Origin of the sequence: Pseudoalteromonas sp. SR41-4, from assembly GCF_014163985.1 — a bacterium.
GTDB lineage: Bacteria > Pseudomonadota > Gammaproteobacteria > Enterobacterales > Alteromonadaceae > Pseudoalteromonas > Pseudoalteromonas rhizosphaerae.
The window spans coordinates 1-57671 of record NZ_JACJEI010000021.1 but is presented as its reverse complement, the minus strand read 5'-3'; the positions used below and the strand labels follow the sequence as shown (position 1 = coordinate 57671).

Sequence of the window (57671 nt, the reverse complement as noted above, 5' to 3'; positions counted from 1 at the left end):
CGCAGAGTATCTTCAAGCCCAGCATGATAAGCCACAGCGTGTAAGCCTTTACGGCTAAGCGCTTCTGCGACTTGCTCTGCACTATGTTGTAAGGTCACATAAACAATCCCTGGGCCCGTTTGCTCGCGCACAATATTAGCCAATGTACTTGCTTTGTCAGCGCTTTTCACGCTGAGTATCGATAAGTCTAAATTAGCCCGATAAAACCCAGTTTGTACAATGCATTCTGGGGTAATTGCAAAACGTTCACTCATATCACGCTTTACTTTTTTAGTGGCGGTGGCCGTTAATAATAATACCAAGGGAATATTGAGCTCATCACGATAGCGCGGCAGTTTTAAATAATCAGGCCTAAAATTATGGCCCCATTCGGAAATACAGTGAGCTTCGTCAACCACCAGCATTGAAATAGCCACTTGATTAATAAATTCACGAAATCGCTCGTTTTTAAAACGTTCTACCGAGACCATTAAGATTTTCACTTTACCGGCACGCACATCGCTCATTACTGTGTGACTTTGCTCTGTAGTTTGGCTTGAATCAAGGCTTGCGGCATAAATTCCCTTGTTATTTAAAAAACCAATTTGGTCTTTCATCAGCGCAAGTAATGGCGAAACAACCAGCGTTAGATTAGGTAAATGCAATGCAGTTAACTGATAACACAATGACTTACCAGATCCAGTGGGGAAAATTGCCAATGATGATTGGTTATTTAGCAGTTGCTCTATGGTTTGCTGCTGACCTTGACGAAATTGACTAAACCCAAAGTGTTGCTCAAGTGAAGAAAGTATCGATCCGCTCATAATATTTCCCTTTATTCATATTCCCTAATAAAGGAAATCATAGTTTGAAAATGCAATGTTTGCCATGGTAACTTTTTTTTGCTCTATTTTCTTGGCTTATCTATTTGTTCCTATTAAATTTTACTGACAAATCGTGGGAAAAGGCGCATTATAAATGCGTTGCTTGAAAAGGTATTTTGAACATTTTTGTTCAGCTCAATACCTAAGTGTTCTATACGTTTCATCATCATAAGAGCATTTAGGTATAATTCTTTTGAGGGCAATGAAATGATAACCACACATCCTAAAATCGTGATCATCGGTGGCGGTGCCGGCGGCCTTGAGCTCGCAACGCAATTAGGGCATAAACTAGGGAAGAAAAAACACGCCGACATTCTATTAATTGATAAAAATCGCACCCATATTTGGAAACCTTTACTGCACGAAGTAGCAACGGGTTCTATAGATGCCGATTTAGATGGGGTAGTTTACTCAGCACACGCAGCAAAACATCATTATAACTTTCAACTTGGCACTTTTTGCAACCTTGATAACGCTAATAAAACCATCACACTCAGTGCCTTTAATGACGAACTTGGCCATCAAATTTTACCACAACGCACCGTTCATTATGACTACTTGGTGATTGCCATCGGCAGCGTCAGTAACGACTTCAATACACCCGGTATTAAAGAACATTGTTTTTATCTTGATTCAAACCAACAAGCGGAACGCTTTCAGCACGCGCTACTCGATAACTTTACTCGGCTACATCAAGACGACAACCCACAGCATGCATTAAATATTGCCATTGTTGGCGGTGGCGCAACAGGCGTTGAACTCTCAGCTGAGCTGTATCATGTTTCTGACTTATTAAAACTTTATGGTTTGACAAATATGTCGGCAAAGCGCTTACACATTCATTTAATCGAAGCAGGCCCGCGTATTTTACCCGCCCTACCAGAGCGTATAGCAAACTCAGCGAAAAGAGAGCTACTAAAGCTTGGTGTTAACGTTAGAGAAAACACCCAAGTAAAGCAGGCAACAAATCAAGGATTCATCACTAAAGATGATGAACAGATCGATGCCGACATTATGGTATGGGCAGCGGGTGTAAAAGCCCCCGATTTTATAAAAGATCTCGGGATTTTTGAACTAACTCGTAATAACCAAATCATGGTGAACGACTATTTGCAAAGTAATAGCGATGACACCATTTTTGTATTAGGTGACTGTTGCGCGTTTACACAAAAAGATGGCAAATTAGTACCGCCTCGTGCGCAATCAGCCCATCAAATGGCACAATGTGTTGAAAAAAACCTAATTGCGACAATGCGCCAACAGCCGTTAACTGGCTTTGAATACAGCGATCATGGTTCGCTCGTCAATTTGTCACGCTACAGTACCGTGGGGAGCTTAATGGGCAACCTCACTAGTAATAGCTTTTTTATTGAAGGCAAGATAGCCCGCTTTATGTATATTTCGCTCTATCGCATGCACCAACGCGCTATCCACGGCAGCGCCAAAACCTTTGCATTATGGATCAGCGAAAAAGTGCTCCGGGTCGTTAGACCAAAGATGAAATTACATTAAGCAACTAACAAGAGTAAGTGGAGCCGCCGCTTCACTTACACACCTAGAAATAAAATAAAAAATGACACCCATCTATATATCTAAAAACAATGAAATTAAAATTGACACCCATCCATATATATCTAAAAAAAATGCAAACTTACATTTTAAAACAATGGATTGAAGGTAAATAAAAAAGACACCCATCAAAAAATTGCAATGCTAAAAATTGCAATGACACCCATTCTAAATAAAAAGGAAATTACAAACATCCAGGTTAGGGCAATAAACGAAACAATTAAAAACCGTAGTTATTTTCAAAAAGGACTTTTATACAAATGGCAGATAAATATCAGGCGTTTGCATTTTTAGGCGTCAAAAAAACCTGAATTAACAAGTTATGTATTATTGGCTACGTTATCACGCTAGTAATTTTTCGCAATTCGTTAGATTCGTTCGTCGCTTAAAGTGTTGATGTTCACAAAACATATTTAACGACTCAGGTCTTCCAACAGCACCGTGAAAAACGGTGGTAAATTTGCTGGTAACTTTCAACCAGTTTTCGGGGGTTATTTGCAACCTTTCAAGCAAAGGGGTTAGATCGGCGGCTATATAACCTATTTTATCAGGACGAATACAGCGCCCAGTCGCATCAACAAGAGAAAGGTAGGAAGTTAGCTCAAAAGGTAAACCTTTCACCATATGCTGTGTTGCCATTCCTGAAAAACGTTGTAATGATTTGGGCTGTTTACCTGCTGCGATCGAAATAATACGCTTTTTGACACTCGTAAAATCTGAATTTTCTGGTTTGTCAGCAATACCTGCCCGAACTGGGTTTAAATCAACATACGCCATACATGCTAATAATGCGGCTTCATCAAGTAATGCTTGGGATTTGAACCGTCCCTCCCAAAATCGCCCTTTACAGTCATCTTCTTTATTTGCTTTTCGCGCTATATATTCATTTAAAGAGCGCATGAACCAGCTAATATCCATTAACCTTAAACGATATTGCGCAATACTATCTGTAACTATTTTCATCTCAAAAGACGCTAGCTTTTCACCTTTAGCAAAACGTCGTGTTAATTCAGAACCTTTAAAGGCTTTATGCCAGCGAATTGCAACTGCTCTATCATTTACTCTTTCCGCCTTTTTACTATCTACGTACACTACAATATGAGTATGATTACTCATTACTGCATAAGCGCACACATCTATAAAAAAGAGAGATGCCAAACTCATTAGCTTATCTTCAACCCATTTTCTGCGGTGTTCATAACATTGCCCCGTATATTCATCCACACCACATAAATAGGCACGTCTTACACATCGTGATATACAATGATAGTAACGAGTGTCCGTTAAACTGATTTGTCGATTTCTTGCAGTAGCCATAAATACCTCAGATATCACGTTCCTTATAAAATACTAGTTCCTCATGGTAATACTGCAAATATAGTCATTATTATGGGTGTCATTTAAGTTTGTTATGGGTGTCATTTAAGTTTGTGGGTGTCATTTAAGTTTGAATTACTACAATCGCCATTTATTAGGTGGGTGTCTTTATTTATTTAAGTGGGTGTCTTTATTTTTTTTATTAGTTACTCTGGCTGTGCTGAGGCTAGATGTTCGTAACGGGCTAATATTTCATCATATTCACCTGAGCGCTTTATTTGCTCTAGCCCTTTGTTAAAGGAGGTTATTATATATTCAGCATTGGGGTGCTCTTTACTGATTCCAATATGAAGAGGGTGCTTAATTAAAGCTGGTTGCCAAATTGTTAGCTCTGTTGAGTAGCCATTTTTTTTCATTTCGAACCATGCTGCGTATTTATCAACCAGAGCAATATCAGCGCGATGCTTTTTTACATGCTCAAGACAACTATGGACATTAAGTAAAGGAACGATTGTAAGCCTATCAATAGACTGTAAATACTCATGATATCCGTAACCTCTAATTGTACTGATTGTTAAGCTTTCTAGGCTGTGAGGGCCTTGATAATCAAGCTGCGACTTAGTATTACTAATTATGCTAAGTTCATTAATAAAGTAGGGCTGGCTAAATAAAATTGTTTTAGCACGATTTTCTGTCCACCATAATGCAGGGATCAAATCAATTTCATTATTTTCTAACATTCGCATTGCACGACTAAATGGCGCTATTTTAATATCGAATGCAATATTCTGGCTAAAAAATGCAGCACGTACAAGCTCAGTAGTCATACCCGTTCCATCAGCAAATATGTAGGGAGGCCATTCATTATGAGATCCTACTAAAGGCTGTGTTATTGAATTAGAAAGCGCAGCAGTACTTTGTATGCATAACAGCAAAATAATAAAAAATTTAGTCATAGCAACACGATACCTTTTATCATGCCTACCTAAAGATACACAATAATACATTTGCTCTAGGCAAATCTGCGTAACTTAACTATTTAACCTAAGGCTTAATGGCAACTTGAACTTTGTTACTAAACCAGAGCTTCAACTGTTTAAGCTTAGACTACATTTGACTATATTATTTTCAATCTATAAAAAAGTATTACCTAAAATAAATAACAAAAATCCTTATTGCATATTTGAGTGGATTGTCTTCAAATTTAAATAATTTACCTGTAAGTTATAAAAAACCACATAAAGGAATGATGCTATGACCGCGAAAACGCTGATTTTCAACTTTGATGGCACAGGTAGTGAGCCACGTGATGCTGAGCAGTTCAGCTCTGCGCATTTTAAGGAAGATGCAAGCATTTCGAATATTCTCAAACTTCATTTATTAATGGGTGGCCAGTTAAATAACGAGCCCGTTACTCCTTTTACTAATCAACTTAGCTTCTATTACCAAGGTATTGGAACTCAAGGAAGTCGTTTAAAGCGATTCCTCAATCAATCTTTCGCACCACGCGATGACGATGTTGCCAGTATTTTAAATCATGCTATAAATGATTTTAAGCGCTACTACAAAACTGGCGATACATTGTTACTCACCGGCTTTAGTCGCGGCGCTGCGTTAGCACGACGTTTTGCAAAATGCTTAGAGCCGCTCATAGATAATAACGTTTATTTATGCGTATTTGATACTGTGGCATCCATTGGTTTATCCAAAGTCACCAAGGCCACCCGAGGCGCTGAGCATGTTATTTTTGAAAACCATACTTTAGCGACCAACATAAATCAGGCTCTGCATTGTGTGGCACTGGATGAAAAGCGTCGAGCTTTTGAACCTACCCTTATAAATCATCAAAACAATGTACATGAAATATGGTTTGCAGGCGCGCATTCCGATATCGGTGGTGGCTATTATCGAGATGGGCTGGCGGATATTTGCTTACGCTTTGCAATGGAGTGGTTACTTGAACTGCCTGTGGCTTTATCTTTTTTAACTAGTCAAGCAATCGATTATTCATCGTTATTTCCTGCTGATCAAAACAGTTTTATCGCCCAAGATGATATGACCATCACCCCAGATCCTCTCGCGTTAAGCCATCAACAGAATTATTTTTGGTTTAATCCTTTATTTAAACTGATTGATCGTGAATGTACCGTGCTGGTTGATGACGAACAAAGTAAGCTGTTACCCATTATCCACCACAGTGTTGCTACACGTATCAATCAATTAACCAGTTATCGTCCCGAGTCTTTAAAAAACCTTAGTTATCTACTGCTGTATGCAGATCAAACTACGCTCAGTTTTAACGGCTTGTCTGCCCATATTGCTTTAAAAAATCAAAACATGTCGGTGTTACAAATTGGCCAAAGCCAAGATGTGTTGGTTTATGCCGCAGAGCAATACAATGCAACAGGACTAATGCTTGAACAAGGGGCTACTTATCGCTTTAGCCCTTACCCAGAACAACTTTGGTATGACGATGGCGTAAAATGTGGGCCACAAGGTTGGCACCGAGATAACCTACAGTTGGGTGTAAAAGAGATCCCCATGGCATTGCTCGAACCCTTTCGTCGTTTACCACATGCAAACTGGTTTGCCTTAATTGGTGCTATTGCCCATAGCGATAATGATGCTTTTGAGATTGCCGATGGGGGTGAATTTAAAATGACTCACTCAGGAGAATTTACGCCTTTTGCAAATGATTTGGTGCGTTTTTATGGCGCTAATGCTGGGCGTATAAAAATAAACGTGACCCGCCTTGGTTAATTGCATTATTAATAGGCCGTGCTAACGGCCTATTAATAACATTAAACTATCACTATTTTGCACTTAAAGCGGCTTCAGCTTCAGCCAACATAGCAAACTCTTCATCGGCACTGTGTGCGACTAAGTGCTTACTACTGTATGCAAAGTAATAAATCGCTCCGATCACAAATAGCACCACAGTAAACAAGAATGCACGAGGATCAAACGCGTACACCCCAGTTAAAGCCACCAAAGATAAGACCAGCGCAATTGCTGAGGTTATCATGCCACCTGGCGTTTTATAAGGTCGTGCGAGTTCAGGCTGTTTAATACGCAGTAAAATATGGCTCAATGCCATCAATGCATACGAAACCGTAGCGCCTACCACGGCCATCGCCAGCATTAAATCACCTTCACCACTTAATGATGCTAAGAAGCCAAAAATACCCGGCACAATTAAGGCACGTGCCGGCACTTTTCGTGAAGTTGTAACCGACAAACTTTTTGGAAAGTAGCCCGCTCTAGAGAGCGCAAACACTAACCGACTATACCCATAGATAATCGAGAAAAACGATGCCACTAAACCCGCTAAACCTAATATATTAACGAGTGTTGCTAAGCTTGCATTCCCTGTTACGTTTAGCGCATCAACTAACGGCACGGCACTAGCGCCCATTGCGCTGGCACCACCGGCACCAGGGATCAATACTACGACTAACAGAGCAGTAAACAATAAAAACAACATTGCACCTATAATTCCTTTTGGCACGTCTTTAGCTGGATCTTTGGCTTCTTCTGCCGCTAATGGTACGCCTTCAACGGCTAAAAATAACCACATTGCAAACGGCAATGCAGCCCACACGCCATACCAACCAAAGGGCAAAAACTCGGAGGCTCCAGCAGCATCGGTGATGGCAATATCAAACAATCGCGACACATCAAAATGTGTAAATAATGCGATCGCAGTGGCTATAATGGCAAAAACCGCTAAGCCACTTATCACCATCATCACTTTTAACGCTTCACCCACTCCCGCTAAATGAATACTGATAAACACAATATAGAACAACGCATACACCCAAGGACCATTAAAACCCAGTAGCGCTTCGACCGCCGAGCCAATAAAAATAACAATCGCAGCGGGTGCTAATGCATACTCGATTAACACTGCCAAGCCAGTCAAATAACCACCAGCAGGGCCCATTGCCTGACGCGCAAAACTATAGCCACCACCCGATGCCGGAATGGCCGCCGACATTTCTGCTAATGACAAAACCAAAGTTAAATACATCACTGCCATTAATACTGTGGCGACAGCAAAGCCGCCCCAACCAGCTTCTGCAATACCAAAATTCCAACCAGCAAAATCCCCAGAAATAACATACGACACTCCTAATCCCGCCAATAAAATCCATCCCGCGGAGCCTCGTTTTAACTGTCTTTTTGCAAGGTACTCTTTATTATCTGACATTATCTTCTCCTGCTATTTATTGTTGTAATTACATTATGTTTTCGTTGTTGATTATTCTGATAGTAAAAAGTTTGTTGTTTGCGTTTGATGCTCTATCACATCGTCTTGACTGCGATCTTTTAAACCCACCCCTGACAGGTTTAAACGTTTCGCTTCTTGTAAAAGATATAAAGTCCGTTGTGCTGCATCCTGATATGACAGCCCCGCAGGACGAATATTAGAGATACAATTACGACAAGCATCATTCAGCCCTGTTTTTGGCTGCCAAGTTAAATACAGCCCTAAACTATCTGGAGAACTTAGCCCTGGCCGTTCACCAATTAATACCAGCACCACCTTGGCATTAAGGAGCTCACCTATGTCGTCGCCTATCGCCACTCTACCTTGCTCCACTAAGCTGATCGGTGCCAAACGCCATGGCTCTGGTTGTTCACGCAGTATCGTCAGTAACTGAACAAGAAAAGGATGGGCATTTTTTTGTACTGCTAAAGACGATAAACCATCAACAATAACGATTGCGATATCGTGGTGTAACTCAGTGGCTGTAGCCGCTTTACTCATATAATTGCTTAGCTGATCGCGCGATGCTTGATCTAGTTTTCGACCTAGATCAGGGCGTTGTAAATAATGATTGCGATCCACGGCTTGGCTATGTAAATGCAGTAGTGACGCGCAAAAATCCTCTAGCTGTTCACTTAACGCAGCTAAATCCAATGGAAAATTAACCGCATCTCGTGCTTGCGCATGGGAGAGTTGAAACGCCAACATTTCAGCCGTCGGAAGACTGATCCCAGCGCGCCCTAAACCAATGCGTGCATCGGTAAAGCTGCGTAGTTGCCGCCATGGGTTATGCACCACTTTGCCATTATCTTGATGTTGTTGCTGTATTTGCTGTGCCGTTTTGGGAGATGAGTTTTTCATGGCTGTCCACCACTTAAAGCTTTCAAAGAACGCGCAAATTGTGACGGTAGCGTGTCAGACAAAATATGCTGCTGGGTATCTGTCATAATGTTCATTTTTGCCAGCCAAAGTTCGAATTCAGGTGCTGGACGCAAACCTAATACCCGCCTTGCATACAGAGCATCATGAAATGAGGTGGTTTGATAGTTAAGCATAATATCATCAGATCCGGGGATCCCCATTACAAACGAACACCCTGCTACACCGAGTAAGGTCAGTAAGTTGTCCATATCATTTTGATCTGCCTCAGCATGGTTGGTGTAGCACACATCACAGCCCATAGGCACACCCAGTAATTTGGCACAAAAATGGTCTTCAAGCCCTGCTCGAGTAATTTCTTTGCCATCAAATAGATATTCCGGGCCAATAAAACCCACTACGGTATTGACCAGTAACGGTTTGAATTTTCGCGCTACGGCATAAGCACGGGTTTCACACGTTTGTTGATCAAGCCCATGGTGGGCATTTGCTGATAGCGAGCTGCCCTGCCCCGTTTCAAAATACATCACATTATTGCCTACTGTTCCGCGTTTTAAACTTTGTGCTGCATCTTGCGCCTCAGCAAGTGTATTTAAATTAAAACCAAAACTTGAGTTAGTCGCCTCAGTCCCCCCTATAGACTGAAACACTAAGTCAACCGGCGCACCGGCCTCAATACATTCAATGGTGTTAGTTACATGAGTAAGAACACAGCTTTGAGTCGGGATCTGGTATTTTTCAATCACATCATCCATTAACCGCATTAATTTTATCGCTTGTGCAACATTATCAGTGGCGGGGTTAATACCAATTACGGCATCGCCACTGCCATACAGCAGCCCATCTAAAATACTCGCGGCAATGCCATTTACATTATCTGTTGGATGATTAGGCTGTAAGCGTGTTGATAAGTGGCCAGGTAAGCCAATGGTATTTCTAAATGCAGTCGTGACATGGCACTTTTTGGCAACTAAGATCAGATCTTGATTACGCATTATTTTACTAACCGCAGCAGCCATTTCGGGGGTAATACCCGCTCTGATGGTCGCTAAAATATGGCTTGTTGCGTGATCACTCAGCAGCCAATTACGAAAATCACCTACCGTTAAATGTGCGATTGCTGCAAATGCGTTAGTGTCATGTTCATCTATTATTAGCCGAGTAATTTCATCGTCTTCATAAGGGATCAAGGCATCGTTCAAGAATGTTTTTAAAGGGACTTCTGCCAGCGTCATTTGTGCCACGGCTCGCTCTTCGGCAGAACTGGCAATAACACCTGCTAAGCTATCACCAGAGCGCTGCGGGGTCGCTTTAGCCATTAACTGTGCGAGATTGTTAAATCGGTAGGTTTTACTTCCTAACGTGTATCGATACGATTGACTCATAAACTTACCTTGCTGACAAAATGTGTGTTAAAAAGGATAGGCACAGCTATTGCTTCCACTACAATAAAAAGCAATAAAAAAACAATAAACAGTGCAACGATTCTTTTAAGGTAGCTTATAGCGTACCAAGCAACTATCAAGTTTTGGCAAATGTTATTTAAACAATAAAAATCAAATAGTTAAAATTAAAAATCGGACAACTACTGTTTGCTTGTAATAATTAGCCTGGGGTGTAATACGCAACTATGCAACATAATTTACCGACAAATGCACCAAGTAAGTGCACTTTAGCTACGACCGATGTGGACCAGCAGGCGGGAAACCTAACAAACTGGCAACAAAAATATGATCAAGTCAGTGATGGCCGCTTTTATGGCTGTATTGATGAAGTGGCTTATGATGGTTTGCAAGTGTTTAAAGAATATACCCAGTGCGCATTACGACAACAGTGTAAAGTATGGCCAAATGCGTTATGGCTTGGTATTCCGGTAAACGCACAAAACAGTAAAATTAACGGTCTCACCATCGCTGATAATCAATTAATGTGCCGCCCAAGTGATTGCAACTTTGAGCTGATCACCCCTGAGCAATTTAATATTTATGGCATGGTGATCAATCAAGATACGCTTCATCAAATTGCTCAGCGACAAGGGTTGTCGCTTCAGGGCATTTGTGAACATGGATCACCGCGTATTACAACATCACCACAAACACTGCAACGTGCTCGTGAATGCATTGAACAAATCATTTATGCTAATGGCGGTGGAGCAAGTGCGGCTTTACAACACGATATTTTATTAAGTTTAGTGCTGCATTTACTGCAATCACAACTCCCCCAGCAAAAAGTAACCCCAAGTTATAAACATCGTAAAAACGTTGTTGATAAAGCGAAAGAATTTATTCACGATCACCCAGACAACATAGTGACTATCACCCAATTATGTGAGTTTACCTACGTTTGTCGACGGACTTTACAATACAGCTTTGAAAGTATTTTAGGCATCAATCCGCTGCGTTTTTTACGCATGACCCGGCTTAACCAAATACGCCGTGAACTCAGTGATCCGCAACAAAATAAACCCATTTCAATGATTGCCGCCAATTGGGGCTTTTGGCATCCGGGCCAGTTTGCTAAAGACTATAAACAACTATTTGGCGAAAACCCTTCAGACACAGTAAAACGTGCGCAGCTTTAGTGGTATCAATTATAGCTAGTTAATTAATAGGTATAGCTGGCAATTATTTGCTTGATATTCGATTGCATATCAATGATCGCTGCATTAATGGAGCGCACATTGTCCATCGTGACCGTTTTTTTACTGAGCATAAAATGGATTGGATTATCATGAATAACATAAGGATGCAGTGTAATACCGGGGATTTTTTCTTGGCTTATGAGGTATAACCCAGATATTTCATCATCAATCATAAAATCGACGCGTTTAGCTTTTAACATATATAGCCGATGCTTGAGCAAAGGTACTCGTACAAGTAAATCTTTATTGTTTGTGACTTTGCTTAGCTGCTCAAATTCTTTACCATAATAACCACCATTATTTACGGCTATGGTTTTTTGTTGCGCCAACAGGCTGGCTAAATCGTGTGTTAGATACTTAGTATCTTCATACCAGAACAGCCGCATTTTCTCACGTCTATATGGGGTTGAAAAGTGACTATATTGGGCACGTTGTTGATTGAAACTCGCAGCAGTTAATATATCCACGCGGCCATTTTCAAGCTCGACCAAACCGCGCTTTGATGACGGCAAAGGCACAAACTTACTACAGAATCCAGCATGCTTTAACACCAAACGGCTGATCTCTACATCTATTCCTGTAAGAGCCTGCTCACCATCAAAGACAAATGGTGGCCAAGGTAATATCACCCCTACTTGCAGAGTTTTTTCGCAGCTGTTACTAATTGGACTCAATAATATCAGAAATAAATAAATGTATTTGATAACTACAGCCTAGTTAAATTACAGACGCTTTTTACAGTATGGTGCATCTGACTCGAAAAACCAAAAAAAGCAGCCCGAAAGCTGCTTTAAGTAAATTACATATTAACCTTATTACCTCAAAGTAGGCTTGGGTAATAGGCTAATTAAAGTAATTTCCATACGCCTGCTACGCCTGGCTCATTTCCTTGAGTCCACCACTTAGCTTGGTATTTATTGCCTTGGTGCATTACTTCATCACCGCTATTATAAACAGCCGCAGATTGCCAAACTACTGAACCAGTATCATCTACTGGTGGAGTTGTTGCTTCCCAAACGCCACCTAAATCAGGACGATTACCTTGAGTCCACCATTTAGCTTTGTATGTAATACCGTTATAAACAACAATATCGCCGCCAACATATACCTTACTGACATCCCACGTATCACCTGTAGGAGGCGTTGTATCGGTGTTAGTTACCGTTACAGTAAAGCTTTGAGTGGTAGCAACTTGGCCGTCACTTACTGCCACAGATACTGTCAAATTAATATCAGCATCGACTGCGCCCGCCGTAAGATTAACACTGGCACCACTGCCAACTAATGTAAGACCTGTAGGGACATTCCATGTATAAGTCAGTGCGTCGTTTTGCGCATCAGAGGCAACAACCGTTACTGCTGCAGAAGCGCCTTCTTCAACAGTGATATCAGCAATCGCATCAACTGTCGGTGCAGTGTTGTCAACAGTTGTTGGCGCGATGACATTAACCACAACACTTTGGCTTACCGTTGCTTTGCCATCAGTTACACTGACGGTTGCCGTAAACTGGCTGTCTTGGGTTACGTCAGGTGCAGTAATTGCTAATGTATTTGTAGCACTACCAGATACCGTTAATTCAGATGATGCAGTCCAACTAAACGTTAGTGGATCATTATCGGCATCTGTTGCTGAAGCACTGACAGAAACACTTTCGCCAGCGTTCACGGTTACAGTGCTTGATACTGATAACACTGGTTTTTTATTACTTGGTGGTGTAACAACTCCACCTAAGCCATCGTGCATAGCATTGAGAATATCGCCATTATCGGCATCAATTTCCCATGCAAATAACCCACCTAAGTTATATTGATTAACATAAGCACCTTTAGCTATCACTGACTCACGGCTATCGTAAGTAATTAGTTTACCTGTGGCGCGATTCCACACATACGCAGCTTGCGCTTGGTCATCGTAGCCTACTTCAAAGCCATTAACACCAGTGCCTGCAGCACCAATCATATGAGTTTTGATGCCTTTATAATCAATAACGCCATCTTCCCACACGCCTTGTGCTGTTGAGCCTTTTAATGGACCGGAGCCTGTTGCTGTCATAGGGTTACCATCAATAGTGGTGCCTGTTGGATAAACACCTTCCCAACCACGGCCATACATAGCAGTACCAACAACAATTTTTTTCGAGTTTACATTTTGTGCTAATAATAACTGTACTGCGTTATCTGTTGTATAAGCAGGGCCTTTACGTGGCTCACCGTTTTCATCTACGCCCGTACCATTACATTGCCCTACGCTCATATGCTCACCACAATAAAGCGCAGTTTGATGGCCAGTTACGCCACTCCATGCTCCATAAAAGTCATAAGTCATAGCGAAAATATAATCCATGTATTGGCTAGCGGCTTGGTAGTCAACGTCTTCAATTTTATCGTAACCAGCGCCAATTGCTGACGTAAGCTCATAAGTACGGCCTGTTTCAGCTTCAAGCTTATCAAGCATAGCGCGCAGCTCTTGCATTAACGCAACGTATGCAGGACCATCATTTATCTGATCGCCAATATCTGGGTTAGGGCCGTCACCACCAGGAAATTCCCAGTCAATATCAACACCATCGTAAAACTTCCAGGTTCTTAAAAACTCTTCCATTGATGCTACAAAGGTGTCGCGGTTAGCTTTATTAGTAAAACCACCAAATGGATCAGAAAGCGTCCAGCCACCTACTGATGGTAAGATTTTAAGATCCGGATAACGCTGCTTAAGTGCCATTAACTGTGAATAAGTACCACGGATTGGATCTTTTGCATCCACACCTGGCAATGCTTTTTGCACAGCGGCCCATGGATCGTGGATAACCACTTCATAATCAGCAGAGCCAGCACAGGCTGTTTCAAGTGCTTGTTTAGGGCTGCCAGTTAATGATGCATTTTCACCACAAATTGGAATAAAGCCATATAAAATGTGACTTAAGTTTTGTGCCGGGATATTTGTAACATCATAATCTCGTCCGTAAATACCCCACTCAACAAAATAAGCACCGGTCACTAACCCTGCTTTGGTACCAATATCACGGTTATTAGGATCAACATCCATCGGCAGTGGCGCTAAGTGCCCGCCGTCGGTATCTGCAATCACAATTGGCTTACCAGCACTGCGTGCACAAGTAGTACCGCCTTCGCATAGTTCTACATATAATGTATGGCGACCAGCTTTGTCATAAGGGAAAGAAATAGTCCCGGTCTTAGAACCTGCAGCAAGTGTACCTTCATTTACCAACATATCATCAAAGTAAACTTTGTAGCTGTCACCACCGTCACCGCTCCATGCACTCCATTGAATGTTGATAGCAACTTCATCAACACGAGTAACAAGTTGTTTATATGATCCATTACCTTCTAAGTTCACTTCAACAAAAGAATACTGTTGCGGTTCCCAATTAATACTTGGTGTAGACGGTGCTGCAACGGCTGTACTTGCAAATAGAGCAACGCCAATGGCTGCTGTTAACTGTTTAATATTCATATTTCTCTCTTATCCATTATTTATTTAATTATTTAATAAGTTTGAACTACAAAACTTAGGCTTCTGATTAAAGTTTGGTCCATACATTGGCTTGTCCAGGTGTATCACCTTGAGTCCACCACTTAGCGCTATAGCGCTGTCCTTGATAGGTTACTTCAGCACCACTTTGATAGGCTTTACTTACATTCCAATCGTTATTCATACCCGGTTGTGAATCGCTTTGCCATGCATTAGAACTATCAGGTTGCTGACCCTGACTCCACCATTTCGCGGTATAAACAACACCTTGGAAACTGGCTTTGTCACCGGCTTGATAAACTGCACTACTGCTCCAAGCAGCAACATCAGGATCAGTGATAACGCTGTCATTTACAGTGACTTTAAAGCTAGTTTGAGTACTTAATTGACCATCCGAAACCGAAACCGACACGGTATAATCTGTGCTTGTTGATACCTCTGGCGCACTAATCACCACGTTTGCGTCACCACCGGTAAAGCTCAGTGGTGCTGGCACTGACCAGCTGTAGTTCAATTGCGTTTGTTCATCATCAAAAGCATGAAGGTGTACGGCTGTGCTGGTGTTTTCATCGACAACTAAATCATCCAAAGTGTGTACAATTGGCGCAGTATTAGTGGGAGCGCTTTGCACGCTTAAGGTATAAGTGTAATTTTCATTACTGCTATACACTTGATTAGTCAGTACATCAGTACTGTTATAAACCACGTCACCGGCTTGATTTTGCACGCCAATTTGTACTAAATGGGCATAATCTAAGTTCAGTTGTTGTGCCAGTGCTTGCTGCCAACTCGCTTGATTCGCAGCGGTCACTTTTAATTGCTGATTGATAACCTCTTGGCCATTTTCATCAAATAAACGTGCCCAAACAGTGTCACCCGCAATGGCACTTTGTCCTTGACGAACAAAGTAACCAACACTTGACCAAACACTCGGATCCGTCGGCCCTGCGTCTGTCACAATATTGATATCGCTACAGTTATAGAAACCTTCCCCCACCACATCAATACGTTGCCAACGGCTATATAAAATAGCATCGCCGCTGCGCCCTTGTGGAATAGCAACATTCATTTCGTAATAACGCTTTCCATCGGTATCTTTGATAACGTCAATATTTTCATGTTGTTGAACTAGCTCTAAGTCAGCCCACGTCAATACATCTGTTGCTGCATTAAAGCTTGGTTTAGTTAAATAAAACTGCCAAAAACTGGGATTATGCGGCGTTGCTGCTAAGTAACGAATTTGAATTTCACCATTGGCATTAGGTACCACATCACTGCGTTGCCAATGCGGCGAAGGTAAATCCATACCACGCTTTGCGTTGTCACCACCGGCACATAACGACCCATTTGGTACCTTAGCCTCTACCGCGGCTTGATTTAAGTAGTCCGGTGTATTAACTGAAAACTCAATATCTTGTACAAATTGCACTGTACCCGACTCTAAAAATGCGGCACGACAAGCAAGGTTTGGAATATTAGTGCCATCTTCGGGCCACCAATACCCACCATCGGCTTGGCAAAAAGCTTGCCGCGCTTTTGGGCTATCCATATAACCATGAGCATTCACTTGCGCTGGCATAATTGTTAGTAATACGCTGCTTGCCACTGCCGAGAGTGATAAAGTTTTAAATTTAATAGCTATCATTGTTTTGTTCTTGAAAAGCTGAAATTTTGGGACAAGCAAACTTGCCCCTATTATTTACTTACAGACTACAACTTTTAGTCCAGTCAGCTGTTGCTCCAGGTTCAGAACTTGTCCACCACTTCGCTTTATAAACGGCACTGTTATGAACCATTAAGTCACCGCCTGCGGCATGGCTTGGATTGCCTGCCCAGTCTTTTTGAGGGAAGTTTGGATATACAGGGATTGAGCTCACAGCCACACCTTCACACATACCAGATGTATCGCCACCACCATTACCAGGATCCGTGGTGTCGCCGCCACCGGTAGTTCCATCAGGCAATTGTGGGTATTCAAATTTGAACGCGTAAACTTTGCCATCTTTTTCTATAGTAAAGTTACTAGGACCGGTAATTGGCATGTAATACATAACTTGCGCATTGACTGTTTTGCCACCACTGAAGTCTTTCGGTTGACCGCCCCATTCATTGTTCAGAGTGATTGAAAAACGGTGGAATTCATTTTCATACCCACCAATGTTGTTACCTGCTGCATTTGAGCCATTTACTTCAACTGCCATGCCCAATTTTTCTTGTGCGTTCCAGTTAGATTTAAAAATAGCCGAGGTTGATACAGGTACATCAAACGAAATTTTCGCACCGCTTAGATCAATATTGGAGTTATTAGTAAACGCAAATGTTGGGCTAATTGGGTAGTTATCATCACCAATTGGGAAGTCTTTTGCTGCAAACGTTACATCTACCGCTTCAGTTGGTACAACAAAGTTTGGATTACCTGGATGAGTGTCGTACGCCACACCACTTTGGTTAAACTTGTCATAAGCCAAAGTTGTTAAGGTAGAACCCATGAAGTACTCACCTTTTGCTGAGTCAAAATCATAATCACCAGCAAGTTCCCAAAACATGATACCGCCAAGGCCATTGTTAATTACGTAATCAACTTTAGCTGCCATAGACTGCTCATCTTCAATAGATAGGAATACTTTTTTCTCTGAGTTCCATAACCAAGGTGCAACAGCAACGCTGTCATAGTGACGTGTATAAGTACCCGTTAATTGATCATCAACATCAGTCTCTGGTGTTAAGCCATACACACCTAAGTACGAACCAACAATGCCGTTCTCAAGATTTTTAACATGCCACAACGGGTTAGAACCTGCTGGCATTTCTTGTCCTGCATCGTTCTTATCATGCCAAAGATTATCAATGCCTAATGCGCCATTGCCACACTTGTTCTTTTCGCCAACGCCGGTACCTGTTGCGCAATCTGCTTGATTAGGTAGTGCAGATTGCCCCCACAGCCCATTAGTACCACCGCTGACATCTTTAAAACCACGGGTATAATAAGGAATACCAATATTGATACGCCCTGCCGATACTGCGCCGCGGAAATAACGTACCGCCCAATCAGTATTTAAATAACCAATCCCTTCAAACTCTTTAGTGCCATATACATTCCACTGCGCAAGCTCGGAGTCAAGACCGGTATCAAATAAGGCAGCGTTGTGGCCAACATGCGAGTTCCATGCACCGTGAAGGTCGTAAGACATGATGTTAACGTAATCGAGGTATTTAACCGTTTGGAATGTTTCCATACCACGAAGTAAATAACCTGAAGAAGGCGATGCAATTGTTAGTAAATAATGTTTACCCGCTTTTTCACCAGCACGGTCTAACTCTTCGCGCAGCTTTTTCATTAGTACTTGGTAAGATGCATTTAAACCTGCACGACGTGCATTTGAAATTGGGAAATCATCAGGGTGACCTGAATCTTTCATTGATGATGGGTATTCATAATCAATATCAACACCATCAAAACCATATTTCTCAATGAACTCGACTGAGCTTTTTGCAAAGGCATCAATGCCCGCTTGATTAACTGAACCATCTGCATTGGTCGTCATGGTATAAAAACCACCACTTTCAACGCGGCCCGTTTCATCAAAGAAACCACCCGTTTCAGCCCAACCACCTACAGATACTAATGTTTTAACGTGTGGGTGTTGTTTTTTGAATTTGTTTAAAAGATTGAAGTGACCTTTATACGAGAAGCTTGGGTCCATTTCGGCACCTACCACTCCTGGCCATTCCATATTTGTAGCTGGATTACCGGCTGCATTTGGATCGCCAATCGATACTTTATTATTGGCATCAACATGAGCAAACGCATAGTTGATATGAGTTATTTTATCCCATGGAATATCATTTACTAAATAGCTCGGTTGGCCATTTGCGCCATTGCGCCAACTGGTAAAGTAACCAATTACACGACGCGGATGATCAACACCCATTATCTCACGACCATCTGCATCATACACAGTACAATACGGCGTATTTACACCTGGTGTTTGATATAACCCCTGCGGATGACAATCAGTTCCAGTCACTGGTCCGGTATTTTCTTCAACAACAGTAAGCACCTTTGTTACTTGGGCTGTTGCGCCTTCGTTATCAGTTACCGTTAACGTAAAGGTTGCCTGACCAAGCGCTGTTGCTTGCCAAGCATAACTGCTTGATGCCGTACTTGCTTGGTGCACATCAGCACCATTAACCGCAAAGTTAAGTGCCGTTACTTGACCATCACTGTCAGTACCTGCAAGAGCAAACACTACTTGTGAGCCAACCGTTAATTCTGTTGGTAAACTACTGAAACTAATTGTTGCCACCGGTGCTTGATTAACCGGATCCACGATTTCAGTAACGCTGATCGTATTGATCACTTGCGAAGATTGCGCGCCGTCATCATCGGTTGCTACTGCACTCAATTGATGAGTGCCGACAACCGCGGGCCAATTAGTACTAAACGGTGCGCTACTATCAGTTGCGATTAATGCACCATCAACAAAAAACTCAACTTTTGTCACAGAACCATCTTCATCGGTTGCTTGCGCAGTTATGACAACGCTGTCTTTATCGGCAAATTGAGAATTATTTGCAGGAGTTAATACTGTAATATTGGGTGCCTGATTCTCAATGACAGCGCTGTCACACAAACCCAAAAGTTTCCATTCTTGCCACGGGCCTGAATTCTCTAAAGGGTTTGATTGTGTCCACCACTTTGCCTCATATGCACTATTTTGTGTGTGTACTTGGCTGCCACCGCTGTGAGTTTGACCCGTTTGCCATTGCGTTAATGCACTACAGTCGACTGCTGCGTGCACACTTAAGCCTACAAAACTGAGTGACACCGCACTTAGTTTGAAAGCATTTTTTATTGTCATTTGTGAGCTCATAGCTCCTCCGCCCAGGGTTAAATATAACATTAAATTTACAAATCAATTTAAAAACTACCACAGTTAACTCATACGTCAACTTAATTTGGATATGTGATGTATAGAAAACAGCCATTTTATTAACCAAAAAGGACTATAAATTATATTTTTTATCAGCATTTAACATCAAATAAAAACCATGCAGTTTAAAGAATGGGTAATTTCGCACACAAAATATGAACGCAAGGTTAATTTATGGTTACATTTTATTTGTGAGTATCTTCGCGGGCTCTAGCAAGTTTTACGAAAACGTAAACGTGAGTGTGAATAGGTATAAACAATAAGGTGGTAGACTATATAACCAAAAAACCTCGATTAGAAAAAAATTATCTAAGCGAGGTCTTATAAAAATTTCTGAGCTTGCTATTTTTTATAAAAAATAGCGTTTAGAACAAAAGCCCTATTTGATCACAACGTCATTAAGCGGCGATTAAATAGGACTCTTGTCCTGCATGCTTTTTGTTGCGCTTGTAAGCACCTTTACCTTTTTTAGCAGCTACAATTTGTGGTTTAAAAATTTTCGATGTCACTAATGCGGCTAATGCATTATCGCGAATAACACCCCGACCTGTATCTACTGATGTTGTAGATTTAGTCACTTTAGAACGACGTTTACTCATTTATTTTTCCTCTTTAAAAGTTTTGCGATTGTATGCTTGATATAAAAAAACACAAGCATTTTAAATCAAAAAGCCCGCTTATTTGCGGGCTTAATAACAACTATAAATTTAGAAACTAAAACTTACTTTTGCGTAATAACTTCTGCCATCAAAGCCATAAGGCAATGCACGTACAGGGTATTTAAATGCGCCATTGGTGATAAAGTTTAGTACTTCGTCATCACCTAGTTCATCTGGCGTTTCGTCAAATACGTTATCGGCACCAACCGAAAGCACAAACATATCATTAATTTGGTAGCTAACATTTAAATCAACTAACACTGCTGATTCAACCGTACTAGTTGGTTTGAATGAACCTGTTGGCGAAAGCTCACCCGGTAATGATATATGGTCGTTACCAAAATATTTTACATCAGTTTCGCCAAAGTAATTAAAACGAATTGTTGAAGTGTATGCATCACGTTCGTAGTCAAAGGTAAGTGTTGCTCGTTCACTAGGCTGTCCGTCGGTAAAAAAGCTGCGTTGTAAATCATCAAATGCAACCGATTCTGGAATGCCGTCCGCTGCGTTTACACCATCAATTTTAGTATCGTTTAAGTTACCCGCAAAAGTAACACCAAAGTTACCGCCTTCTACATCGGTACGATATGATGCAATTATATCAACGCCTTGAGTGGTTGAATCAACTGAGTTCGAGAAGTAGTTAGCTTGTACAGCGCCGGTTGCTTGTAAAGCAGCAACAGCCTCAGAGCTAAACGATACATCGTCAGCCGTTAATAAACTGCCAAGTGTAATACGGTCTTCAATTTCTACGCGGTAAAAATCAACCGTTAACGAAAGTTCGCTTGTGACATCGTAAACAAAACCAGCACTGTAGTTTGTCGATGTCTCAAGCTTTAAGCTATCTACACCTAGTGCACTTGGGAAAGCAGTGCCCGTATTTGCAGTAAATGATTGCGTTAACGTGCCGTCGGATCCTAAGTTAGTAGTAAATGCTGTATAGCCACTTTGCTGCAGCGAAGGGGCCCTAAAACCAGTAGATAACGCACCACGTACTGCAAAGTCATCGTTAAATTCATAACGCGTTGCTAACTTACCAATTAAGTCATCTCCAGCATCAGAGAAATCTTCATAGCGAAGTGCACCACTGACGTTCCATGCATCAGTAAGCATAGTTTCAACATCTACGTAAAATGCGTAGCTGTTACGGTCGCTCTGATTTGCAGCTTCTGGACGCAAACCGTTATAAGCTTGAAAGCCACATTGTGCAAATTGCTCAGGGTCGTTCACTGATGGATACGATGTATCCATGTTTGCTAAACCACATGCGTACGAAGCTTCATCACCAGGTACTATCTGGTAATTTTCTTTACGGTACTCTGCACCAATTGTTACATAGAGTGGTTCGCCGCGACCAATGTCCACAATACCATTTACGTCAAGGTTAATTGTTGTTTGATCGAACCTAAAACCACCTGAGTAACCACCACTTGGGCCTGCATTTGCTGCTATATCAGCATCACTTGCCGTTGGGTTATTAAATAAATACTCCGCCGCGTAAGAAGCATTTAATGTATTGCGTGATGTAAAGTCATATTGGTTTTCACCATAAACTGCCGATACATCGTAATTCCAATCTGGATTAATATCACCTTTAAAACCTAGCGCAATAGAAATATCCTGTGCTTCGTTATAAATGCGCGGTAAAAAACCATCACTGTATACTTGAGTAACATTTTTAGATGCTTCGTTAAAGTTACGGTAAAAACCGTTACCCAGTGCAGTGCGCTCAGAGTAACCACCAAACGAGTAAAGCTCACCGTCGCCCATTGGCAATGCCATATTATAAAATAACGAGGTAAATTCACTTTCCGAATTACCTTGGCCCCAACGAACGTTGTCAGATAATGTACCTGGCTCTACATCAAGCGATCCACCTGTATCGCGCTCTGCGCGGTTAGTACCATCGGCATCACGATACTCAAGAGATAAATTAATAAAACCGCCTTCTGTGCCCAAATCAAAACCGCGATTTAAACCCGCTGAAATGGTATCGCCATCACCTTCAGCTGTTTCACTATATTGTACATAACCAGTTGTTATACCAGTTGAATCATTCAGTGATAAGTTAATGACCCCAGCAATAGCATCAGAGCCATACTGCGCTGCAGCACCATCGCGTAATACTTCAACGCCTTTAAGTGCCGTAAGTGGAATAGCATTCATATCGGTACCCGCAGCACCTGCACCAACTGTACCATTAAGGCCAAAAATAGATTGATTATGACGGCGCTTACCATTTACTAAAACCAGGGTTTGGTCTGGCTGTAAGCCGCGTAATGTTGCTGGGCGAAATAAATCGGAACCGTCAGAAACTTGTGTACGCGAAAAATTAAACGATGGCGCTGTAGCTTGTAAGCTTTGACCAAGCTCGGTAAAGCCACCTTTGTTTAAATCATCAGCGTCAATTAAATCAATGGGTGACGAAGATTCAGTTGCTGTGCGGTTAGATACCCGTGAACCTAAAACGGAAATTTGTTCTATGTTTTTTTCTGCCTGAACTTGTGCGTCTTCAGCCATGACAGCTGAGCTGGTAAATGCAAGTCCTACGGCGATAGCCAATGTATTTAAACGAAGTATTGTCATGTGTGTTGTTCGACCCTGTTGACTCTTCACCTGTTTACTCGATTGCAGTAATAAACAAGTAAATTCATAAAAGTTATAATTAGTGTAATGCAGCGTCATTTACATAATGACGCCTTGACGAACATCCTAGCAACATACACATATAAAAAGAAACATATTTAACTGCGACAATGGTCGATATATGCAAAAATTAGCTAAATTTTCTTCTTTTTCATGTTTTTGATTGAATTTTAAACAAAAAAAAGCATGATTATTCAAATCATGCTGGTTGTTAAAACTATGTTTTCTAGCCTTCTTCTTCCCACAAAGCCAGTTTTTCATCTTCTAGCATCAATGCCATGGATGCAATGCCAGTAAGACTTTCATCTAATCCAGTATACAGTAGTGCAAAGCCTTCACTAAGTACCGCTGGTTCTGGATGCTCTTTGAGCGAATCTGGCCACATCGCAAAAGTGGCTAGTAAATTAAGCGTCGCTTCAAAGTTATCAATAAATAACTGTCCATCTGCCTGATTCTCAACGACCTGTTTATCGGCACTGAGTAAAAAGTTAAAGTCATGCTGCCATACTTCTTGATTCACCATATAAGCAGCTAAATAGCCGACACACCATTGTTGTAGTTGCTCACTCGGCTCTTTAGCATCTTTACCATGAGGGTAAATACTTGCCAGTATATGCTGCTGCGCGACCTGAGCCTCGGTCACATTATCCAGCAGCGTGATCATTGCGTCATGCTCCGCTGAGCTTGTCATTAATCGGGTATAAATAGGGTCATTTTTATCAGCAATATAATTGGCAATTTCTGACTCGCCATAAAATTCCGAGCACGCCAATAACCCACTGATAAAACCAATCACGCTGTCAGTACTCACCACTTTTAGTTCAGGGTGCTGACTTAGATAATCCCTAAGAACCAATTCACTTTTTTCATTAAGCATTATTCACCCTCAAGTTATTATAAAATTCATACCTACACTAACCAACAATTGGCTAATTTAAAAGCAAATTATTACTTAACCTAACTCTGGTTAAATGGTTTTTGCCCTGAGTTAAGGTCGCTCACTCAACACTGGAAAAATACATCGCACACATGTACCTAAACTTACGATAGTCTCAATTTCAATTTTCCCCTGATAATCATTAACCATAGTGTAGACTAATAGTATGCCCGTAGCTGTTAATTGCAGACTGGTTTGCTAATATAGGAGAGATGTAATCTAGTCATAGTTCGTCGCGATCATAGCAACCCTTTTCTTAACATAAATTATGGCGAAACAATTTCAAACACAACAAGCGTCGAGTTGCAGCAAAATACAAGCATTTTATTTACCTTATACCCCACAGCTAAATTATTAACTGGCTTTTTACAAAAAATTATCGAGCACTTCCTTTTCAAATAACCTGAGATCACTATAAAAATCCCATCACTTATTAAGCCTTATTAATAACCACAATAAATGATGCTAAGTAATAAAATCGAAAGGTTAAAATATCTGTAGCGTGTAATACCAATCGACTTAAATATTTAACCATTCTAGCGAGCTAAATGGTCAGTAACTTAACACTATTGGTATAAATCTTTCGAGGTTAAGTTTACAGCAGTATATTTTTTGCTGATACAGTGCCTGTGCAATGTGGTTGTATCACTAAATAATTGATAAAAAATTAAAAAACGCGCAGCTCAAAATTTCTGCCTAGAACAAATTGGTTTTTCATTACTTACATGGATTTAGAGAAAAGCCGATAACAGAATGCGCTAGCTTTACTTAGTTTTTATTTAGTCTACTAAGTTATCATGCTAATGCCGCGATTGAAGCGCCCCTAGATAGAGCTAATTTGAATCATGAAAGATCAACACTCCCTAGTAAGAAATCAGGTATGTTTTCCAATCAAAACTAGCTAATGCTTGCGTCAAATTAATATCAACATTTTTATCAGTTAATAAAACTTGTAAATTATCTACTGAGCATGCACTAAATAAAATTTTCCTGACTATGTAAAGTAGCTGATTTATTTCGTTAAGCTTGGCTTCTTTTATGCCATTTAAGTCATTACAGCTCATCAATAAAGTACATATTCGACTATCATAACCCCACAATTTCATTACATAAGCAGAGACACTTTGATAATGAGCTAAATCATCCGTGTTGATACCTTCATCATAGCTTTGCGCTAGACTTTGATCCCCGCAAAGCAAAATAACCTTACCGACAAAGCTAAGTATTGCGACAGAAAAAAGTAATTCTTGGTTTTTTCGATTAAACCCAGCATGCTCAGCAAATGTTTTTACACAGCCTGCGTAATTAGACGCTATTTCAAGCTGTCTTTCGTGCACACGAGTAGGTAATACATTACCTACTGCTTGCGACATTGCTAAAGAAGTAACAATCGCTAATAACATAGTGGAGCCAATCCTAGATACGGCTTCATCTATAGAAGATGTTTGTCGCTGAAAACCAAGATAAGCTGAATTAGCAATTTGAAGTAATTTAGCTGTAATAACAGGCTCTTGAGAGACTATGGTGGTTATTTGATGTAAGTTATAATCATCGCTACTCAATACTATTTGTAACTTTTGGAGAAATATAGGACAAACAGGAAAACTCATCATCGCCCCTAACTGACGACGAACATGTTTTTCAAATGGTAAACTCTTTAGCTCGGCAACATTATTTAATAAATTACTAATGTCTGCACCGCTAAAAGGCTTACTTAAATACGCATGCACTAAATTAGGTTGACGCATTATTGTTGTGTTTGTCATATCCCCAGTTAGTAATGCTCTTACCGGATACGGATACCTAGCAACACATAATTCAAGCACATCCAAACCATTCATATGAGGCATCAAGTAATCACTAATTACTAAATCCACATCGGGGTTGTCTTGTAATAATTGCCAAAACTCATCTAATTCATTGGCAACAAGTACTATTGTGTTAGGAAATGTGCGAATAATTGTCCGCTGTAAAGCTTTCAGTAACAGCGCATCATCATCTAACAATACCACGGTCACTGATGTCATATAGTAATTATCTTGTTAGTTGATTGTATAAATGCGCAGAAATCATCTTCTTCAAGTGGTACTGAAAAGTAAAAACCTTGCACATAATCACAACCTAATGTCTTTAATTTAGAACACTGAAAGGGCGTTTCTACACCTTCAGCGATCACTTTAAGTTTTAGCTCATGGGCCATACGAATAATATTACGCACTAGGCTCTGCATACCAATTGATGAATCGAGATCTGTAATTAGTACTTTGTCTAACTTAAGTGCATCAACCGCCAGTTTAGATAAGTAAGCAAGTGACGAATAGCCAACACCAAAATCATCAATTAAAATCTCAAAACCATGAGATCTTAATTCTGAGAGTTGCTGTTGACACCCAGCAATATCCTCAACTAGGTATGTTTCAGTTAATTCAAAATGAAGTTGTGATGAGAGTAAGTGATGTTTTTTTACACATTCAAGAACAAAATCAACAAAACCTTTGTCTTCTTTTAGCTGCCTACCAGATACATTAATTGCCAGAGGGCAAGACTCAATCCCCTCTTTCATCCAACGGCTAAGTGCTTCGCAACTTTTTTCAATCACCCATCGCCCCAATTCAATGATCTGGCCATCACATTCTGCTATTGGAATAAACTGAGCAGGTGACACCCAGCCATATTTTTTTGGCTCATACCATCGGACTAAGACTTCAGCACCAGCAACTTTTTGAGACGATAAATCAATTTTAGGCTGAAAACGTAGTGTTAATTGTTCTTCAGAAATAGCAGTAAGCAGCATTCTGCTCAGCTCAAACTCTTTTTTATAATCAGCTACTAAATCTGGGTCAAACCTAGTTATAGTGCGGTGTTGTTTAACTATCTGATGCCCCATATTGAGACGCATTTGATTGATAAGTTCTTTCCCGGAAATACCATCTTCTGGCACAAAACCATAAACACCGTATAAATTCAAATCTGTTGTAGCACGAGTTAAACAAAGTAACTCATTGAATTTTTTTATTATTTTTTCCATATAAATTAATAGCTGCGTGTCATTCATAATTCTTGGGATCAATAAAACAAACCTGTCCATATTAAAGTGGCATAGTTTTATTTCATCAGTGAGCGCACCTTCGATCGCATTAACTATATCGTGTATCAGACTGTAAATTTCATGGTGATTAAGTAAATTATTCAATAATGAGAATTGTAAGACCCCTAAATAAACGACAGTACAAGGTCGAGAATTTAGCTCAAAAGAAGTGACTAACTCACAAAATTCATGTTCAGCCATCAGGCTTGACTTTTTAAACCTGAGTTCATTTTTCGGACAAGCTCCCCCAAAAGAAAGCTTGAGAAGATGAGCAAATTGATCCGATAGGTATCGCTCTATTATTATTTCCTTTTCTTCACCCGTTGCAGACACATCGAAATAATTAAGAAACAGTGTTGGACTTTCCTCTGCAAAAAAAGCATCGATAACATCTGTTTTTAACGTCGCAGATAACTCAGAGACATTTCTGCCTTGAAGTTGTTCGATATTATGGATAACTTTTTTTGCATAACCATTATAGCGACCGATTACTCCTTTATCAGTAACTTCAATCAAGGGAGAAACACTACCCAAAAGTATCTGGTCTCGTGTTTTTTGAAAATGATATTTTGAAAATTCAACCAGTGCTTGATGAATATTTGTTAATAAATCATCATCACTCCACGGCTTTTCCAAAAAACGGAAGGCTACACCTTGATTGAGTAATTCAACGACTGATTTAAAGTCTGCATAGCCACTAAGTACCAAGTTAACGGTAGTAGGCCATTTTTGTTTCACTTCAAGTAAAAACTCAGCGCCATCCATAACCGGCATTCTGAAGTCGGTAACTATGACTGCTACACGATTAGTACTCAAATATTCAAGAGCATCTGCTGCACTTGATGCTGTTGCAACATCAAAACCCGATCGAACAAACAGTCGCTTAAGCGATCGTAAAACATTCAATTCATCATCAACCAGAAGAATAGTGTTTATCATTATTTGCTACCTCTGCATCAACGGCTACTTATTAACTAATTTATTAACAATATTTATTAATTCATCGCTAGTAAACGGCTTGCAAAGATAACCATGCGCACCAACTACAATCGTATTCTTTAACTCTTCTTCGTGTACCCCTGATATAACAAGAATTTTAACATCTGAAAACCTTTCCTGCGCACGAATCATACGAATAACTTCTAACCCACTTATACCAGGCATACGTAAATCAACCGTTATCAGATCAGGGTTCTTTTGTTGCAATAAAAGCCCTGCTTCAAAGCCACTGGCAGCTTCAATAGTACTAAAATTTTGTTTTTTTAAGGTTCGCTTGATACTTGAACGAACATTGACCTCGTCATCAATAATTAGTACTTGTTTCTGCAAAGATAAGCTATCCGATATTGGCATGTTCTGCTTCTTAAGGAAGTTTATAAAATCAGAAACTTGAACACGATAATTGCCCCGTCCAGGTAATTTATGACCAACTAATTCACCGGATGCAATCCAGCGACTAACGGTTCTTTGGTGTACATCGCAGTAGCGGGCTATCTCACTTGGCTTTAACGTTTTTAACATCACACAACAACTTAGTATCAATCAATTTAAATCGTAGCACAGCTTTATTACTATTGCGACAAATGAGACAGAAGGGCTATTAATGCTATACAAGTAGAGCCTGACATTAAAATTGGTACACCAAAATACAACAACAGGCGCACTTTGCAACTTGAATATTAAGGTAACTTAAACATCTAACTAAATGCCGCTGGCTGAATATTTCATCGGCAACGTATTGGACAGAAACATGACGAGATATTAAGCTCAACAAGGACACCAACAGTATTTATGAATATTAAAAAAGGTTGAAAATGTTTTCGATTGAAACTAAGTGCATCCAGAATAAAAAAATAAAGAGTGCGAACATCAATTAACACAAAAAGTATCTGCGATTATTCGTTTAGTGGTATCTAGCGCTGACATAATAATAGGAGCTGTTCTTATTTTTTTTGGTGCTTATAGACGATTAAATAAGTACATAATGCAAGAATTACAACTTGCACACATTCCTTTAACAACAGAATTTCATTTTCGCGACGTAAGCTACTTCGATATTTATAAAAATAGAAAGTAACTTAATTATATTTGGTAAATACTATGAAAAATAATGAACAGCTATTAGAAAGGATTCATCAACTGGAAATGAAAAATAAAGCTCTAGAGCAAGCAGGGGCTTTTAATACGCTAATATTAAATGGCCTAGAAGCAATATTAGCAAGCTCAAATACTGATGAGTTATTTAAAGATTTTTTCTCTATATTACAACGAACAATATCTTTTTCAGCAGCAATATTAGTCAAATATAATCCTAATACTGAATCCTACTCTATGCTAAAAGCATCAAAGGAAAATGCAGAGAAAGTATTACCTGAATTAATCGCTATTTTGTCGATACAGCCCAACATAAAAAATATATTTGAGTTACGTAAACTCACTAAGTGGCAAATAGATGACCTTTTTTGGCAACAACAACACTCACTATTAACTGCGCCAGTAACAACAAATAAAAAACAATATCAATTATTTGTTTTTTCTGAGAAACAAGGTGCTTTTAATCAAAAAGACGTGAGTTTACTTCAGCAATTTATTAGCTTCACTGGTAATACAATTTCACAATTTGAACAAAAAAGTCTACAGCAAAGGCAGCAAAACATAGAGCAAACGTTAATCAACTCAGAAAAAATGGCTTCATTAGGACAAATGGCCGCAGGCGTTGCTCATGAAATAAACAACCCATTAAGCTACGTTATCAGTAACATTCAGAACTTAGCCCATAATATACAGCAGCACACTAATTTGATTAAAGATTTAGTAAAACCGCAATTTCAAAGTACACGCGCTATCAACGAACGGCTAGAACACTATCAATTTGATGAATTAACACAAGATACCAGTGATATTTTAAGTGAAATGAAAGAAGGTGCGAATAGAGTCAAAGAAATAGTTCAGAGCCTAAAACTGTTTGCTCATCCAAATCAAACAAAAATAGATGATATCAACCTCACTAGTTTGTTAGAAAACACTCTACGAGTTGCTTGGAATCAAATAAAATACAATGCAACAATTGAAAGATACTATTGCGCAGATGAAATAAAGCTCATAGGTCGTACAACCCAGCTTTACCAAGTATTTCTGAATATTTTTATCAATGCTGCGCAGTCGCTAAGTAATTCTGTAGGAATGATAGCTGTAACCACAACACAAGACTCTTACAATGCTTATATAACAATTAGTGATAATGGTTGTGGGATCCCAGCTGATAAGCTAAGTAGTATTTTTGATCCTTTTTTCACAACTAAACCAATAGGTAAAGGGACTGGATTAGGTCTGGCTATTTCAAGAGCTATTATAGAACAGCATAATGGAAAAATTTCGGTACAAAGCAAACCAGGAGAAGGCACTGTTTTTAGTATTACACTTCCTAAAAACTCAGATTTAAATGATGAAGAATTAACCATAATAGCATTAAAGGAAAAAAATGATGACTAAACTTTATTCTTTAGCGGATTTTTCAACTGTATAATAATCGACATAAATAATGACTCAACCTTTGCCAGATAATAGATAGTTAATCTAATGGTGGGAATTCAATTAATATAGTAGACCCCACATCAATAGCTGACTCAATATATATTTTACAATTATGCTTTTGTACAACTTGTAAAACCATTGACATACCCATTCCGGTTCCAGTACCGACAGGCTTAGTTGTATAAAATGGGTCATAAACTTTGTTTTTTATATCATCACTCATTCCGCAGCCAGTATCAGTTACTTTTAAAACAGTCTTATTGTTTAACTCACTCACTGACACATTGATCTGAGCTGTTCGTTCACTATCGGGAATAAACGATTGAATAGCATTAAGAAGAATATTGACTAATAACTGATTTAATTCGTTCGGTGTAAATAAAACGGACGAGTTATACGTAAAATCAAGTTCTACATTAATATCTTTAAGTAATGGCTTTAGCAATTTTAAGTTTAATTCTATAGCATCTTGCAATTTAACCTCAACCTGATGCTGGCTATCATTACGGGCAAAAAATAACAGGTTTTTTGTTATATCTCTAATTCTAATTAACCCCTCATTAATATCTGAAACTAATTCAGGTAAATCATCTTGAATGACAAGTAGTTGCTCCTTATCTTCGGATAACGAAATACTGGAGCGATTTAATGCATCAATCATATTTCTACTATACAAATAAAGTGTATCAACATTACTCATTACAAATGCCAGTGGATTATTAACTTCATGAGCGACGCCTGCCGCTAACGATCCTAATGTGGCCAACTTTTCTTGTTGTAACATTGACTGCTGTTGTGATTTTATTTGCGTTATTTGCTGCTCAAGTAACTTATTCTTTTCGTATAGCTGCCGCGAGCTATCTTCAAGCAACTGCTCGACCTCCCTTCTTGCTTTTTTTTCGCGTAGATAAGCAACATAATAAGCATCGCTAGATTCACTCATCAGCAACCTCAATATGCAAAATACACTGCTGGGCGCCTTTGTGCATACACACAGCGTGCGTAATATTAATAGCTTGATCGAAGTATTCAGCAGCACCGAATAATAAACCTTCTGCACATAAGCAAAGTTTACGCGGCGAATTGTAATTCATTTCGATGTGACCAGGGCGGCTAATACGACATGATATAGTCGGCAGTGATGGGTCTTGATATAACTTATTTACTTCAAGATGAATAACATCATGGATCCCCATAACCAATGACGTAAAATCAGTAAAGCGCTCGACTACATCAAGGTGTCTATCAGCGAGTCCTTTAAATAAAAATTGACCAAATGCCTTCACTACATCTTGCAATGGCATATTGAGTCTCAGCGCAACACCATTAGCCATTGCAAATAACTCACCAGCGTCATAATTTTTTGCCGACACGTAAACGCGCCCCTCAGGTGTATGTGATTGTAATAGCTCATTCCATACCTCCATACCTAGTTGCTCTACAACCATGTCTTCTAACACATTAAAAATTATGCCTTTCATTACCCGCCTCCATCATTTAAAAACATTAGCTTTAGCCAGCTCAGTATTACCTTTGAAAGGAAGTACTTGTGTTTCACTCTAAAGTTTATTTTTGCTTTTTAAACGTAAATTCAAAGCAACTGCCTTTGCCTAATTCACTACTCACATTAACCTGACCGTGATGTTCCTGAACCGTTGCGTATACTTCAGAGAGTCCAAGCCCAGTACCTTGGCCTATATCTTTCGTAGTAAAAAAGGGATCAAAAATACGCACTAAATCTTCAGGGCTAATACCAGATCCTGTATCGGTTATTGTAAGTAGCACATCTTTACTTTCATTATAGGCACAACTAATACTCAATAAACCCATTGGCTGCATTGCATACAACGCATTTACAATAATATTAAACAACAACTGTCTAATTGCACTGGGTTTTGCCCAAAAAGTTATAGCTTCATCAGGTAGTGAGACGGATGTTTTGGCTTTATATTTTATTTCGTTTTCAAGTACCACCAAGGCAGAATCAATCTCTGCACATAAATTAACCTCAGCCCAATTTTCATCATCTTGTATTGCAAAGTCACGTAATCCACTTACTATTTTTCGAACTCGCTCTGTGCCATCTAAAGACTCGTTAAGCAGTTCTGGGAGATCTTCATTAATGAACGCAATACCGTTTTTTTCATAAACATCTTCAAGTAACGCAATAAACCTAGGCTCAGCTTGCTTTAAAATGATTTTCTTTTGCGTTTCATTGGTCTTCATTAATTTTTGCGAGTAATCTTTTAGCGTTTCTAAATTTGAGCGCACAAAACCAATAGGATTATTAATTTCATGTGCAACCCCCGCAGCAAGCTGACCAATAGAAGCCATTTTTTCGGATTGCAACATTTGCCTTTGTGCAATTTTAAGCTCTTGATGTAGTTTTTTTAGCTGCTGATGCTCAGACTCCAACTCATTTTTCAAATCAGTTTGCTGCATAAAATAACTAGCCTCTGCTGTTACATCTGTTACAACAATACACACATGGCTCACTTCTCCATCACAAGCAATAATCGGCATAAATTGAACATTTTGATACATTTGAGACTCATCACCGGTAATAGGTCGAGTGCTTCTCATCGGAAATACATGTGGCCGTTGTTGCCAGTAACTGAAGCTAGAGTTTTTGAGTACAAATACACTGTCTATTTTTCGCCTTAAAAAACGCGCTTGCTCAGAGAACACAGTGAGCAGGTTCTCACCTATAAGGTGGTCATTTCTTGCAGTTAAACCGCCAGAAAATGCAGGATTAGCAAAGGTAATCACACAGTTTACATCAATAATGCAAGCTCCTATGGGGATTTGCCTTATTACTCGCTCAAACTCCGCTTTTTCCATTACTCCTCCAAGAGAGCACGGATAGGAATGAGTGCTTGTTCTATAGACCCTTCACTGAGTCCAATTAACACGCGAGCATCAAATTTCATATGCTCAATCTTAAAATCAACTTCAATAATTAACACAGAGGACCATTCAATATTTTGTGTTGCTTTATCTGGATAATAAAAGGCAGGCATATTTAACTGAGTAGATAACTCAAGTTGACTAGTAAAACCCTGCAAACAGGCAGCCGAGATTATATTTGTAACCTCCAATACAAGTTCCTCAGTAGCCGCTTGATCTAATGGTAAGTCAAAATCCATTATATCAGCCAGTGCTGAACATCCATCTTTTTGTATGCCAGTAATCACTTCACCTCGAATTGTTCCGACAAAAGATTGCCTTGCAAACCAGCTACTTTTAAAATTATCGAGAACTTCTTGAAATGCCGCAGGCGACAACGCCTCAATGGCTGGCACCGACAACGCAACCTTTGTTTGGATCAGCCGAGCAAGTGCATCTGCAGCTTGCCCCATAGATATATTCATTATTTCTTGTAAGGCATCTCGCTCCTCTTCGCTAATAGTAATCATAACAACCCAACCTCTTGTAATGTATTACTAAGCTCCTCGGCAGATATTGGCTTTTTCAAAAACCTAAACGCTCCCAAAGAATTAACTAATGCCTGCGCCTCTGGTTGAATATCAGCACTAATTACAATTACGATTGTTTTTTTATGCTCATCATGCAGTTCCTTTAAAACCTCATACCCATTCATTTGCGGCATTTGTAAATCTAGAAATAACACCTCAGCCAGACCATTATTCACAGCCTCTAAAGCCTCGATTCCATTTTTAGCTTCATGTATCTCTACATCCCAATCTTCTGGCAAGACCCTTCGAATAGTTTTGCGTGACAGCGCTGAATCATCTGCAATTGTTATCGGTATCGCCATTACAATCTCTCTTGTATTAACATTAATGTCTTATCTGTCTCATACTAGATGGGTTTTATACTTTCTGCAAAAAAAACAACTCACTTTTGTCTGCGCTCGCGAAAGTTTTACGTTACTAAAATTTGAAAAGATATGTTTACTTTCTATAAAATCACTCACAACGCTGAAAACATTTAATAATTAAAAATTGTTTATACTTTAAACATATACTAGATTAAAAATGACAAAGTATTTGAATAGACAATAAATATGCATGAAATACAAGAAATCGCGGAGTTGACAAATAAGCCTGCAAATATCTTATGCTTAGACGACGAACCAGGAGTACTAAAATCACTTACTAGACTGTTAAGGCAATATAATTTCACCTCAACAGTTTGTAGCGAGGGTGAAGAAGCATTAAAGAAAATGGCAGAGACAGAGTTTGATGTCATCATAAGCGACATGCGCATGCCAAAAATGAATGGTGCTCAGTTTTTAGCTAAAGCAAGAGAGACAGCCCCAGACACGCAACGCATACTACTTACTGGTTTTTCTGACTTGGAATCTACTGTGAAAGCAGTAAATGAAGGCGGTATTCATGCATATATCAACAAACCATGGCAGAATGATCAACTAATAAGCATAATAAAGTCAGCAGTAGAGAAATACCGTTTAAAGAAACAAAATATAATTCTTCAAGCCCATGTAGAAAAACAAAACTCGCAATTAAAAGATTTAAATGACTCACTTGAAGAGTTAGTTGAGAAACGAACTAAACAGATTAAACAGGTCTTACAACAGCTAAAAGTTGCCAATACAAATGAAAAAAATGAACACCGCGCAACCTTCGAGCTGCTCTATAATTTCATTAATGCCAATCCATATTTAGATGGCACTAAAGCGCAGAACATTGCCAATACCTGTACACAAATAGCAAAACAGTTGCAGCTACCGCCAAAAAATATAGAAATGGCGGCAATGGCTGGTTACTTAGCTCAAATAGGGCTGTTAGCAATGGATCCCGCACTTTATGAAAAACCCGTGCATGCGCTTAATGAACAGCAACGCAAAAGTTATTATACGCATCCAAGTACAGCACAATTGATGTTAATGCCTGCGACTCATCTGCATGAAGTGTCTGACGCCATTTATCACCAGTACGAACGCTATAACGGTAATGGCCTACCTAAAGGATTAAAAGGTAATGATATTCCTCTTAGTGCAATGATACTCGCGCTTGCACGTGACTATTGGGATGCATTTGAACAAAGTAATTTAAAAGATGAAGAAAAGCACCAACATGCACTCGAAACAGTAAAAATGTACAGCGGTAACTTTTACCATCCTAAATTAGTGCAAGCTTTGGAGGCTTGCCGAGTTAAATGCATTAAGCAGCAAGCAAAAGTAGGCTCGATGAAAATAATAACGGCCAAAGAGCTAGCCATCAATATGGTACTTAGCCATGCACTGCATAGTCACACGGGTATTATGTTGCTACCAAAGGGGCATATATTTAGTGCTAAATCCATTGAAAAGTTACAGCAACTAGAAGCTAAAAAACCGACTCCATTTAGGATCATGATCAAATCATTGTAAATCAGTGATCCTATTTACCCTTTCATTCGTTACAATAAGCTATTAATATTAATAGCATATATTCCATAACCGTCTATTTTGCTTTAGGAGCATTGCGTGTCGCGATTTTCAGCCGTTACCGATAACCCTCATGATCAGCGTTTTAATCAAAAAACAGGGATTTTACTGACCAACTTAGGCAGCCCCGATGCCCCAACAGCAAGTGCATTGCGTATTTACTTACGTGAGTTTTTGTCAGATCCTCGTATCGTAGAAATACCGCGTATTGTGTGGATGATCATCCTGCATGGCATCATTTTGCGTATTCGCCCAAAACGCTCAGCTAAACTATATAAAAGTATCTGGACTGAAAATGGCTCGCCACTGACCCATATTACACGCCAGCAAAGCCTTAAATTAAATGCCTTATTAAAACAGCATGGCTATACCAATACCGAAGTGGTTATGGCGATGCGCTACGGTAATCCATCAATCGAAGCGGGCCTTGAAGAGCTCAGAGATAAAGGCTTAACCCGCATTATTGTGTTGCCACTTTACCCACAATATTCAAGCCCAACGACAGGCTCAACATTTGATGCCGTGGCGAATGTATTAAAAAAATGGCGCTGGGTGCCAGAGCTTCACTTTATAAATGGGTATCACAAAAACCCAACCTACCTAGAGTCACTCGCTAACAGCATTAGCGAAGATTTAGAAAAACACGGTATGCCACAAAAAATGGTGTTTTCGTACCACGGTATGCCTAAACAGTTTTTAGATAATGGCGATCCCTATCACTGCCTGTGCCAACAAACCACCCGTTTAGTGGTAGAAAAGCTAGGCCTAGACAAAGACAAAGTGATCACCACTTTCCAAAGCCGTTTTGGTAAAGCTGAGTGGTTAAAACCTTACACAGATGCAACCCTTGAGAGCTTACCAAGCGAAGGGATTAAAGACGTGGCTATTATCAGCCCTGCATTTAGCGCTGATTGCCTTGAGACACTTGAAGAATTAGAAGGTGAAAACCGAGAGATTTTTGAACAAGCTGGCGGTGAAAAATACCGTTATATAGCTGCGCTTAATGATAGAGACGATCATATTAACGCGTTATTTGAGGTGCTTAAACCAAACTTATAAATTAAACTTTAACACTGCCGCGCAGCGCTTTGGTATTACCATGTTTGGTTTTCTTATCCATGCGTCTGCGCTGTGAATTACGTGTTGGCTTAGTAGCACGACGAGCACGTTCAACCTTAGTGGCTGATAAAATAAGCTGTTTTAGTCGCTTTAACGCATCTTCCCTGTTTAGCTCTTGAGTTCGATGACTTTGTGCTTTGAGAACAATCACACCTTCTTTAGTGATTCGACTATCATTGAACGCCAACAACCGCTCTTTATAAAACTCTGGTAACTTTGAGCGATTAATATCAAAGCGAAGGTGGATCGCACTGGCCACTTTATTAACATTTTGACCACCCGCTCCTTGTGAACGAATAGCTGACAGCTCGACTTCCCATTCATCGATTGTTACGGTATTTGAAATAATTAACATGAGGTTCAGCTACATCAGGCAAAAATGTAGTATATCATCTGATGTTAACAGACTAAAACCCTCTTTAATTTATAGCGGTTATCTAATTAATAGTCTTTAATGCAACTAACAATTGAATAAAGGTGCTCAACATGAAAAAAATAATTTTATCTCTTAGTTTGTTAGCAATGAGTTTTTCAAGCCTTGCGGCAGATATCACAGAAAAAGATTTACAAGGCTATATGAAAGCATTACCCGCGGTTGTTGATTGGTCACAAAGTCAAGATTCATTAAAAAGCATGGATTTGGGTAGTATGTTAGGTGGCTCTGAAGGGGGCTCGACTGCAATGGCATTAGGCGCCCTTGGTACAATCAAAGATAATGATTTATACAAAGAGTTTGCAGCCCTTACCAATAAATATGGTTTCACCCCTGAACAACTAATTACTGTGGGTTCTGAAGTCTCAATGGCTTACCTTGAAAACATCAAAGGTAATTTATCGCCAGAAAACAAAGATAAAGTAAATCAGTTAATGGGCGGTTTGCAAAGTATGGGCGGCTCGAAAAATAACAGCGCTAGTTCAATGATGGGCACACTTGGTAACTCAGCTAATGCTGCTAATACAGGTGCGCCGGTTGTTAGCGAAAGTAATTTAAAACTAATTAAAGAATATATGCCGCAACTACAAAAACTGTTTGCCAAAGTGCAATAGGTTTTTATAAAAAAGCGACCTTTGGGTCGCTTTTTTATTGGTTGTAACTCCCCCAGCTGAAACTTATACTGGCTGCAATCATTAGCGACTTTAATTATTGATTTTATGCCATTAAGTACTTTGCCGCCCGCCACAACTGATAACGACCAAAAACAACTGTGTGTATTACTTGCACTGATAATAAGTGGCTCATCGCATGGCTATGAGAACTCTGTTCAGCAGCTCACTAAACGTCTTTATAGTCACATTAAAAATGGCTATTCATTTTCTCAAGCTGAAGTCGCTAAATACACTAAACAACTCGAATCTAAAGATTTAATTTGGAAGCTCCCCTACGGACCAAACTTTCGTATATCAGTTAGCGCAGTTGCTTATGTAGCTATTAATGCGATAAAACATCAGCCAGTTTTATTGCATGCTTTCTTAACCGAAGCTACAAAAAGCTATTATTACCACGATAAAGCAGTGCACTTTCTGCACCTGCTATTTAATGATCTTGACCGCGCAAAAAGCGGAAAAAAACCGCTCCCTGGTGATTTATCACTTGAGCTTGATAGCGGCTTTGTTAATTTGCTCGCGCAATCACCATACAGCGAGCAACTGTGGCAATGCCTACCTGAGCAATGGCAACAGCTTTGCTTAGATAACTTTATCCGCGGTCAATTTTTCAATCTCACCAGTGAGCGTGCATGGCCGACTCTGATTGCCAAAGCGCTCCCAACAACAGAGCTGAGAAAACGTATTTATCTGAATGAGAATTTAGCCATATTATTACAAGAAGATAATTTTGCTGAATTGCTAGATGATAAAAGAGACCGTGTTTTAGCCACTTTTTATGAAGCAAATACCAATGCCATCAAGGGTGAGTTTATTGATATTGCTTTGATACAGTATAAAAGCGCTTTAACAGCGTTTAGAAAAAACTTTGGCAAAGGCATCTATCCGACCGAGATCACCGGATTACTTTACACTATATGCCTATTTATCAGTGCAACCGCAGCAGATATTAAACAACTAAATACCTGTCGAAAATGGTATCAAAAAAATCTTGGGGAATTAAGCCACCCAAGCCAAGCGATTGATTATTTGCTGGAAGAGGATTTAGCTAACTATCAAAACCATCGTTTAAGCAACAGCTTAAGTCATCTACTTGGTAACCCGAATGCATTAGCGCCATTATTTTGCTTATTACTGGCAATTATTAAAAACGCCACAGACGAACAGGTAAATCATCTAAGGGGTGATACTGAACTGTTAGAACAGCTCAATAGCGCAATTAATGCGCATCAACACTGGTTAGCTGAGCAATGCCAGCACTTAGTTAATTGGCTTAGCGATGACACACCATTACCCAATACTGGTTTATTACAGCACTTTACCCGCGTCCCACAATGGCAGCGTTGGCTTAATGATATTAGCCAAATTGATACGCCCACTGCGCAGCAACGAATTATATGGCAACTGGATTTAACCCATTTAGATTTACCGCTCATACAAGCCAAAGTACAGCAACTCAATGCCAAAGGCGAATGGACCAAAGGTCGTAAAGTAAACGCCCAAGAACTTGCTTATAACCAGTATCAAGATGCATTAACCAGCGCCGATCATAACTTAGTACAAGTGCTCAACAACCATGCCGGTTTTGGTTATCACGAGATACACGCAACGGCCGCGGTATTACAAGCATTAATAGGGTTTAAAGGGCTTGAAGATCACAATGGACAGCCACTTACGCTGATCAAAGGCGAGTTTGTCATTGAAATTGCACAAGACAGCAATGATTGCTATCGCCTGGTAATGCAACCGAGTATCAGCGATCCGGACTGTGACTTTTTACTTATCCACAGTCACGCAAATTGTTACCAAGTATTCGCCATTAATGACAAACAGCTCAAATTACTGCAATTATTTGAGCAACAACCCAATAATTTAACCGAAGAAAAACTGCCACAACTAAATGCAGCATTACAAGTACTGGCTAACGAGCATCATATTAGCAGCCAGCGTACCGAGTTTGCTCATATCAACAACGTACGCCAAGGCTTGTGTGAATTTGCCGCAGTGATCGCTCTTACCCAATTAGGTATCAACATTAACTTTTATGCCATGCCAAATGGCGTAGATGGCCCTTGGGTTGAGCCCGGCATTGGTGCTTTGACACTCGCACATACTGATGATGATCAAACCGACAGCATTGTTATTAAACGTGATTTAAAAGCAGAGCAAAAAGCGTTTAGAAATTTACTGAAAAATATGGCCGGATTATTTGCTGATCGGCAATCACCGCAACATAATCAAATTCAACAGCAGTTTTATTTACCTGAAGATATTAGCCAAGCAATTGAGTTACTTGAAGCTGCGCAAAAAGCACAGTCTCTGGTATTAAGTTGGGACGAAACGAGCCAAGGCATGAAAGTTGCCAAAAGCCAGCACCTTTCTCTTAACTTAAATGATGATAACGATTGGTTAAGCGTCAGTGGTAAAATCTCACTCCCTAGCGGCCAAATATACGAATTACAAACCCTGCTTAAAGCCCCGCGCCGTGGCAGCATTTTAGAGTTTTCGGAAGGCAATTCATTATTATTGGATCAGCGTTTAACTAACTTATTAAATCGCTTAGAAGGGATGCAAAATATTGATAAGCACAACCCAAGTGATGAACTACGGATTGCCAACGCGCGTGCATTGCCTTTACACCAAAGCATTGCCGACTTAGGTGATGTCACATTTGGTGACAGCTGGAAAACGCGTTTAGCTAAATTTGAGCAAACTATCGACCCTACCTTACCTGCACATTTAGTCCATATTTTACGAGACTATCAAGTAGTCGGGGTTAAATGGCTAATGCAACTGGCCAACTGGGGACTCAATGCTTGTTTAGCCGATGACATGGGGCTGGGTAAAACCTTACAAACCTTAACCGTGTTACAAATGCGCAGTAGTTTAGGTGCCAGTGTAGTGGTTGCGCCAAAATCTGTGTGTCATAACTGGCAAGTTGAAACCGAGCGATTCGCGCCGGCTTTGCATGTAAAAATCATTGAAAATGCCACTGCATGCGCTGATATTCTGGCAACGGCTGGTAAACACGATTTAGTGATCGTCAGTTATGGTTTACTGCCACTAATTGGTGAACAACTGGCGCAATTTTCTTTTGCTAATATTGTCTTTGACGAAGCACAAGCAATTAAAAACCCCTTGAGTTTAAGAGCTAAAGCCGCATTTGCACTCAATGGTCAATTTAAAATTGCCCTGTCAGGCACGCCAATCGAAAACCATTTAGGTGAACTGTGGAGCTTGTTTAACTTTTTAATGCCAGGCTTTTTACATACCCTGCCAGTATTTAAAAAGCGCTTTGGTAACGCCGATAAAAACCAACAACAAGCCGATACCCTGAAAACCCTCATTGCTCCATTTATCCTGCGTCGAACCAAACAAACGGTATTGACCGAGTTACCAGAAAAAACCGAAATAAACTTAACCTTCGCATTAAGTGAAAAAGAGCAAGCACTGTACGAAGCAACTCGTTTAAACGCACTTGAACAAGCAAATCAGGAAGACAGCCAATACATTACTATCTTGGCGTCATTAACTAAATTACGCCGCGCTTGTATTGCCCCGCAGTTGTTACTGGAAAATAGTAAGTTGCCATCGAGTAAACTCGACACTGCAGAAGCGATTATTGAAGAATTACTAGAAAACAACCACCAAGCGCTGATCTTCAGCCAATTTGTCGATGTGTTAAAACTGGTTGAAAAGCGCTTACAAAAACGCGGCATCGATTATTGTTATCTTGACGGCAGCATGAGTACTAACAAACGCAAACAACAAGTTGATAAATTTCAAGCAGGTCATGCACCACTGTTTTTGATCAGCTTAAAAGCAGGCGGCACGGGGCTTAATTTAACGGCAGCTGATTATGTACTGCATCTCGATCCGTGGTGGAATCCCGCGGTTGAACAACAAGCATCAGATCGCGCGCATCGCCTAGGGCAAACACGCCCCGTTACTGTGTACCGACTGATAGCACAAAATACCATTGAAGAAAAAATCCTGCAATTGCACGAACATAAACAAGCACTCGCAGATAAAGTACTCGCCGGCAGTGGTGATGCTGGGCAAATGTCTAAAGATCAACTACTGGCGCTGTTAAGTAACAGCGAAATGTAGCTCAGACCTGTTTATCTTTCGAGATTATTACAGTAGCCCATGTGGTTTTTAGGCAGGTCTATGTAGCGCGGTTATTCTTGGTGTGCCAAAGTAACCGCAAAGGCACTGGCATCTTCTAATGTCGAAAGCATCGCTGGAGTAGGCAGACAGATATCCTGAACAAAATGCAGTACATGGGGCTGTGGCTCACCAAAAAGAATATCCAGCGCTAAGCGGTCTTTACCGTATAAACCACGGTGGATCATATTTGCCGAGAAAATTAATAAATCCCCTGCTTGCATTTCTATCACATGGCCGGTGGCTAAATCATCGCTGGTGTTGTTGTGATCAATAGCCAACCGAGTTGCCAGCTCATCAGGGGTATCCCAACGTCGATGGGTACCTGGTACTAACTCAATACCTGGCTCATCCTCAAGCGCAACCCGACAATGTATCACTTCAGGACCCGATAGCGCAGCTTGCTGCTCCGCCAAGCTTAAATGGTATTGCATATCACGATGCCAATAATTTTCTTGCTCAGGATTAACCGGATTAAAAAACAACTGGGTATTCATAAAGGCCGCTGATTCAAGTATCGAATCAACTTGAGCCATTAACTTATGGCTGGCAATAAACTTAAATAATACTAAGCGCTGGGCCTCATCTAAATAGGTATTTGCAGTTAAATAGGCACTATTAACCGCCTTGGTTTGATAAAACTGTTGATTATCTGCGATCCATTGCTGATGAAAACAATTGATCACTTCGCGCTCATGCACAAGTTCACGTTCAGTGTAAAAACCTTTTACATGAAAAAAACCATGCTGCTCAAATTGGGTATTGATCATCAAACTAATCATCCTCACATTGCAAAATTGCTTGAATAGTTTGCGCCAACTGTGGCACCACATCACGCTCAAACCAAGGGTTTTTAGTTAGCCAAATATTATTACGCGGACTCGGGTGCGGCAATGGCAAAACATCTGGCCAATACTCACGCCATGATTTTACTAACTCAGTGAGGGGTAAATGTTTTGTGTGTGGTAAATGGTACGCTTGGGCATATTTACCCAGCACTATGGTTAACTTAATATTGGGCAGTGCCGCTAAAAGCTGGGAACGCCATGCAGGTGCGCATTCTTTACGCGGCGCTAAATCGCCTGACTTACCTTTACCTGGATAACAAAAGCCCATCGGCAAAATAGCAACCTTAGTTGCATCATAAAAATCGCATGGCTTAAGCCCTAACCACTCGCGCAGCCGCTTACCACTGGCATCATCAAATGGAATGCCACTTTGGTGTACTTTAAGCCCCGGCGCTTGCCCTGCAATTAAAATACGCGCACTGGGATTAAATTGCAGCACCGGACGTGCCCCAAGCGCCAGCTCAGATTCACAGATCACGCATTGACTAACTTGCTTTAACAAGGTGCTAGCCATCATCACTGCTTTGCCCTATTCGCCACAGCACACCACTTGGATCATAAATAACAAAATCAATCATTTGCCACGCTTGCAAGCTTGGCTCAGTAATTTTTATATTATATTTTTGCGCCAACCCCGCACTTGTTAATTTATCATGCCATGCTGTCACATCTGCAACTAATAAGTGCATCATAAAATTTTTAGCGTGCTCTGGATTATAAAAATTTTGCAGTAAAAAACTACAGTCTCCGTGGTAAAAGTACGCCATATCTGGGGTTTCCCACGCGACTTGAAAGCCCATATGCTGATAAAACGCACAACTAAGCGCAAAATCTTTTGCTGGTACAAATGCTTTAATTTCTTCGCAACTCAAATCTGTCATTCAATTTCTTTCCTTGAGTTAGTAAAATTATGATCTATTTTTGCGTTCAATTATGTTCTGACCACACTGCAAATTCATTGCCACTGGGCTCGGTAAAATGGAATCGGCAGCCCCCTGGAAAATCAAAAATTGGTTTTATAATACTCCCGCCATGTTGCTCTACTTTAGCCTGTGTTTGCGCAATATCCTCGCTATAAAATACTAATAAAGCTGCGCCATGTTGCGTTAATGAGCTAAGTGGTGCTTGATAAAAACCGCCATCAAGCCCAGCTGTATCAGCACTAAATGACGTATATTCGGGGCCATAATCAATAAACTGCCAATCAAAAACCGCACTAAAAAATGCCTTAGTGACGATTAAATCTGCTGCGGCAAATTCAACATAATTAAGTTTTTTGTGTGCTGACATAGTACTCCCTAAAAAATTAATGTAACGGCTTATAGCCTTCCAATCACTAAGCATACAAGCAGTTGAAAAATTTGCGAACTTTTCAATTAAAACAGCAAATGATAAAAGCAGATCATCATTTTACTAAGTAAATATACTGAGTATTATTGCGCTGTCGTCGCGACAAACAACAAAGAAAATACGAATCACTATCTTTTCTGTATCTAGAATATATAATACCCCCTTTATTCGCCCCCATTTGGGACTTTGAGGGATCATCATGCACGCTCAATCTATCAAAAACAGCCAAACACTCTCTATAAGATCTAAATTAAGCCAAGCTTATCAAGCCCATGCTTACCGTTTTGCTGTTATCTCACGCTTTTTTGCCGCCATTGTTGGTGGTTATACCTTTACTGCCGTGTTTACCGCGTTACTGAGTATTATTTTACCGCTGAAAAAATCAGATGCTGTACTGCTTAGTATCAGCCTGACTATTTTAGTGTACAGCTGCGTGTTTATTTGGGTGTTTGCAGTTAAGTCATTACCTAAAATATGGATCACTATTTTACTAACTACTTCAGGGTGTGCTCTGATCTTATCATTACTAAAGGGTTGGCTATGAAAGAGAGTTTTTTCCGCTCCATGACCTGGATGCATACTTGGGTTGGATTATTAGTATGCTGGCTACTCTATTTAATATTTTTTGCCGGCACGGTGAGTTTTTTTCGGGACGAAATAACGCTATGGAATCAACCAGCACTGCACAATGTACAAGCGTCTGAACAGCGTGTAGCGCAACAGCGTAGCCAAATTATCAGTGGTATTAATTACCTACAAAATGCAGGCCCGGAGTCTACGCGTTGGGGAATTTACTTGCCCACAGAGCGAAAACCGCAGCTTAACTATGCTTATGAAAAGCCTCGTCCTGAAGGGAAGCGTTTTGGTGGTTGGCAAGAGCACAATATCAACCCACAAACAGGCGACGAAATAGCACAAACAAGAGACACCAGAGGTGGTAACTTTTTTTATCGACTGCATTTTGACCTACATTACATTGATGTACGCACAGCCCGTTGGATTGTCTGCTTTGCGAGCTTATTTATGTTGGTAGCGCTGATATCTGGGGTGGTGATCCACAAACGTATTTTTAAAGATATGTTTAGCTTTCGTGCCAATAAAGGCAGCCGCAGTTGGTTAGATGGTCATAATGTATCGTCAGTATTGGCGTTACCTTTTCATATTATGATCACCTATACAGGCCTAATCACGCTAATATTTATGTTATTCCCCTATCCAGCAATGACCGCATACGAAGATGGTATTCGTGGTTTATTTAACGATGTGTCACCCACTAATGTGCGCACCAAAACTAGCCCAGATAGCGCCCCATTAATAGCCATCGATACTATTTTAGATCAAGTTTATACTAACTGGCCTGATGCTGACTTAACACAAATATCAATTCGTGATCCAAATAAAGCCTCAGCCACAATTACAGTCCGTGCAGATACCGCTAGCCTAGTTCGCGACCAAACACCCACCTTATTATTTAACGGTGTAGATGGCAGCTTAATAGCTAAAACTGCTGCCCAATTAACCAATACTGAAGTGTTCTATGACTCGCTAACAGCCCTACACACAGGCCGTTTAGCTAACCCATTATTACGCTGGTTATACTTTTTATGCGGCGTAGCTGGCTGTGTAATGATAGCAACTGGCTGTATTATGTGGGCTAAGCGTATTCGCGAACGCATGAAAAAAGACCAACCTGCTACAATTGGCTTAAAGTTGGTAGAAGGGTTAAACCTTGCCACATTAATGGGCTTACCACTTGCAACCTGCGCATTTTTTATTGCCAACCGGTTACTGCCTATGACAACCCCTGAGCGCGCTGATAAAGAAATACTTGCATTCTTTGTGACTTGGCTAGCCGTTGCTTTGTTTGCGCTATTTAAACGCGCAAGGCCGCAGTGGATTTTACTCGCGTGGATAAACGGTATCGCCTGTCTCAGCGTGCCTGTTATTAATGCTCTTACCACCAATGGCAATCTAATAAGCTACTTGCTAAACGGTCAATGGGCGTTGTTTAGTTTTGATTTAATGTGCTTAATATTTGCAGCCTTATTTGTAATTCAGGCCAAAAAAATACCAACTCACACTCCGGCTAAAACACCGCAACAACGGGCGCGCCGTTCAGCAAAAACTAAGTTACAGGAGCAACCATAATGCATGAATTACTGCAATTGAGCCTATGTTTACTGGCATTTAATTGTTTTGCTTTGGCTAAATTTAATCATTACCGTGATGTATTTAAAACCCGCCCTAGCGACAAACTCAGTAAACAGTTTTTGATCGCTGCTTGGATCAGTATTTTACTAAGCTTAGTACTGAGTGTTGTACAACATAACGGCTACGGCGCTTTACTATTTTGTGGTTACATGGCACTAAGTGTCTTAATATTAATGATTTTTTATAGCTTCAAAGCATCTTGGGTAAAAATAATGACTGCTTTAAATATCACCGTTGTAATGCTCAGTGGGCTGTTTTTAACTGTTTTTTAAGCTTAGTTAGTAAAAATATGATCTGAGCAAAAAAAAAGGCAAACTAACTTAGTTTGCCTATATCCAAATGATTTGGTTATAAATAGTAGGGGGATACTCATATCACAAATAGCTTGATTGAAGCTATTGCCAATCAATCTATGTGGAATATGATATCCCTCTAATGTGTCATATTTATTACCTAGTAATTACTTTTTAATATAAAACATATCAAACCTATTACTGTGTAGCAGTAGACCAATCTAATTGCATGTCCCACACATAACGGTTTTGTTCTTCAAGTGGTGCTTGTGAGTCGTCAACTGTTTGCAGTACATTTTTAGCTTTTAATAGTGTTGCATCGCGGCCAAATAAGTAGCTCTGCTCTTTCATGATCGTAAAGTAGGCTTTATTAAGCTTAGTTGCGCGTTCTTTAGAGGGCGTAATTAACTCATATAAATTTTTTGCCTGCTTCACTCTTTGCTTATTCACAGTGCCATCTTGATTAAACCAACGCATGAGCATTTCTTGATTTTGACGAAATTCATCCCCGCCACCAACACGTTCAAAATAAGTTAAAAACTCCCCTTGCTGCTCACCTTTATTTGGTACATCGGTCATGGCTTTTAAATCAATATAACCCCAGCCATCACGCCCTTGTACTTTTCGCGGAAATGAAAAGCTTTGATCATAAGTTGATCCCACCGTTTTATGACAGCCATTACAAAATGCCAGCTCTTGTTTATGTTGAGGCCTCAGATCACCTTGAGCATCTTCGATATAACCGTTTATAGTCCAACCAAACATATTGTTTATGCCTTTATCGCCTAGATAACGAGTTTGTGGCAGATTTTCAAAGTGCTTTTCTTTCGCTTCTTTATAATACGAGGAGGCCAGTAATTGCTTAGATTTAAAGCGATGCTTTTTCATGTAGCGGACTTCTTTCATGCGTGGTGCATTGTAGACTTGACCATCCTCATCGACACCAATGTAACGTACCGTATGTAAAAACTCAGTATCTTGTGGGTATAACTGATAACTTAACTCTATGTCTTTTGCATCCCCTACATAATTGGGCTGCTTAGTTATATTACTTACCAATGCCGATAACCTGCCATCGTTATTTAGATCCTGACCAATACGCCGCTCTGAAATATCTGGTGTACTTATCTGCGCTAAATCTTTTATCGCCATTTCAACCAGACTTAAGTTAGCGATATAAACATCCTGATTGTAGATGCCGTCACGCTCACGAAATTCTTTTCCAAGGCGGATCATTACATCACCGGTTGAACCGTTGGTTGGCCAAAAAGTACTTGGAAAAGGTTTATAGTTAAAGGCAACCCAATGGCTGCCATATTTAGCAAAACCTTTTTCATCAAATGCCTGAGCTGGATAAGCTAAATTTTTAACTTCAGCTATTTCTCCTTGCCAATCAGGATTAGCTTTGAGTTTTTTAATAAAGCTGCCGTAATTATCTTGGTTTACCCAACTATTGATTTGATCGTCTGAAATACCCGCAATTAAATCGGTTCTATCAATGAAAAGATTCTTCCAGTGGTTTTTAAGTCCAAGATCTGAAAACTCGTACACACCTTGTAAATGCCCATCATTCATTGTATTTGGGCGATTTTTATCTTGCTTGTCTGTTTGATGGCAGGCATAACAAGGATTATTTTTGCCCTGGGTTTTGGTATAACACTGCGGTGGAATAACCGATTCCGGATTATATTCTTCATCATATTGCATATACGCAAGCGCGGGAATATCATCGCCCTCTTTATAAGGCGCTGAATATAGTGAGGTAGATGATGAGGTTTGTTGAACATACGTAACGTCGCTCATTGGCATCTCATTATCAAAACACCCAGTGAGTAAAACAACGTTCAGTAATATAAAGGGGGTTAAATACTTCATTTTTATGACTCTATTTTTTTCTAAAAAATGGGTAAACACAGGGTTTACCCACCTAAAAACGCTTTATCTAACGCTTAAATTACTTAGACTGTGGATCGTACATCCACAACGTATTGTTTTCTTGGAAGCCATCTTCACCAATAATGATACGACCATCACGCATAACAATCACATTGTCTGGTTGTGAAAGTTGTTCAACATCACAACGCTCAGCGCCAGTCAGGCTTGAACGATATGTACCGCCCATAATCACCGGTTCAATGCGAGTTAAGCTGTAACTTGTATCAATGTGCGCACGGTATACACCACCGCAGTCTTTTACTCGTCTTGATAGTTGAATATCGCCTTCGTCATCAACCATGGTGTTATCGAGATCTGAAATACCGATATACATGTACGCTTTTGTAACAACTTCATTTGCAATAACATCTTGCCCAGTGATCGCTTCGAGTACACGATCATGATTGATGCTAATACCTTCAAGCTTACGCCATTCGGCGGTAGCACCTTTCATTTTAGCCGCTTGGCGAGACTCTAAAAATGCTGCACGGTTATCCATCGGTTTGCCTGCTGTAACAGGGCTACCACCTTCGGCCTCGCTAGGGTATGTCGCTTTACCATCTGCCCATGCTTGTACATCAGCCAGTGACATATAACTTGTTTTACCGGCAACATAATCGCTGGTATTAATACCATCGTATTGTGCAATCCAGGTTTCAATATCAACATTGCTGCCACTGGCAAGCTCAACCCACTGCACATCAAAACCAGTGACAGTTGGCTCGTTTAAGCCGGCATCTTGGGTTAGTTTTGCACCATATAAAGTACCTGCGGATAAATCTTCTGGTTGGTCGGCAATAAATTTAAATAATACCCCACCGGTATCATCTTGTGATGAATATACGGTACGACGATCTGGCATAACTACCGAGTTTTCATGCTCATAACGACCAATGGTGTAATGCTTTACCACTTCTGGCGCATCGGTCATTGGTTTTTGAATTTCCGCGATATAACCATAACGGTAAGGATTTGGGAAATCAGGAGCAACAAGTGCTTCGATACCATCTGTACCTGTATCACTCGGATCATTCCATGATGCATCTGTGGTTGAGTTAACCGTTGAATTAACGATCCACTCTTCTGAAGTTAGCGGGGTGCCCCACGGAGAAACTGACCCAAAACAGTTAGCAGCCGTCCCCTTCACTGCGTCAAAGTTGATCATCATAGCATCGGTCACAGACCAAGCACCTTCTGCACTTTTTGACATTTTTAATCGGCTTACGCCACCAGGGTAAGATTCCCAGTTAGTAAAGAGGTAGCCTTCGTTTTCGCCTGCAGCAATAAAACCATTAAAATCTGGATTATTATTTTCGATGATTTTTTGATTATTATTAATACCGTAGTGCACACCTAAACCACCAGCCAGACCACTGTCACCTAACTCAGCATAAGTATCACCGGTTTGACCAAGAATTTGATATTCACCAAGCGCTGCAATCACAGTTTGGCGTTCAAACTCACTTTCTGGTACTGGCGAATTGATAATATTACGCGGTAAATTATTAAAGTTTACCCCACGTAATACGCCAACAGTGCCTCGATCAATAACTTTACCATTAACTGAATCTTTTGCCGTATTCGTGTCTGACGGATGCTGAACGTTGAAAAACAAGTCACCGCCATTACTTAAAAAAATACCTGTGACTTCAGCCCCCGCTGGCACAGTCGCTAACCGTGTTAAGCCACTGCCACCATTTTTTCCATCAACACCATTAGCACCATCAACACCATTTGTGCCATCGCTGCCATTCGTGCCGTTAGCTCCATCCGAACCATTCACACCGTTGCTGCCATCTACACCAGCTTCACCGACAGGACCTGGTGAACCGGTCTCGCCCTGTTTTCCGTCGTCTCCGTTACACGCTGTTAATGCTAAAGTGACGGCTCCAGCAATTAAAGATAATGCTACACGCTTCATTACTTACTCCTTGAAATTGGCCTGTTAAAAGTTTCAACCGAGCCTGATTATTGTTAGAAAAATTTCAAGAATAAGTGTGACCAGAAGTTGTTTCAGTTCTCTTACATATAAATGATGTTTTAGGGACGTAACTTTGACTAATGAATTACATATTCCTAGTTGTATTGACTAAAAAGCGTATGAATTGTTAAAAGCTAAAAAATGGCACTCTTTAGTGCCATCGATACACTGTAAAGGGGATTTACAGTCATGGTGTACTGTTCTGTTTAACCATAATCAGGTTGTCAGTATCAAAGCCTTTTTGCTGCGCAAGCACTTTAAAGTCAGCTAAGCGTTGCTCACTCACTGTGGGGGTACGCGATAATAGCCACAAATAATCGTTATTGTAGCCAGATACGTACGCATATTGGTAATTTTGTTGGTCTAACTTAAATACAATATAAGAGCTGTAAAAAGGACCAAAAAACGATACTTTTAAATGACCAACATCATTGCTATCAACAAATTTCGCAGTACCTTGAGCCTCACTCCATTTGTTTTCCTCGCTATTAAAACCACGGTTTAGCACAGTTACAGAGCCATCATCGTTAATTGTATAATTCGCTGTTATATTATCTAAACCCCGCTCAAAAGAGTGATCTAATCGGGCTATTTCATACCACTTACCTTGGTACTGTTCGATGGAAAAAGGACTCACTGGTGCAACCTTATCGGGCATGCCAGTACAGCCAAGCAGTAAACTACTGACGAACAGAGTAAGAGTGATAAATAATTGATTTTTCATCGTTGATTCCTTGATAGTTAATTAGGCCACCAACGCAGTAAAGCATAAAAAGTTCACTTAATACTAGTTGTTCTAAAAGCCTTAGGTTAGGATCATTTTTTTACTAACTATTAGAAGTTAACAATGAAGATATGGGTTGATGCTGACGCCTGTCCGGTGGTGATCAAAGAAATTTTGTTTCGTGCCGCAGAGCGTACGCAAACTGAAACAATTTTAGTCGCTAATCATGCAATGCGTATTCCGCCTTCAAAATACATTAGCCGGTTGCAGGTCTCATCAGGATTTGATGTGGCTGATGACGAAATAGTCAAACGTATTGCAGCCAATGATTTAGTGATCACCGGTGATATTCCGCTAGCATCAGAAGTAATCGATAATGGCGGCCAAGCGCTAAATCCTCGCGGCGAACTGTATACCAGTGAAAATATTCGCTCGTTACTAAATGTGCGCGATTTTATGGATACTATGCGTTCAAGTGGCGTTGAAATGAACGGCGGACCGCCACCGCTTAGCCAAAGTGATCGTCAAAACTTTGCTAATAATCTAGACCGCATTCTAGCTAAAAATAAATGAGTAAGGCTGCAAGTAATATAGGCTTTGGTGACCCAGCTTTTACAGTCGCTGTGTATGTAGCGAATGTACCACCGATGCCACAGTACACCAACCTAAGTACAGTGACTTCATGTGTGGATGGACAAATTGCCAGCATCAACCAAGCCTGTGGTAATGGCTGGCGTAAAGTATTTAATGTATATGCTAAAGTGTTATTTGCACTGCCTAGCGAGTATTACCAATTCGCCAAACTCGCCCCGACTTGGCAACACTATCGTGATGAACAACTGCTGCAGCTTAATAGTCAAACTGCCTTACTTTTTAGCCCTCCGGTTTTAAATAACAATAATACCTTGCATATTATTGCCGGACGCACCTATGCTAAAGTGCTGCTGCAGCAAGGACACTTACAGTGCCAATTACAGTGGTTAGATGAAGAATTTGCTATCGATAAAGTAAACAAGTTGATTGTGTGTCCATACTTTGATTACCGCCAACTTAGCAATATAAAAATAGCGCGACTTAGTCAGCTAGTTGCCCAGTGTTTTGTGGCAGAGTAAGACTTTGTTAACTAACCTTAAGGTAATTTGCATATTATGGACAATTTAACTTTATGAAAATCCTCGTCGTTGACGATATGCCTTTGATGCGCCATGTATTAATAAATATGTTAAGAAAACTAAATTATCACGATATTGTTGAAGCGACTGATGGAATACAAGCATTAAGTTTATTACAAAACCAAGGCTATGATTTAGTTATCACCGACTTGCATATGCCAAAAATGGATGGCAAAACTTTACTCAATCGTATTCGTGATGACCAAGAGTTAGCCGAAATCCCGGTGTTAATGATCACCTGCGAAGACAGCTCCACAGCAATCAAAGAAATTATCTCCGCGAAAGTGTCAGGCTTTATTGTAAAACCTTTTAATTTAAATGTGTTAGATAGCCAGTTAAAGAAAGTTATGAAGTTAGAAAGTTAGAAAGTTAGTCAATCTCAACGCTATGTTACTTTAAACATTGTTTAAGTGCGTCATCATCTTGCTGAAATCTAGATAATAACCAAGCTTGAAAAGCGATTACCTTTGGCCAATTAAAATGCTCCTTAGGGCCCACTAAATAATATTTATAGTGGCAGTTATATTCAAAATTTGGGTAAACTTCTAACTGCCCGAATTTGATATGGGACTCAATTAAACGTCGCCTCACTAACGCAATTCCTTGACCCGCCAACGTCGCTTGGATCACCAAGGCTGCGTTATCGATTTCTAAAAATACCGGCATTGCTGTAGTACTAATGTTTAATTCAGCCGCTAATGTTTGCCAACCACGCTCTGCATCAGGGCAAACATCCATAATTAACTGCTGTTGTAATAATTGCGCTCTTAAAGGTAATTGTGGGGTAAGCAACCCTGGTTTATAAGCCAGTAACAAACTGTCATCAGCGACCAACTCACTGTGTAACTCGGGATATTGCCCTAACCCAAAACGAATGCCTAAATCAACCTGACCAGAGGCAAAATTTGCATGTTGATCGCTAGGATCAATACGTAAATGAATGCCAGGATGGTGACGTTGAAAATCATTAATATGTTGCAATAACCAACCACTGGCAAACGAAGGTAAAACCGATAAATTTAAACTATGTGGATTTGTATCTTGGCTTAACGAATTAATCCCAGATTGAAAATGACTAAACCCTTGCAAGATAGCCGGGAGCAATTGTTCGCCTTGGCGTGTTAGTTCTACAAATCGAGTTTGCCGCTTAAATAACCGACATCCTAAATGAGCTTCTAACAACCTGATCTGTTGGCTCACCGCGGCTTGGCTAACAAATAATTGTTCCGCAGCCAACTTAAAGCTACCCAATTCAGCCGCATGCTTGAAATACCAGAGACTTTTTAATGGGGGTAGAGTCATAGCCATTCACAATTAAGAAAAACTAAAGCATAAGCAATTTTTAATCGTTTGTCAGCTTTTCTACATCAGGCAATACTTATATTACCAACCAAGCAAAATGAAGAGTTAACACAATGAAATATTTAATTATATTAGTTATTACATTAATTAGCTTTAGCAACCAAGCGCAAGCTAACACCACAATAAAACTTGATACCGATGAAGGCTACCCATACAAAAACTTAATCAACAAAGCGCAAAGAGTCGAATTACGTTATGTTGAAAATGATCATAAAGTGACCTGTAAAGTCAGTGTGCAAACCCTGCATAATCAATATATGGGGAAAGAGCAAACCGTTTCAGCTAAGCAATTTAAAAAGCAACCAATGGCGGCATGCTTAACTCGTATAAAAGCTAAGCAGATACTAAATATGTTATAAGCTATGGGAGCTTTATGCCGTTATTCCCAGCAACATAAAGCGCCTATTTTTCAGATTTCAGCTAAGTTATTTATTTCCACGGCTTTCGCTAATGCACTCTCATAAAATGTAAAAACTTGTTTTGTATAAGCTTGTTGATAATGCTCATCAAGTGCTTGTTGCGATACAAACCGCTCAACCAAAAATAAGCATGTTTGATTATCACCCGTGTATAACTCAAAGCGAATACAGCCTGCTTCAGCTAAAGTGGGTGCCACAATCGCTTGTAATTTACGTTTACACTCAGCGAACAACGCTGTCTTTGGGGTAATTTTAGCTACTATATTAATCATAAAATCTCACTACTTTCAAAGAAATGCATTCAATGCATTGAACCGGCAATCATAAAACGTTAGGGTTAAAGCTAAATTTAAATAAGTTGCCCATACTCCGAACAAAAACAACATAAAAAGCCATATCAACTTGATAAATGTAAAATGAATTTTCATAGTTGCGTCTATGCCCTACTACTATATTTTGATAGCAGCCGTTAAAATAGTGACCAAAATGCAAACTAAGATTGAGAAAATAACATGCTAGACGACCTGTATTTATTTACCGAAGTTGCGCGGCGCAAAAGCATGAGCCAAACAGCAACAGAGCTTAATTTAAATTTATCGACCTTATCGCGACGCATCCAAGCATTTGAACAAAAGTTAGGCACGCCACTATTACAGCGCAGTGCAAGAGGAATTTTACTCACCAGCGCGGGGCAGCATATTTATGACTCGCTCGCGAACTCTGTTTTAACACTTTCGAGTCAGGTTGAGCAGGTAATAAGTAAACAAAATATCAACGAAGAATTTTATCTACTATGCCCACAAAACCTGATTGCCGGGCCACTAATGAGCGCAATTAGTGCGTTTCAAACATCACACGCTCAGCTCAATTTGCATATTTATCCAAATAACTTAAACAGTCAGCTTAGCCAACAGCGCTTTAATTTAGCGATACGAATTGGCGAACAACAAGATTCAAGCTTTTATCAAAAGCGGCTCGGCTCAATTGCCACAGCGGTAATTACTAAAATACAAACGGCACCGCATAATCGCCTAATTTTGCCCTACACCGATAAACAACTTTCAGCAGCGCTGCTCAGCGAATTAAAGAGCTGTTTTGAGAATATCACCTATTGCTACGACATAACCATTGCACGCCAGCTAGTGCAATCGGGTGTGGGAGCTGGCTTATTGCCGATGAGCGAAATTGCCAGCTTAAACGCCAAGCAACAGTTTGCTTATGTAGCGCAAAACATACCGCTACCCGCTCGCCCAATTTACGCCATGTGGGCGCATACTCGCACGCCATCAGCCACCGCCAATAAGCTGATCACCAATATTCAGCAAGCAATCGCAGAGCAGCCCTGCTTACAAGGTGAAATTGTACCGCTCGGTAATTAATTTGCGCAGCCAAACTCTGCGATTAAAGCGCCGTTGTCAGCGTTGTTTACTTTGCTTCACACCACAACCAGGTTTCACTCATCAGACAACTCATATAAGCCGCACACAAGTTTATTAACTAATTCGCTTTTGCGTGATCGCTACTGTAGTATCATAAATGAGGAATTTATAACCAATGCAGATATTTTTACCATGATCATAAATGCTAAATTACACAATGCGAACAGCTAAACGATTACGTAATATATGCAACGCTAGTCTGTTACTACTGTTGTGTGTAAGTAACGCCACTAAAGCAGTACCGACAGCGCAAAGTATTGACTCAACGACAATTCAACTTAGCGCAGGTGAATGGCCGCCTTTTCTCAGTGAATCGCTGCCATACCAAGGCGTAGTAGCGCATTTAATTCGCGATATATTTGCTGAAGCAGGCATTACCGTTAACTTTACATTTTTACCTTGGTCACGTGCATATCACGATACCGAAAATAACAAATATGCCGCTACTGCGGTATGGATGTTCAGTGACGAAAGAGCAACGGCTTACTTATATAGCGAACCAGTGCTCAGTGAACGATTTGTGTTTTTTTATCAAAAGCAGCGCCATTTTGATTGGCAAAATATTGCAGATTTAAAAGGCCTATTACTCGGTGGTGGGCTTGGCTATAGTTATGGTCCAGAGTTTGATAAAGCCCTTGCCGAAGGCTCTTTTGAAATGTCGCGGGTAGGTAATACCGAGCAAAACTTCCGCCGTTTAGCACTAGGGCGTATCGACGCCTTTGCTGAAGAGCAAAGTGTTGGCTACTTTACCCTCAAACACCAACTACCCGATCTTGTTAATGTTATTAGCCACCACCCCAAACCCCTGTTAATTAATAAAAGCTTCTTACTATTTCCAAAAAATAGCAGCGAAAGTGAAAAACTGCTTAACACCTTTAATCAGTACTTATTACAGTTTAAGCAAAATGGCCGTTACAAAGCTTACTTTAAAGGTTTAGAGCAAGGCGATTATCTTCCCCAAGTCAAGTTACAGTAACGAGTTAACCCTTAGATCATGCTTTACGTGACAATAAGCCTAACCTAACTCGGCGTTTACTTAGAGCGACCTTTTGCACTTTAATCACATGCTGGCGTTGAAATTATTATTCGCCTCATTCGATGAGTTAGAAAGAGTTAAGTTGGCGGGCTAACACAGAGAAGCTGTAAAATGCACTACCGCTGAAATTTAAATAATCGACCTTCGTAGCAGATGTATGGACTCCTCCCCATTAACGGGAGAGTACGGTATAAAGAAACTGCAGAGAATCTTTTACCAAATTAGGAGTCCATACATGGCACATTGTAATTTAGTTGCTATTGATTTA

Annotated in this window: 48 protein-coding genes (1 of these 48 running past the window's edge); 17 read left to right on the top strand and 31 right to left on the bottom strand. The window is 40.2% G+C overall.

Features of this window, described 5'->3' with window-relative positions:
* Positions 1–803 carry the start of an ATP-dependent DNA helicase RecQ gene (locus H5180_RS16015; protein WP_182758601.1) on the bottom strand. 1147 nt of this gene lie to the left of the window's left edge, so only the first 803 of its 1950 coding nucleotides appear in the window; it begins with the start codon at positions 801–803; the stop codon falls past the left edge of the window.
* Between the two features lie 267 nt (positions 804–1070).
* Here H5180_RS16015 and H5180_RS16010 point away from each other — a divergent pair, with 267 nt between their 5' ends.
* A complete protein-coding gene (locus tag H5180_RS16010) occupies positions 1071–2375 on the top strand; it encodes an NAD(P)/FAD-dependent oxidoreductase (RefSeq protein ID WP_182758600.1) in 1305 nt (434 codons plus the stop codon).
* Between the two features lie 399 nt (positions 2376–2774).
* On the opposite strand, the gene H5180_RS16005 is transcribed toward H5180_RS16010, so the two are convergent.
* On the bottom strand, positions 2775–3749 hold the full coding sequence (locus tag H5180_RS16005; protein ID WP_145239794.1) for a transposase: 975 nt from the start codon (positions 3747–3749) through the stop codon (positions 2775–2777).
* A 206-nt stretch (positions 3750–3955) separates the two neighbouring features.
* Positions 3956–4705 carry an ABC transporter substrate-binding protein gene (locus tag H5180_RS16000; protein ID WP_182758599.1) on the bottom strand — a complete coding sequence of 250 codons (750 nt, stop codon included), beginning with the start codon at positions 4703–4705 and terminating at the stop codon, positions 3956–3958.
* 298 nt (positions 4706–5003) lie between these two features.
* Here H5180_RS16000 and H5180_RS15995 point away from each other — a divergent pair, with 298 nt between their 5' ends.
* Complete coding sequence (locus H5180_RS15995) at positions 5004–6509, top strand: DUF2235 domain-containing protein (RefSeq protein ID WP_145239800.1); 1506 nt, start codon at positions 5004–5006, stop codon at positions 6507–6509.
* A 52-nt stretch (positions 6510–6561) separates the two neighbouring features.
* Here the strand turns inward: H5180_RS15995 and eat are convergent, their stop codons facing one another.
* The 3 genes from eat to H5180_RS15980 are packed head-to-tail and all read right to left on the bottom strand — an operon-like array spanning position 6562 to position 10283.
* Positions 6562–7959 carry an ethanolamine permease gene (eat, locus tag H5180_RS15990; RefSeq protein ID WP_220493127.1) on the bottom strand — a complete coding sequence of 466 codons (1398 nt, stop codon included), beginning with the start codon at positions 7957–7959 and terminating at the stop codon, positions 6562–6564.
* Positions 7960–8010: 51 nt separating this feature from the next.
* Positions 8011–8880 (bottom strand): ethanolamine ammonia-lyase subunit EutC, encoded by an 870-nt coding sequence (gene eutC, locus H5180_RS15985; RefSeq protein WP_145239803.1) that lies wholly within the window; start codon positions 8878–8880, stop codon positions 8011–8013.
* A complete protein-coding gene (locus tag H5180_RS15980; protein ID WP_182758598.1) occupies positions 8877–10283 on the bottom strand; it encodes an ethanolamine ammonia-lyase subunit EutB in 1407 nt (468 codons plus the stop codon). The genes eutC and H5180_RS15980 overlap by 4 nt, the downstream gene beginning before the upstream one ends.
* A 245-nt stretch (positions 10284–10528) precedes the next feature.
* Here H5180_RS15980 and H5180_RS15975 point away from each other — a divergent pair, with 245 nt between their 5' ends.
* Positions 10529–11479, top strand: coding sequence for a helix-turn-helix domain-containing protein (locus H5180_RS15975; protein ID WP_145239807.1), 951 nt, complete (start codon positions 10529–10531; stop codon positions 11477–11479).
* 23 nt (positions 11480–11502) lie between these two features.
* Here the strand turns inward: H5180_RS15975 and H5180_RS15970 are convergent, their stop codons facing one another.
* The 10 genes from H5180_RS15970 to H5180_RS15925 all read right to left on the bottom strand — a co-directional run bounded on the left by H5180_RS15970 (position 11503) and on the right by H5180_RS15925 (position 28817).
* Positions 11503–12213, bottom strand: a complete 711-nt coding sequence (locus tag H5180_RS15970) for an ABC transporter substrate-binding protein (RefSeq protein WP_182732545.1) — start codon at positions 12211–12213, stop codon at positions 11503–11505.
* 173 nt (positions 12214–12386) lie between these two features.
* The gene (locus H5180_RS15965) at positions 12387–15014 is read right to left on the bottom strand and encodes a glycosyl hydrolase family 18 protein (protein WP_182758597.1); all 2628 of its coding nucleotides are present in this window, start codon (positions 15012–15014) and stop codon (positions 12387–12389) included.
* Positions 15015–15081: 67 nt separating this feature from the next.
* Complete coding sequence (locus H5180_RS15960) at positions 15082–16677, bottom strand: lytic polysaccharide monooxygenase (RefSeq protein WP_182732543.1); 1596 nt, start codon at positions 16675–16677, stop codon at positions 15082–15084.
* A gap of 58 nt (positions 16678–16735) precedes the next feature.
* Complete coding sequence (locus H5180_RS15955; protein ID WP_182758596.1) at positions 16736–19906, bottom strand: glycosyl hydrolase family 18 protein; 3171 nt, start codon at positions 19904–19906, stop codon at positions 16736–16738.
* Positions 19907–20364: 458 nt separating this feature from the next.
* Positions 20365–20565, bottom strand: a complete 201-nt coding sequence (arfA, locus tag H5180_RS15950; protein ID WP_149981958.1) for an alternative ribosome rescue factor ArfA — start codon at positions 20563–20565, stop codon at positions 20365–20367.
* 108 nt (positions 20566–20673) lie between these two features.
* A complete protein-coding gene (locus H5180_RS15945; RefSeq protein WP_182758624.1) occupies positions 20674–23211 on the bottom strand; it encodes a TonB-dependent siderophore receptor in 2538 nt (845 codons plus the stop codon).
* 286 nt (positions 23212–23497) lie between these two features.
* Positions 23498–24148 carry a UPF0149 family protein gene (locus H5180_RS15940; protein ID WP_182732540.1) on the bottom strand — a complete coding sequence of 217 codons (651 nt, stop codon included), beginning with the start codon at positions 24146–24148 and terminating at the stop codon, positions 23498–23500.
* Between the two features lie 923 nt (positions 24149–25071).
* Positions 25072–26235 (bottom strand): HDOD domain-containing protein, encoded by a 1164-nt coding sequence (locus tag H5180_RS15935; protein WP_182758595.1) that lies wholly within the window; start codon positions 26233–26235, stop codon positions 25072–25074.
* Positions 26232–28235 carry an EAL domain-containing protein gene (locus H5180_RS15930; RefSeq protein WP_182732538.1) on the bottom strand — a complete coding sequence of 668 codons (2004 nt, stop codon included), beginning with the start codon at positions 28233–28235 and terminating at the stop codon, positions 26232–26234. The genes H5180_RS15935 and H5180_RS15930 overlap by 4 nt, the downstream gene beginning before the upstream one ends.
* Positions 28236–28259: 24 nt before the next feature.
* Positions 28260–28817: a response regulator gene (locus tag H5180_RS15925; protein ID WP_182758594.1), complete on the bottom strand. Its 558-nt coding sequence runs from the start codon at positions 28815–28817 to the stop codon at positions 28260–28262.
* A gap of 579 nt (positions 28818–29396) precedes the next feature.
* Here H5180_RS15925 and H5180_RS15920 point away from each other — a divergent pair.
* Positions 29397–30788: an ATP-binding protein gene (locus H5180_RS15920; protein ID WP_145239827.1), complete on the top strand. Its 1392-nt coding sequence runs from the start codon at positions 29397–29399 to the stop codon at positions 30786–30788.
* Positions 30789–30867: 79 nt separating this feature from the next.
* Here the strand turns inward: H5180_RS15920 and H5180_RS15915 are convergent, their stop codons facing one another.
* From H5180_RS15915 to H5180_RS15895, 5 genes are all read right to left on the bottom strand, one after another.
* Complete coding sequence (locus H5180_RS15915) at positions 30868–31773, bottom strand: sensor histidine kinase (RefSeq protein ID WP_182732127.1); 906 nt, start codon at positions 31771–31773, stop codon at positions 30868–30870.
* Entirely contained in the window at positions 31766–32311 is a 546-nt protein-coding gene (locus H5180_RS15910) for a heme NO-binding domain-containing protein (protein WP_145239835.1), read from the bottom strand. The genes H5180_RS15915 and H5180_RS15910 overlap by 8 nt, the downstream gene beginning before the upstream one ends.
* 85 nt (positions 32312–32396) lie before the next feature.
* Positions 32397–33671: a sensor histidine kinase gene (locus tag H5180_RS15905; RefSeq protein ID WP_182758593.1), complete on the bottom strand. Its 1275-nt coding sequence runs from the start codon at positions 33669–33671 to the stop codon at positions 32397–32399.
* Positions 33671–34246 carry a chemotaxis protein CheC gene (locus H5180_RS15900; protein ID WP_145239839.1) on the bottom strand — a complete coding sequence of 192 codons (576 nt, stop codon included), beginning with the start codon at positions 34244–34246 and terminating at the stop codon, positions 33671–33673. The genes H5180_RS15905 and H5180_RS15900 overlap by 1 nt, the downstream gene beginning before the upstream one ends.
* Positions 34243–34608 (bottom strand): response regulator, encoded by a 366-nt coding sequence (locus tag H5180_RS15895; RefSeq protein WP_145239841.1) that lies wholly within the window; start codon positions 34606–34608, stop codon positions 34243–34245. Before H5180_RS15895 ends, H5180_RS15900 begins: the two co-directional genes overlap by 4 nt.
* 249 nt (positions 34609–34857) lie before the next feature.
* Between H5180_RS15895 and H5180_RS15890 the strand changes: the two genes are divergently transcribed.
* Positions 34858–36186, top strand: coding sequence for an HD domain-containing phosphohydrolase (locus tag H5180_RS15890; RefSeq protein WP_145239843.1), 1329 nt, complete (start codon positions 34858–34860; stop codon positions 36184–36186).
* 96 nt (positions 36187–36282) lie between these two features.
* On the top strand, positions 36283–37302 hold the full coding sequence (gene hemH, locus H5180_RS15885; RefSeq protein ID WP_145239845.1) for a ferrochelatase: 1020 nt from the start codon (positions 36283–36285) through the stop codon (positions 37300–37302).
* A 1-nt stretch (position 37303) separates the two neighbouring features.
* Here the strand turns inward: hemH and arfB are convergent, their stop codons facing one another.
* Positions 37304–37717: an alternative ribosome rescue aminoacyl-tRNA hydrolase ArfB gene (arfB, locus tag H5180_RS15880; RefSeq protein WP_145239847.1), complete on the bottom strand. Its 414-nt coding sequence runs from the start codon at positions 37715–37717 to the stop codon at positions 37304–37306.
* Positions 37718–37848: 131 nt separating this feature from the next.
* Here arfB and H5180_RS15875 point away from each other — a divergent pair, with 131 nt between their 5' ends.
* Together H5180_RS15875 and H5180_RS15870 are read left to right on the top strand one after the other, a co-directional pair.
* Positions 37849–38409 carry a short-chain dehydrogenase gene (locus H5180_RS15875; RefSeq protein WP_182735312.1) on the top strand — a complete coding sequence of 187 codons (561 nt, stop codon included), beginning with the start codon at positions 37849–37851 and terminating at the stop codon, positions 38407–38409.
* A gap of 105 nt (positions 38410–38514) precedes the next feature.
* Positions 38515–42576 carry a DEAD/DEAH box helicase gene (locus H5180_RS15870; protein WP_145239851.1) on the top strand — a complete coding sequence of 1354 codons (4062 nt, stop codon included), beginning with the start codon at positions 38515–38517 and terminating at the stop codon, positions 42574–42576.
* 71 nt (positions 42577–42647) lie between these two features.
* On the opposite strand, the gene H5180_RS15865 is transcribed toward H5180_RS15870, so the two are convergent.
* The 4 genes from H5180_RS15865 to H5180_RS15850 are packed head-to-tail and all read right to left on the bottom strand — an operon-like array spanning position 42648 to position 44771.
* Positions 42648–43403 (bottom strand): phytanoyl-CoA dioxygenase family protein, encoded by a 756-nt coding sequence (locus H5180_RS15865; protein WP_145239853.1) that lies wholly within the window; start codon positions 43401–43403, stop codon positions 42648–42650.
* Positions 43404–43407: 4 nt separating this feature from the next.
* Complete coding sequence (locus H5180_RS15860; RefSeq protein ID WP_145239855.1) at positions 43408–43998, bottom strand: uracil-DNA glycosylase family protein; 591 nt, start codon at positions 43996–43998, stop codon at positions 43408–43410.
* A complete protein-coding gene (locus H5180_RS15855) occupies positions 43988–44362 on the bottom strand; it encodes a VOC family protein (RefSeq protein ID WP_145239857.1) in 375 nt (124 codons plus the stop codon). Before H5180_RS15855 ends, H5180_RS15860 begins: the two co-directional genes overlap by 11 nt.
* A gap of 46 nt (positions 44363–44408) precedes the next feature.
* Positions 44409–44771 (bottom strand): VOC family protein, encoded by a 363-nt coding sequence (locus H5180_RS15850; protein WP_182758592.1) that lies wholly within the window; start codon positions 44769–44771, stop codon positions 44409–44411.
* Positions 44772–45030: 259 nt separating this feature from the next.
* Here H5180_RS15850 and H5180_RS15845 point away from each other — a divergent pair, with 259 nt between their 5' ends.
* From H5180_RS15845 to H5180_RS15835, 3 genes are read left to right on the top strand one after another with little or no spacing between them, the layout of a single operon-like run.
* Entirely contained in the window at positions 45031–45375 is a 345-nt protein-coding gene (locus H5180_RS15845; protein ID WP_145239861.1) for a hypothetical protein, read from the top strand.
* Positions 45372–46979 (top strand): PepSY domain-containing protein, encoded by a 1608-nt coding sequence (locus H5180_RS15840; protein WP_182758591.1) that lies wholly within the window; start codon positions 45372–45374, stop codon positions 46977–46979. The genes H5180_RS15845 and H5180_RS15840 overlap by 4 nt, the downstream gene beginning before the upstream one ends.
* Positions 46979–47314 (top strand): DUF3325 domain-containing protein, encoded by a 336-nt coding sequence (locus H5180_RS15835; protein WP_145239865.1) that lies wholly within the window; start codon positions 46979–46981, stop codon positions 47312–47314. The genes H5180_RS15840 and H5180_RS15835 overlap by 1 nt, the downstream gene beginning before the upstream one ends.
* Before the next feature lie 219 nt (positions 47315–47533).
* On the opposite strand, the gene H5180_RS15830 is transcribed toward H5180_RS15835, so the two are convergent.
* The 3 genes from H5180_RS15830 to H5180_RS15820 all read right to left on the bottom strand — a co-directional run bounded on the left by H5180_RS15830 (position 47534) and on the right by H5180_RS15820 (position 51975).
* Entirely contained in the window at positions 47534–49210 is a 1677-nt protein-coding gene (locus tag H5180_RS15830) for a hypothetical protein (RefSeq protein WP_182758590.1), read from the bottom strand.
* Positions 49211–49289: 79 nt separating this feature from the next.
* A complete protein-coding gene (locus H5180_RS15825) occupies positions 49290–51191 on the bottom strand; it encodes an alkaline phosphatase PhoX (protein ID WP_182758589.1) in 1902 nt (633 codons plus the stop codon).
* A gap of 247 nt (positions 51192–51438) precedes the next feature.
* On the bottom strand, positions 51439–51975 hold the full coding sequence (locus tag H5180_RS15820) for a lipocalin family protein (protein WP_182758588.1): 537 nt from the start codon (positions 51973–51975) through the stop codon (positions 51439–51441).
* A gap of 123 nt (positions 51976–52098) precedes the next feature.
* On the opposite strand from H5180_RS15820, the gene H5180_RS15815 reads away from it, so the two are divergent.
* From H5180_RS15815 to H5180_RS15805, 3 genes are read left to right on the top strand one after another with little or no spacing between them, the layout of a single operon-like run.
* On the top strand, positions 52099–52548 hold the full coding sequence (locus H5180_RS15815) for a YaiI/YqxD family protein (protein ID WP_145239874.1): 450 nt from the start codon (positions 52099–52101) through the stop codon (positions 52546–52548).
* Positions 52545–53087: a DUF6942 family protein gene (locus H5180_RS15810; protein WP_182758587.1), complete on the top strand. Its 543-nt coding sequence runs from the start codon at positions 52545–52547 to the stop codon at positions 53085–53087. Before H5180_RS15815 ends, H5180_RS15810 begins: the two co-directional genes overlap by 4 nt.
* Before the next feature lie 53 nt (positions 53088–53140).
* On the top strand, positions 53141–53512 hold the full coding sequence (locus tag H5180_RS15805) for a response regulator (protein WP_182758585.1): 372 nt from the start codon (positions 53141–53143) through the stop codon (positions 53510–53512).
* 25 nt (positions 53513–53537) lie between these two features.
* On the opposite strand, the gene H5180_RS15800 is transcribed toward H5180_RS15805, so the two are convergent.
* On the bottom strand, positions 53538–54449 hold the full coding sequence (locus H5180_RS15800) for a LysR substrate-binding domain-containing protein (RefSeq protein ID WP_149981972.1): 912 nt from the start codon (positions 54447–54449) through the stop codon (positions 53538–53540).
* Positions 54450–54562: 113 nt separating this feature from the next.
* On the opposite strand from H5180_RS15800, the gene H5180_RS15795 reads away from it, so the two are divergent.
* On the top strand, positions 54563–54868 hold the full coding sequence (locus H5180_RS15795) for a hypothetical protein (protein ID WP_182758583.1): 306 nt from the start codon (positions 54563–54565) through the stop codon (positions 54866–54868).
* Positions 54869–54918: 50 nt separating this feature from the next.
* Here H5180_RS15795 and H5180_RS15790 read toward each other — a convergent pair whose 3' ends face one another.
* Complete coding sequence (locus tag H5180_RS15790; protein ID WP_145239884.1) at positions 54919–55200, bottom strand: putative quinol monooxygenase; 282 nt, start codon at positions 55198–55200, stop codon at positions 54919–54921.
* 240 nt (positions 55201–55440) lie between these two features.
* On the opposite strand from H5180_RS15790, the gene H5180_RS15785 reads away from it, so the two are divergent.
* Positions 55441–56307 (top strand): LysR family transcriptional regulator, encoded by an 867-nt coding sequence (locus H5180_RS15785; protein ID WP_182758581.1) that lies wholly within the window; start codon positions 55441–55443, stop codon positions 56305–56307.
* A gap of 202 nt (positions 56308–56509) precedes the next feature.
* The gene (locus tag H5180_RS15780; RefSeq protein WP_259399581.1) at positions 56510–57343 is read left to right on the top strand and encodes an ABC transporter substrate-binding protein; all 834 of its coding nucleotides are present in this window, start codon (positions 56510–56512) and stop codon (positions 57341–57343) included.
* The last annotated feature ends 328 nt before the right edge of the window (positions 57344–57671 follow it).

Coding starts and splice junctions, on each gene's coding strand:
- H5180_RS15840 (WP_182758591.1), top strand. CDS start 45,372: ATGAAAGAGAGTTTTTTCCGCTCCATGACCTGGATGCATACTTGGGTT.
- H5180_RS15955 (WP_182758596.1), bottom strand. CDS start 19,906: ATGAGCTCACAAATGACAATAAAAAATGCTTTCAAACTAAGTGCGGTG.
- H5180_RS15855 (WP_145239857.1), bottom strand. CDS start 44,362: ATGACAGATTTGAGTTGCGAAGAAATTAAAGCATTTGTACCAGCAAAA.
- H5180_RS15815 (WP_145239874.1), top strand. CDS start 52,099: ATGAAGATATGGGTTGATGCTGACGCCTGTCCGGTGGTGATCAAAGAA.
- H5180_RS15800 (WP_149981972.1), bottom strand. CDS start 54,449: ATGACTCTACCCCCATTAAAAAGTCTCTGGTATTTCAAGCATGCGGCT.
- H5180_RS15925 (WP_182758594.1), bottom strand. CDS start 28,817: ATGTTAAAAACGTTAAAGCCAAGTGAGATAGCCCGCTACTGCGATGTA.
- eutC (WP_145239803.1), bottom strand. CDS start 8,880: ATGAAAAACTCATCTCCCAAAACGGCACAGCAAATACAGCAACAACAT.
- H5180_RS15930 (WP_182732538.1), bottom strand. CDS start 28,235: ATGATAAACACTATTCTTCTGGTTGATGATGAATTGAATGTTTTACGA.
- H5180_RS15960 (WP_182732543.1), bottom strand. CDS start 16,677: ATGATAGCTATTAAATTTAAAACTTTATCACTCTCGGCAGTGGCAAGC.
- H5180_RS15835 (WP_145239865.1), top strand. CDS start 46,979: ATGCATGAATTACTGCAATTGAGCCTATGTTTACTGGCATTTAATTGT.
- H5180_RS15870 (WP_145239851.1), top strand. CDS start 38,515: ATGCCATTAAGTACTTTGCCGCCCGCCACAACTGATAACGACCAAAAA.
- H5180_RS16010 (WP_182758600.1), top strand. CDS start 1,071: ATGATAACCACACATCCTAAAATCGTGATCATCGGTGGCGGTGCCGGC.
- H5180_RS15920 (WP_145239827.1), top strand. CDS start 29,397: ATGAAAAATAATGAACAGCTATTAGAAAGGATTCATCAACTGGAAATG.
- H5180_RS15980 (WP_182758598.1), bottom strand. CDS start 10,283: ATGAGTCAATCGTATCGATACACGTTAGGAAGTAAAACCTACCGATTT.
- H5180_RS15865 (WP_145239853.1), bottom strand. CDS start 43,403: ATGATCAATACCCAATTTGAGCAGCATGGTTTTTTTCATGTAAAAGGT.
- eat (WP_220493127.1), bottom strand. CDS start 7,959: ATGTCAGATAATAAAGAGTACCTTGCAAAAAGACAGTTAAAACGAGGC.
- H5180_RS15810 (WP_182758587.1), top strand. CDS start 52,545: ATGAGTAAGGCTGCAAGTAATATAGGCTTTGGTGACCCAGCTTTTACA.
- H5180_RS15940 (WP_182732540.1), bottom strand. CDS start 24,148: ATGCTTAATGAAAAAAGTGAATTGGTTCTTAGGGATTATCTAAGTCAG.
- H5180_RS15900 (WP_145239839.1), bottom strand. CDS start 34,246: ATGATTACTATTAGCGAAGAGGAGCGAGATGCCTTACAAGAAATAATG.
- H5180_RS16000 (WP_182758599.1), bottom strand. CDS start 4,705: ATGACTAAATTTTTTATTATTTTGCTGTTATGCATACAAAGTACTGCT.
- H5180_RS15780 (WP_259399581.1), top strand. CDS start 56,510: ATGCTAAATTACACAATGCGAACAGCTAAACGATTACGTAATATATGC.
- H5180_RS16005 (WP_145239794.1), bottom strand. CDS start 3,749: ATGGCTACTGCAAGAAATCGACAAATCAGTTTAACGGACACTCGTTAC.
- arfB (WP_145239847.1), bottom strand. CDS start 37,717: ATGTTAATTATTTCAAATACCGTAACAATCGATGAATGGGAAGTCGAG.
- H5180_RS15795 (WP_182758583.1), top strand. CDS start 54,563: ATGAAATATTTAATTATATTAGTTATTACATTAATTAGCTTTAGCAAC.
- H5180_RS15820 (WP_182758588.1), bottom strand. CDS start 51,975: ATGAAAAATCAATTATTTATCACTCTTACTCTGTTCGTCAGTAGTTTA.
- H5180_RS15905 (WP_182758593.1), bottom strand. CDS start 33,671: ATGGAAAAAGCGGAGTTTGAGCGAGTAATAAGGCAAATCCCCATAGGA.
- H5180_RS15825 (WP_182758589.1), bottom strand. CDS start 51,191: ATGAAGCGTGTAGCATTATCTTTAATTGCTGGAGCCGTCACTTTAGCA.
- H5180_RS15785 (WP_182758581.1), top strand. CDS start 55,441: ATGCTAGACGACCTGTATTTATTTACCGAAGTTGCGCGGCGCAAAAGC.
- H5180_RS15945 (WP_182758624.1), bottom strand. CDS start 23,211: ATGACAATACTTCGTTTAAATACATTGGCTATCGCCGTAGGACTTGCA.
- H5180_RS15860 (WP_145239855.1), bottom strand. CDS start 43,998: ATGATGGCTAGCACCTTGTTAAAGCAAGTTAGTCAATGCGTGATCTGT.
- H5180_RS15875 (WP_182735312.1), top strand. CDS start 37,849: ATGAAAAAAATAATTTTATCTCTTAGTTTGTTAGCAATGAGTTTTTCA.
- H5180_RS15910 (WP_145239835.1), bottom strand. CDS start 32,311: ATGAAAGGCATAATTTTTAATGTGTTAGAAGACATGGTTGTAGAGCAA.
- H5180_RS15915 (WP_182732127.1), bottom strand. CDS start 31,773: ATGAGTGAATCTAGCGATGCTTATTATGTTGCTTATCTACGCGAAAAA.
- H5180_RS15890 (WP_145239843.1), top strand. CDS start 34,858: ATGCATGAAATACAAGAAATCGCGGAGTTGACAAATAAGCCTGCAAAT.
- H5180_RS15995 (WP_145239800.1), top strand. CDS start 5,004: ATGACCGCGAAAACGCTGATTTTCAACTTTGATGGCACAGGTAGTGAG.
- H5180_RS15845 (WP_145239861.1), top strand. CDS start 45,031: ATGCACGCTCAATCTATCAAAAACAGCCAAACACTCTCTATAAGATCT.
- H5180_RS15830 (WP_182758590.1), bottom strand. CDS start 49,210: ATGAAGTATTTAACCCCCTTTATATTACTGAACGTTGTTTTACTCACT.
- H5180_RS15805 (WP_182758585.1), top strand. CDS start 53,141: ATGAAAATCCTCGTCGTTGACGATATGCCTTTGATGCGCCATGTATTA.
- H5180_RS15975 (WP_145239807.1), top strand. CDS start 10,529: ATGCAACATAATTTACCGACAAATGCACCAAGTAAGTGCACTTTAGCT.
- H5180_RS15790 (WP_145239884.1), bottom strand. CDS start 55,200: ATGATTAATATAGTAGCTAAAATTACCCCAAAGACAGCGTTGTTCGCT.
- H5180_RS15850 (WP_182758592.1), bottom strand. CDS start 44,771: ATGTCAGCACACAAAAAACTTAATTATGTTGAATTTGCCGCAGCAGAT.
- H5180_RS15935 (WP_182758595.1), bottom strand. CDS start 26,235: ATGACATCAGTGACCGTGGTATTGTTAGATGATGATGCGCTGTTACTG.
- H5180_RS15965 (WP_182758597.1), bottom strand. CDS start 15,014: ATGAATATTAAACAGTTAACAGCAGCCATTGGCGTTGCTCTATTTGCA.
- arfA (WP_149981958.1), bottom strand. CDS start 20,565: ATGAGTAAACGTCGTTCTAAAGTGACTAAATCTACAACATCAGTAGAT.
- H5180_RS15895 (WP_145239841.1), bottom strand. CDS start 34,608: ATGGCGATACCGATAACAATTGCAGATGATTCAGCGCTGTCACGCAAA.